Origin of the sequence: Marinobacterium sp. xm-g-48 (assembly GCF_013282925.1) — a bacterium.
Classification (GTDB): Bacteria; Pseudomonadota; Gammaproteobacteria; order Pseudomonadales; family Balneatricaceae; genus Marinobacterium_E.
This window is the reverse complement of sequence record NZ_WBYQ01000004.1, coordinates 1-57,671: the sequence shown is the minus strand read 5'-3', so window position 1 is coordinate 57,671 and position 57,671 is coordinate 1. Positions and strand designations below refer to the sequence as shown.

The window sequence follows — 57,671 nt, the reverse complement described above, 5'->3', positions numbered from 1 at the left end:
GAACGTCATGGTCAGACGTATGGTCGTGTGCCGAGTCGTTATTTTTGCCCGAAGCGACCTTGTGGTAGACCGAGTAGAAACCGACACCGACACTGATCAATACAGCAGTCACTGTCAAAGCGTCTAGGAAGGCTGATAGGAAGGCCGCAGAGATAGAGAAAAGGAGAGAGATTGTTGTCTTAGAGCGAACCTTAACCAGTATCTTAGTGAAGACCCATAGAAGAAGGTCCTTCATGAAGTAGATACCAGCAACCATGAACATCAACAGTAGGATGACTTCTAAGTTGGCGTTGATCTCGTGGTATACGTTATGTGGATCGGTTAAGCCGATCACGACCGCTTCAATCGCAATCAAACCTCCCGGCTGAAGTGGGTAACATTTAAGCGCCATCGCCAGTGTGAAAATGAATTCGAAGATTAGCAACCAGCCTGTTACGACAGGGCCAGCTGTTAAAAGTAGGATAGGATTGGCTACAAGGAAGAAAAGGATTGCTTGCTTGTACCAAATTGGCGAGTTGCCCAAAAAGTTTCGGGTAATTGCCGACATGGTTGATTGATTCATGTAGGGTCCTTACAGTTATTTTAATTTGCCCAAAAGCAAAAAAGCGCAAAGATTATAAGGTTATTCCTTTAGTTTGGAAACTGCGGTTTTAATACTTTAGTTTTATATAACTATTACAAATAAGCATTGCCGTTTTTAGGGAGTCTTCTTGAAATACTTAATTGCCCATCAAAATCGTCTGATCTTGGCTGACCCAAAACTAGGGGTTGTGTTGGATCGTATTGATCTCTCCCTATCCTTTGACAGCGAGTATGAGATCGAACGTTACCCTGTGTTACCGGGCTATGAGTTGGTCAGAATGTCTGAGGTACCTGGCAGTGCCAAAGTGGTGGATCTTCGAGCTGAACTTGAACGGTCTGATCCATTCCAGTATCAGTTGCTCTCCAGAGCTCAGCAGTTATTGAATTGGCGAGTGAATCATCAGTTTTGTGGTCGCTGTGGTGGGGGTATGGCGTTTGGTTTAACCGAGATGGTCTTGAAATGTACGGACTGTGGGCATCACGCTTACCCGAGACTCTCTCCCTGTATCATCACTCTCGTTGAGGACGGGGATCGAATCTTGTTGGCCCATAACGCTAAGTTCACACCTAATCGATTCAGTACTTTAGCTGGATTTATTGATGCCGGTGAGACGGCTGAGCAGGCGGTAGCACGAGAGGTCAAAGAGGAGGTGGGTGTTGAAATTAGCAACATTCGTTACTTCAAAAGCCAGCAGTGGCCATTTCCTGACTCGTTGATGTTGGCGTTTTTTGCTCAGTATGCCGGTGGCGACATTAAACCTGATGGTCGTGAGATATTAGAAGGGCGTTGGTTTACCAAGGAAGAGCTGCACACTGTGGTGCTGCCACCCAAATTCGCTATCTCAAGAGCGTTGATCGACGACTGGGTTGCACGTCAAAGTTGATTTGCAGCTATAGCTGGGTATCAGTGCCTAAAAAGTTTGCCTAGCTTGGTGGCGAGCATGACATCACCCTCGGCGCGCAGAAGACCTTTCATGAAAGCACTCATGCCATCGATCTCACCCTGTATAACACCAATGAATGTCGCTTCATCCATGATCAGTGTGATGTTTGGATCGGAGTGCTCACCCCAGTTGGCGTCTAGCTTTGAATCCTCGATCGTTAGGTAGAATGAATCTGCATCATTCAACGAGAACTGAAACGTCTTATTCAGACCTTTGGCGTTTTCAGAATTGAATCGATCTTGCAGCTTGTTGAAAACCTGCGTGAGGGTGACGTTTGAAGACATAAAAACCTAGCGCTCATTAGAAGTGGCTATGTTAACCTACCCCTCTCTGTTAATCGACTTTCTTACGAGGTAATCAGTGGTCGAATTTTTTTCTGAATACGGTCTTTTCTTGGCTAAAACGGTCACTTGGGTGGTTGCGATTGGGCTCGTGCTTGCGATGATTGCAGCGGCGGCTCAAAAACGTCGTAAGCCTAACGACGGAGAGATTGAAGTCGAGTCGCTGAATGATCACTTCACCGAGCTAAAAGAGACGTTAGAAGACCACATATTGGATGAGCATCGCCTCAAACAGATGCATAAAGCGCAAAAGAAGCAGGATAAAGAGGAGGCTAAGGCCCGTAAAAAGGCGGCCAAGTCCGATGCTCAAGCAGAAGAGGATCGAAAACGAATCTATGTCATCGATTTTGATGGCGACATCCAAGCCTCTGAAGTCGACAAGATGCGCCAAGAGATCACAGCGGTTCTGACGTTGGCAAGAGAGGTCGACGAAGTGGTTGTTCGTCTAGAGAGCCCTGGCGGTCTAGTGCATGGCTATGGCTTGGCTGCATCACAACTCGAGCGCATTCGTCGTAAGCAGATTCCACTGACGGTGTGTGTCGATAAAGTGGCTGCCAGCGGTGGTTATATGATGGCTTGTATCGCCAATAAGATTATCGCAGCTCCCTTTGCACTGATCGGTTCCATTGGTGTGGTTGCACAGATTCCCAATTTCCATCGCCTTCTTAAGAAGAATGACATCGATTACGAAGTCCTAACGGCGGGTGATTACAAGCGAACTCTAACGATGTTTGGCGAGAACACCGAAAAGGGGCGTGAAAAGTTTGTTGAAGAGCTAGAAGATACGCACGCTCTTTTCAAAGAGTTTGTCTCTGACTACCGCTCGGATTTAGACATTGAGAAAGTGGCGACGGGTGAAGTCTGGTTTGGTCGTCGCGCCATTGCCAATGGTCTTATTGATCAGATAGAGACCAGTGATGACTATCTGGTTAATGCCGCCGATGACGCTGATATCTACAAAGTGAGCTATCAGGTGAAGCAGAGCCTACAAGAGCGCCTCGAACACTTTGGTATCTCTGCTGTCACTGGCGTTGCTGGTAAAGCGTGGTCGAGCCTGACACAGAGCCGTTTCTGGGCGCGCTGATGAGTCGTATTGAGATCTCCATTGCTGATCAAACCTTAAGGTTACTTACTGATTCAGGTGAGCAGAGTTGGAGCGTCTCAACGGCTTTAAACGGGCCGGGGAATATTAAAGGGTCAGGCTGTACACCGCTTGGGCAGCACAAAGTAAAGCTTAAAATTGGCGAATCTGCACCGACCAACAGTGTCTTTGTTGGTCGTCGATCAACCGGTGAAATCTATTCAGAAACGCTAGCCAAGCAGTACCCAGAACGAGATTGGATTTTGACACGAATCATCTGGCTACAGGGTATGGAGTCCGGCTTCAATCGTGGTGGTCAGGTCGATACACTAAGTCGTTTCATATACATCCATGGCACACCTGACAGTGAGCCGATGGGGGTGCCTAAATCACACGGCTGCATCCGAATGAGAAACCAGGATCTGATTGAACTATTTGATCAGGTCAACAACAACATGATCGTAAATATTACGGCTTAATTGGAGAGAGTAATGAGCAGTGGCGCCCTAATGCTGGATATTGCTGGGACTGAGTTAACGCCCGCTGAGGTTGAGACGCTCAAGTCTCCCCAAGTGGGAGGGTTGATTCTATTTGCTCGTAACTACCAAAACCCTGCACAACTTCGACAGCTCATGACGTCGATCCGTCAGGTCCGTCCTGACCTGTTAGTGGCGGTCGACCAAGAGGGTGGTCGTGTGCAGCGATTTAAAGAGGGCTTCACCCGACTGCCACCAATGCGAGTATTCAGTGAAGCTTGGCAAGAGAACCCTAGCAAAGCGGTCGCTTGGGCTCATGAGTTTGGCTGGTTGATGGCGACAGAGTTGCGCGACTATGACATCGATATCTCATTCGCCCCTGTGTTAGATCTCGATTACGGCCACTCAGAGGTGATCGGCGACCGTTCGTTTGGCAGCGATAGCGAACAGGTTGAAGCACTGGCGGGAGCCTTCATGTCAGGCATGCATGAAGCGGGCATGGCGACCACGGGTAAGCACTTTCCAGGGCATGGCTGGGTGGAGGTGGATTCACATTTGGGTCTTCCAGAAGATCAGCGCAGTTTTGCTGAGATAGATGCTCAAGACCTACAGCCCTTTGCCAAGTTGATTAAACGCGGCTTGGATGCGGTCATGCCGGCCCATATTAAATACACCAGTGTCTGCTCACAGCCCGCAGGCTTCTCAGAGTTTTGGTTGCAACGCCAACTGCGTGAGCGATTAAGTTTTGATGGCGTGATCTTCAGTGATGATCTCTCTATGGAGGGGGCAGCAGAGACTGGCAGTTATTCTGATAGAGCCGACGCCGCGCTGGCAGCTGGCTGTGACATGGTGCTTGTCTGCAACGCACCCGAGCGTGCGCAAGAGGTGTTGCAGCACCTAACCAACCTTGGGCACACTGGTTCTGATCGAATTGTAAGAATGCGTGCTAGACCTAAGCGCCCGAGTGATTCTGAACGATTGGCTCGCGTAAGAACGATGGCGAAAGAGTTGGTCTAACTGATTGTTTATTGGAGTTTTTAAGTGACTGAATTGTTGAGTTGGGTGCTTAACCCACTGTTAAATGCTATTCCTGCCTTGAATCAATATCAGTGGTTGCTACAAGGCGCTGTGATTCTGTTGATGACACTGATCGTCTCTCTAGTCAGCAATACTTTGTTGAATCGACTGATTCCCTTTATCAACAATCTCTCGTCCGTTTGGAATCAGGTATTCATTGATACCGTGCGTGCCCCTTTAAGTCTTCTAGTCTGGGTGGTGGGTATTACGCTCTCACTCGATATTGCCGCTCGAGCACTGGACGAGATAGACCTAGTTCTGACGCAATCTTTGCGCTCACTAGCGTATATTCTGTTAGCGGCATGGACGTTGATCCGTCTAATTAAGCGGGTTGAGCAGCAGTTAGTGGATGGCGTTTCTGGTCGTCCTGGTGTTGATCGAACCACCGCTGATGCGGTCGCAAAACTACTGCGATTAACCGTCCTTCTGTTTGCGGGTTTGGTGCTGCTTCAACATTTGGGCGTCAGTGTCTCAGGCATACTAGCGTTCGGTGGTGTTGGTGGTTTGGCTGTCGGTTTTGCCGCAAAGGACCTACTGGCTAACTTCTTCGGTGGGTTGATGATCTACATGGATCGCCCCTTCAAAGTGGGGGATTGGATTCGCTCCCCCGACAAAGAGATTGAGGGTACAGTTGAAGAGATCGGCTGGCGCTTAACCCGAATTCGCACCTTTGATAAACGACCGCTCTACGTCCCTAACTCAACCTTCGCCAGTATTGCCGTTGAGAATCCATCGCGTATGACCAACCGTCGTATCTATGAAACCATTGGTGTTCGTTATGACGATGCGGCTGTGGTTGAGCAGATTGTTGCAGATATTAAATCGATGTTGCAGAGCCATGCTGACATCGATCAGAGCCAAACTCTGATCGTAAACCTGAACCACTTTGGTGCCTCATCAATCGATATCATGGTCTACACCTTTACCAAAACGGTTAACTGGGTGGAGTTCCACTCGGTTAAGCAGGATGTACTGGTTAAGATTATCAATCTGGTTGAAGCGCGTGGCGCAGAGATCGCTTTCCCAACCTCTACGATTCATATTGCCCCGAATGAGGCGCCGTCGAACTAGTTTACGGTGTTTGCTGTCTCTGTTGAGGTCACCAGATCGGTGACCTCCATCTCAACCGCTTCGACCGGTCTAAAGAGTACCAGCATTCCCAGAACGGGGTGATCGATGTAGTGCAGATCCTTCGATCGCATGCGACGTGACTCCTCAAAACGGATCGTTTCAGCGGGCTCGTCGGTCAAGCTTAAACCGTTAGGGTAGTAGTTGATCGATGGGTAGATATGCAGATAACGCTGACGCTCAATGCGTAATGTACCTTCGAAGTTTCCAAATGCATCCAATAACAGAGTGGTGCGGTTAGCGCCAGGTTTAAACTGATCCAGCCAGCTATTGTGGTAGAGCAGCTCATACCCTTTTTGCGCCAATCGATTGGCTTGTTCAGTCAATGCAAAGGTGGTTATTGGCAACTCTTCATTCAGGGCTAAGGGTTCGCCATCATTGACGAGAGGAAGCTCAGCGTTGGTGAATTCAATACTTTCTAAGTCGGCAGGCCAGGTTTCGCTCTCTTTGTCGGCTTCAGCCTGTTTGAAAATAACCACTTCAACAGTGTAGAGACTCTCTTCACTGATCAGTTCAGGGGCAACCGCTAGCTTGACCGCCTCATCGTCAGCCACGGCTTGGCCGATACCAGCCAATAGCAAAAGGGTCGTTGCAATCACTCTCACTTTAATATGCTCCTGAAGGTTCAAATCAATCACTTGCCGGTGTCAGTGTATCAAGCAGCGCTTCAACTGTCTGGAATCGAGTTTCACTGTTTTCCATCGGTACACTGAACTTAAACGCGGTAGCCCCATCGAGTTTATAGACCTTTGGCTGTGTCTGCACCAGTTTTACAAGGGTGTAAGGATCGACACAGGTCTCCTCAGCAAACTCCAAGCGTCCTGACCCAGCGCCAGCATCCAACTTGATAATATCGAGTTTTTCAGCCCGCAACTTGATTGAAGTCTGTCGAATTAGGTTCTGAAGAGGCGTTGGTAGCAGACCAAAGCGATCAATCATCTCCACCTGAAGCTCACGCAACTCCTCGTCATTGGCTGCATTGGCAATGCGTTTATAGAGCGTCAATCGGTTATGCACATCCGGCAGATAGTCATCGGGAATCAGTGCCGGTAGGTGCAAGTTTACTTCACAGCCGTGATGAAGAGGCTGATCAAAGTTGGGTGTTTTACCCTCTTTAATCGACTCTACTGCTTGCTCTAGCATCTCCATGTAGAGGGAGAAACCAATTGTCTGCATTTGACCCGACTGCTCTTCACCTAACAGCTCACCGGCACCCCGTATCTCAAGGTCGTGGGTTGCTAGGGTAAAGCCTGCCCCTAGAGTGCTCGCTTCGACAATCGCCTCCAGACGTTTGGTGGCATCTGAAGTCATCGCCTTGTGGTGCGGTGTAAGCAGGTAAGCGTAAGCCTGGTGATGCGAACGACCGACTCGACCACGAAGCTGGTGAAGTTGAGCTAGACCAAATTTATCAGCGCGATCGATGATGATCGTATTGGCGTTAGGAACGTCGATACCGGTTTCGATGATGGTGGTGGAGACCAATACGTTGAATCGCTTGTGATAGAAGTCACTCATCACCTGTTCCAGTTCACGCTCACGCATCTGGCCATGGCCGATACCAATACGGGCCTCTGGAATCAGCTCACCCAACTCTTTAGCGGTCTGTTCAATGGTTTTCACTTCATTGTGCAGATAGTAGACCTGACCACCGCGAAGCAATTCACGCAGAATGGCCTCTTTAATCAGCGCTGGATCAGATTGACGCACAAAGGTTTTAACCGATAGACGCTTAGCCGGTGCCGTCGCGATGATCGATAGATCACGCATGCCCGACATCGCCATGTTCAGCGTACGAGGGATAGGGGTCGCGGTCAGCGTGAGAATATCAACCTCAGAGCGAAGCGACTTGAGTTTCTCTTTCTGCTGAACCCCAAAACGGTGCTCCTCATCGATAATCAACAGCCCTAGGTTGCTGAATTTCAGATCGCCCTGTATCAGTTTGTGTGTACCAATCAAAATATCGACCTGACCGGCCTCTACCTTGGCTGCGATCTGATCCTGTTGTTTGCCTGTTTTGAAGCGAGAGATCAGATCAACCTCCATAGGCCAGTCGGCGAAACGATCACGGAAATTCTCAAAGTGCTGCTGGGCGAGTAGGGTAGTTGGTACCAATACAGCGACCTGTTTGCCAGCTTGTGCCGCAATGAAGGCTGCCCGCATAGCCACTTCAGTTTTACCAAAGCCAACATCACCGCAGACTAGACGATCCATCGGTTGCACGGCTTGCATGTCTCGGCGCACCGCTTCAATGGCCATCGCTTGATCTGGCGTCTCTTCGAATGGGAATGCACGTGAGAATTGATCGTACATAGCATCATCAATGCTGTATTGATACCCCTGGCGAGCGGCACGACGTGCATAGATATCTAACAGCTCGGCAGCTGCATCACGTACCTTCTCGGCCGCTTTACGGCGCGCTTTGGACCACTGCTCTGTGCCAAGACGGTGCAGCGGTGCAGACTCTTCACTGGCACCGGTGTATCGGCTAATCAGATGCAGAGAGGAGACCGGAACATAGAGTTTGGCATCATTCGCGTACTGCAGGGTCAGAAACTCGGTGGCTGATCCATCCAAATCGATCGTCTGCAGACCGAGATAGCGACCTACGCCGTGATCAATGTGGACCACAGGATTCCCGACGCTCAGTTCAGACAGTGATTTAACGGCTTGGTCGGCATCGCTCTGTTCACGCTGGCGACGACGACGTTGGAAGACCTGATTGCCAAATAGCTGTGCCTCTGAGATCACCTCAAATTGATCACTGATGGCAAGACCCTGTTCAAGCGGTGCAACGCTTATTGCGAGTGACTCATTGCTGTTTTGAAACGCTTGCCAGCTGTCGAGTTGCACAGGCTTGATCGACATCGCTTGCAGTTGCGTTAATAGAGATTCACGACGGCCCGCCGACTCAGCAAGAATGAGAACTGGAGTGGACGCTTTCTCTAGGTGATTGGCCAGTGGGCGCAGAGGCTCTGCCGCAGTGGGAGAGGTGCTTAAACTGGGTGGCTCAGTCGCACCAATATTTTCACGCCCCGGTTTAACCTCCTCTGGTTCAGCGCATAGACGTATTCCAGGCCAACGTTTTAGGTCACTTGCCAAGTTATCCGGTGTTAAAAAGAGCTCATCTGGCGTCAAAATTGGGCGAGTGATATCGCCTTGGCGTTCGTTATGTCGACTTACCACACCGCTATGGAATTGTGATGCGGCCTCCAGTATCCCTTTCTGCTGAATCACAAGGGTTGATTCAGGAAGGTAATCGAACAGGGTAGAGCACTGCTCAAAGAAGAGCGGCAGATAATACTCGATCCCCGCCGGCGCTAAACCGCTCGAGATGTCTTGGTAGATGGGGCAGTTGCCATAATCGACATCAAATCGTTGACGCCAGCGCTGTTTAAAGCCATCAATCGCGTTGGAGTGGAAAGGGTATTCACGCGCCGGCAAAATGCGAATGCGCTCGATCTGTTCAATGGAGCGTTGTGTCTCCGGATCGAATGTCCTTAGAGTATCGATCTCATCATCAAATAGGTCGATACGAAGAGGCGCGCTAGTGCCGGTAGGGTAGAGATCAATAATGGCGCCACGTACAGCAAATTCACCGTGCTCATAGACGGTGTCGACCAGGTTATACCCTGCATCGATCAGTTGCTCTCGCATCCTGTCGGCGTCTAATTGCTGACCTTTTTCAAGCCAGAAGACATTACCACTGACAAACTCTTTAGGAGCGACACGCTGCATCGCCGTCGAAGCAGGCACGACAATGACACCTGACTTTAAACCTTGAAGTCGGTAGAGCGTCTCTAAGCGAGTGGAAGTAATATCCTGGTGTGGAGAGAAGCTATCGTAAGCTAGGGTTTCCCAGTCTGGAAAGAGCATCACAGGCAGAGAGTCACCGGCAAAAAAGCGTATCTCACGACGAATACGGCTAGCGCTCTCACTGTCGTTGCAGAGCATCAGTATAGGTCCCTGATGCTTGTCGCGTATCTGATCGATTAGCCAACCGGTGGCGGCCCCTTTTACATCACCAATACGGCGCAAATCACCGGCTTTAGTTGGGGCAATAAACTGATCTAGACCTGACAATCTTGGACTCCAGTGAAAATAGCATGAGAAAGATTCTATTGTAGCGATCAATCAGTGATTAGGGCAGGTAAGTAGAGAAAAAATCACAGTTTTTATCTGTTTCGCAGGTGCGGTATCGGCCATAATAGACGTCTACTCCACATGGACTTGGAATCGCATGAATCACTTCGAGCTGTTTGCTCAAATATTTGCTGTTACGGCCCCCATTTTCTCCCTGGTCATCATCGGATTGCTGCTAAAACGATTTAACCTGTTGAGTGATGGTTTCATCAGTGGCGCCTCGATGTTGGTCTACAAAGCAACCCTGCCTAGTCTGTTAGGTTTAGCTACCTACCGAGCGGACGTGGTTGGACTGCTTGATTCCGTTCTGTTTGGCTACTACATCCTGGCGAACTTCGCAGTCGTCATACTCATGGGATTTATCGCCTATCGTTGGATTCGACCGGATCAGCGTGCTGTTTTTATTCAGGCGGGTTTCAGAGGTAATCACGGCATTATCGCACTGGCGCTGGTATTGAGCCTTTATGGCAATGAGGGGCTGCAAGTGGCCGGATTAATGGCTGGTTTAGCGGGAATCCTAAACAACGGTCTTTCGGTCGTGCTCTTTTCGGTCTTCAGTACACGCTATCGTCCTACACCATTGGTGGTTGCGAAAGAGGTGGTGCTGAACCCGATGATTATTGGGGTGTTAATCGGTGCGTTGCTGTCACTCTTGCATCTGCGATTGCCACTCTGGGTAGAGGAGTCGGCTCAACTCTTCGGGTCTATGTCACTGCCACTAGCACTGCTCTGCATTGGCGCAACGCTGTCGTTAAAAGCCTTTCGTCTGTCAGGTTGGTTGGCCGTCAATGCTACGCTGGTCAAGTTGATTTGGGTACCACTGCTGTTCACGGCCATTGGCGCCTACTTGGGTATCAGTGGAATGGAGTTAGGGACTCTGTTTCTGTTCCTAGCATCTCCTACCGCGGCTGCCAGTTATGTGATGGCCAAAATTGCAGGTGATGACGATGAACTTGCCGCCAACATCATCGTTCTGACGACCTTTGTGTCGATGATCACGATAACTTTCGGGCTCTACCTACTGCAGTTGTTGGCATTAATTTAGTAGACTAGAAACCTCTTTAATCACCACCTAAAGGAATTTTTCACATGAGCGTATGGACGCCCAATAGCTGGCGCGATCTGCCGGTTAAACAGTTACCGACTTACCCAGACCTAACGGCACTGCAATCGATTGAGGCTGAGCTGAAACAACAGCCACCTCTGGTTTTTGCAGGAGAGATCCGATCTTTAAAAGCTGATCTAGCACGTGTCAGTCGTGGTGAAGCGTTTCTGTTACAGGGTGGTGACTGTGCAGAGAGCTTTAACGAGTTCAGTGCTGATAAGATCAAAGATACCTTTAAATTGCTAATGCAGATGGCCGTTGTGTTGGCTTTCGCGGGTAGTTGTCCTGTAGTAAAAGTCGGGCGCATTGCTGGTCAGTTCGCTAAGCCTCGCTCTAGTGATACTGAGACGATTGATGATGTCGAGCTACCCTCATACCGTGGTGACAACGTCAACTCGGCCGAGTTTACTGCAGAAGCACGGATTCCAGATCCTGAGCGTATGTTGAAGGCTTATCATCAATCCTCAGCAACGTTAAACCTACTGCGCGCCTTCTCACGTGGTGGCTTTGCCGATCTGCATCAGGTTCATAAATGGAACCAAGGCTTCGTGTCTCAGTCGCCTGCGCATGAAAAGTATGAAGCGCTAGCCGCACAGATCGATCAAGCGTTGTCGTTCATGGCGGCCTGTGGATTGAATTCAGACAATACACCGCAGCTCTCTGAGACAACGCTCTACACCTCACACGAAGCACTGTTGCTGCCTTATGAAGAGGCGTTGACGCGCCAAGACAGTTTGACCAACGGTTGGTATGACTGTTCAGCGCACATGCTCTGGATTGGTGATCGGACTCGTCAGCCTGATCATGCGCACGTTGAGTTCTTGCGTGGTGTTCAAAACCCGGTCGGTGTGAAAGTGGGCCCAACCACTCAAGTGGATGATTTAAAACGTCTATTAGAGATTCTAAACCCAGAGAACGAAGCGGGTCGTATCAATCTGATTGCCCGCATGGGTGCCGATAAGATCGGCGATCACCTTCCACAGCTAGTGCGTGCTGTGAATGATCTGGGCGTGAATGTTGTCTGGAGCAACGACCCGATGCACGGCAATACGGTAAAAGCTAGCAGCGGTTACAAAACCCGCTCGGTCGATGCGATTCTCTCTGAGATGAAATCCTTCTTCGAGATTCACAAGGCAGAGGGCAGCTACGCAGGTGGTGTTCACTTTGAGATGACCGGTAACCATGTAACCGAGTGTGTCGGTGGCGCCTACCAAATCACAGAATCAGCCCTGGCAGAGCGCTACATCACCCAGTGTGACCCACGCCTCAATGCTGACCAGTCACTTGAGTTAGCGTTTATGATTGCGGATACACTTAAGGCAGCACGTAAGTAATCTGAGTTGGAGCGGTCTTGTCGGTGACAGGCCTTCAGCCTGTCATCCGCAGGTAAGATTTGCTACTAATCTGGAAAACGCTGAGAAAGTGGATGTCAGGCTAAAGCCAGACACCTGTGTTACTAGCTAAGCTTAATTTAATACCCTTCGCGGCCTTTTCAAGACCGCTCCAACAGTGCCAGATTCGAATCTGGCACCCCGTTCCCCGTCCGACTGAGAACGAGCACGGTGCTCTTTTTCGTTAAGACGTTGAAAGGATCGAGCCCCGGATGGGCGAGAGTTTCAGCGCCTGCACGGAGCAGGCTCTGAAATGTGCCTTTTGATGTTAGAAAAAGAGTATCGCGCGCAGTGTGCCGAAGGCCGAAGGAGCGGGGTGTGTTTTCTTGCTTCTTCTTTGCTCACACAAAGAAGAAGGCTAGCCGACGCTAGTCGGATAGAAATGCGGTTGACAGGCTGAAGGCCAGTCACCGAAAAGATCGCGCAAATTTACTCTAAGCGCCCAAACTGCTCAGCTAGGAAACTCTCTGCTCTCTCAAGCATAAAGTATCGGAACGCTTCTGCAGCAGGGGAGAGTACCTTCGATTGTGTATGCACAAGGTTCCAGGCTCGAACAATCGGCGCGCCATCGACATTGAGTATTCCCAATTTTTGGTGCTCCAGTTCTAAACCGACAGTGTGCTGTGACACAAATCCTATCCCCAGATCGGCCATTACGGCCTGTTTGATCATTTCGTTGGAATCCAGTTCAAACTTATAATGCGGTTCAATACTTCTCCCCTCGAAAAAGCGTTCCATCGCTGCTCGTGTGCCTGAGCCCTCTTCACGAACAATAAACGGGATATCTCGCAGCTCCTCGGGTGTTAACCGCTCATCCAGGCTTCTTAAAAATAACGGGTTTGTGGGCGCGGCCACAAAAACGTGAGGGTGAGCCGCAAAGGGTTCATTTCGGGTCCGCATCTCTTTGGGTGGTCGACCCATAATAGCGAGATCAACTTCATTGTTTTGCAAAGATTTGAGCAGCTGTTCACGATTACCAATCGATAGCTTTATGTCGACACTCTTATGTTCTTCAATGAATTCAGAAATAAGGTGCATCATGAAGTATTTTGCGGTTCTAACAATCCCTATCGTAATTGTTCCAGCTTCTGCGTGAATTAATCTTGCTGCAGCATCTTCAGCGTCTTTAACGGTCGCTAGGATTCTTCTAGCGTAGACCAGCATATATTCACCTGCTGTGGTTAGCGTGACTTTTTTGCCAGCACGATCAAACAACGGCATGCCTACGTTACTTTCAAGCTCTTTAATTTGCATGGTAATCGCCGGGGGAGTTAGGTGAAGAGATTCCGCGGCTCTAATGAAACTCAGCTGTTTTGCGACTTCATTAAAGACTCTGAGCTGACGAAAGGTTGTATTACGCACTGGCTCCTCCGATTAATGCTTTGAGTTATTTATTGTGGTTTATTCAAAATAGTTAAGTTTAACCTTAATGTAAACAGTATCTATTTAATTCCTGATTGAATATTAATGTTAAGTAATCACTTATCATTATGATAAGAAAGTTTGTGTTGTTCTTAACATTACTTTCCCATAACGTCTCTCCTATGCGATTGCTAAGTTGATTTCAGCCTGGCACTCAAACAGCACAACAATAATCAAGGTTTAATCCAACAGGAGAAATTGACCATGGCAAAAAGCTATCAAGCAGGTGTAAAGGAGTACCGTGAGACGTATTGGATGCCCGATTACACACCAAAAGATACGGACTTTCTGGCGTGTTTTAAGGTAATTGCACAAGATGGAGTGCCACGTGAAGAGGCGGCAGCAGCGGTTGCGGCAGAGTCTTCTACCGGTACTTGGACGACCGTGTGGACAGATCTGCTCACTGATCTTGAGTACTATAAAGGCCGCGCCTACGCTATCGAGGATGTTCCTGGTAATGACGAGGCGTTCTACGCATTCATTGCCTACCCAATTGACCTGTTCGAAGAGGGCTCTGTTGTCAATGTATTGACCTCTCTTGTTGGTAACGTATTTGGCTTTAAGGCAGTGCGTTCTTTGCGATTGGAAGATGTTCGTATTCCAGTCGCCTATGTAATGACCTGTGGTGGACCACCGCACGGCATTCAGGTAGAGCGCGACATTATGAACAAATACGGTCGTCCAATGTTGGGGTGCACCATCAAGCCTAAGCTGGGTTTGTCAGCCAAAAACTACGGACGAGCAGTTTATGAGTGTCTTCGCGGTGGTCTCGATTTTACCAAGGATGATGAGAACGTTAACTCTCAACCGTTCATGCGCTGGAGACAACGATTTGATTTTGTCATGGAAGCCATTGAAAAAGCCGAAGCTGAAACGGGTGAGCGTAAAGGTCACTACCTGAACGTGACAGCTCCAACTCCGGAAGAGATGTATAAGCGTGCCGAATACGCAAAAGAGATCGGAGCCCCGATCATTATGCACGATTATCTGACCGGTGGTTTTACCGCTAACACAGGTCTAGCAAATTGGTGTCGTGAAAATGGCATGTTGTTGCACATTCACCGTGCCATGCACGCTGTTCTAGACCGCAACCCTAATCACGGAATCCATTTCCGAGTGCTGACTAAGATGCTTCGCCTTTCCGGTGGTGACCATCTTCACTCTGGCACGGTGGTTGGTAAGTTGGAAGGTGACCGTGAGGCGACCTTGGGCTGGATCGATCTAATGCGTGACTCTTTTACAAAAGAGGATCGCAGTCGCGGCATTATGTTTGATCAAGACTGGGGATCTATGCCGGGTGTTATTCCTGTTGCCTCGGGCGGTATCCATGTTTGGCACATGCCTGCATTGGTTAACATATTTGGTGATGATTCAGTTCTACAGTTTGGTGGTGGTACTTTGGGTCACCCGTGGGGCAATGCCGCAGGTGCAGCTGCAAACCGTGTGGCTCTTGAAGCCTGTGTTGAAGCGCGAAATCACGGCGCTGAACTTGAGAAAGATGGTAAACAAATCCTTCTCTCTGCAGCCGAGCACAGTCCTGAGCTAAAAGTTGCTATGGAAACCTGGAAAGAGATCAAGTTTGAATTCGATACGGTCGATAAGCTAGACGTCTCTCATAAATAAAGTAACAGGAGGGTTCCTTAGAAACCCTCCTTAATAAATTGAGCTCTTATTAGAGTTGAGGAATAGATGATGAGTGAAATGCAAGATTACGCATCAAGCCTGAGTGATGTGAATAGCCGTAAATTCGAGACATTCTCTTACCTGCCTGAGATGAATGCTGAACAAATTCGAAAGCAAGTTGAGTACATCGTGTCTAAAGGATGGAACCCGGCGATAGAGCATACAGAGCCAGAGAATGCGTTCGATCACTACTGGTACATGTGGAAGTTGCCACTGTTCGGTGAGACCGACGTTGATCGAGTTCTGAATGAGGCTGAAGCTTGCCACCAAGCCCACCCTAATAACCACGTTAGGTTGGTCGGTTATGACAACTATGCTCAGTCAAAAGGTGCTGAGATGGTGGTTTACCGAGGCAACCCAGTATAACGCTATAGATACCCCCTCTAATGAGGGGGTTTTGCTCTCAATGGATACAAAAGGTAAGAGTATGAGTGCAGTGAATACGGATCAATACATTATCAAGGACGAACCCTTTTATAAGGCGGTAGGCAATGAGGTCGATATGTATCAAGCCGCCTATGCAAGACGTATGCCGGTGATGCTCAAAGGGCCAACGGGATGCGGCAAATCAAGATTTGTGGAGTATATGGCCTGGAAACTGAAGCGTCCTCTGATTACGGTTGCCTGTAACGAAGATATGACGGCCTCAGATCTGGTTGGACGTTTTTTGCTCGATAAGGACGGTACCCATTGGCAGGATGGTCCATTAGCGACAGCTGCCAGAATAGGGGCAATTTGTTACTTGGATGAGGTCGTTGAAGCAAGACAAGATACCACTGTTGTGATTCACCCCTTAACTGACCATCGCAGAACACTGCCTTTGGATAAAAAAGGGGAACTGATCGAGGCGCACCCTGATTTTCAATTGGTTATCTCTTATAACCCCGGTTATCAAAGCCTGATGAAAGATCTTAAACAATCCACTAAACAGCGATTTGGTGCGATGAACTTTGACTATCCGAAAGATTCTGATGAAGCTGAAATTGTAGATAAAGAGACAGGTGTGGGTCTTGATATCGCCAATAAATTGGTTCAAATAGCCCACCGTGCGAGGAATTTGAAAGGGCACGGCCTTGATGAAGGAATATCAACTCGTTTGCTTGTCTATGCTGGGCAGATGATCGCTGAAGGTGTAGATCCGTTGTCTGCGTGCAAAATGACGCTAGTGACACCATTGACCGATGATCCAGATATGCGAGAAACCCTAGATGCTGCAGTCAACACATTTTTTGTGAGCTAACAGGGGCAGCACCGATGAGTATCGACATGGACCAGTATCGTCAATCTCTTGAGAGCATCGCTCCAGAAATGAACGATGTTTTAGAGAGTCACTTTCATGAAGCCGCACGAGTGATGTCATCGCCTGCCTTACAAGACTATCTTGAGGGTGCACAGAGTTTGGCGAATCTAGGTCGTGGTAAAGAGCTCGTGATCGCGTTTATTGAATGCATGCCACAGGTCGTGAAAGAGTGTGGTGAGGATGTCATGAGTGACTGTATTCATGCAGCCATGAAACTCTCTTCGATGACCTCTGGTGAAGTCATTACTCTGTTGTTGCAATCCCTGCCGATTGCTGCAAATCGTCTTGGTGATCCTGAATTGCTGAGAGGGTACCTTACTCTCATCCATCAATTGTCTGCTAAGGCAGCTCGCGGCCTTAGGCCGATGCTGAATCATATGGATGAGCTGCTATCAAAGCTGACGCTTTCAGGACTTCGACGTTGGGCTAACTTTGGGGCGGATGCTTATCGAAGAGATTTTGTTAATCTAGTCAGTTATTTCGAGCTCAAGACCGCTGATAGTCAAAAAATGCTGCAACAAGAGCGCAAGGGTACGCTGTTTATTGATGCGCAACGCAAATTAAATTTTTACTTAAGGGCTTTATGGGGAAGAGATTTTTTTCTTCGTCCCACCTCGGCAGATTACGAAGACTTTAAACCTTACATTGAACATCATGTTATGCATTTGCCAGATGCGGTTGATGATCTCAACCAGGTGGATGGCGTCTCGTTATATCGTGCTCAAGTGGCACACGCTGCTGCTCATATGAGTTATACGACTGACCGAATGGATGCTAGCGGCCTTAGTCAGGCGCAGATGTTCTTTATCGCATTGATCGAAGATGCCAGGGTTGAGTATTGTGCGATGCAAGACTTTCCTGGACTGCGTTCCACTTGGCAAGCGTTACTGTCAATTGAGCCGGAGGGCCGTGAGGAACACCCAACCTTACAGCGGTTGGGTCAGTTTGCATTGATGCTGATGGATGAAACAGTAAGATCAGACGACCCAGAGTTGAATGAATTATCGGCTAAGTTTCATCATGAAATTTCTGCTAAAAAAGACTCTTCTGAAATCAGCTTTCAGTTAGGACTGGCGCTTTTTGCTCTGTTTGATGACCGTAAAGAGGTGCCCAGTCTACGTATTCTGCAGTCCATGCGCACACCTTATCGTGATGATAATCGTTTTGTTTGGGAGTTTGAGCCTTTCAATCTAGCTGAGCATGGTCTGGAGTATATTCCCGCTTCGCAACGACAGGTAAGAAAGTATGTCAGTGCCGTCGAAATGGCGAATGAGGTGGACTGTGAGCTAGCGGGCGATGATGCCCAAGAAGTTTGGGTATGCGCGACAGAGTTCATGCCTTATGAGGATGCAGGTGAAGCGACCGAGTCTTTTAATGACCGCTGGGGTAAAGAGCCTATTTCAGATCCATACCACTATCAGGAGTGGGATTATCAGGTGCAGTTATACCGACCCGATTGGGCAACGGTGTACGAAAAAAGAGCTCAAAAAGGGGATCCAGAAACGATTGATCGGATCTTTCAAGAACATAAGCCGATAGTGCAGAAAATTAAACAGGTTGTTGATCTTCTCTCACCGGATGGCGTTCAAAGAGAGCGAAATATGGAAGATGGTGATGAGATTGATCTGAATGCGGCCATCGATGCGATGATTGCCATCAGAATGGGTGAACAACCCAACCCCAGAATCACAATGCGTAATGTTGTCAAAAATCGCGATCTTGCAGTGACTGTATTGTTGGACCTATCTGAGTCGACGAATGAGACCATGGAGGGATCTGATAAAAGTGTGCTTGAGTTGACGCGTGAAGCAGCGACGCTGGTTTCAAGCGCGATCAATGGCATCGGTGATCCTTTTTCGATACATGGATTCGCTTCTGATGGTCGACACGATGTTCAATACTTTAAATTTAAAGATTTTAATCAGAGCTTTAATGACGAAGCAAAAAGTCGTCTTGCAGGAATGACGGGAGGGCTGTCAACTCGTATGGGAGCAGCCATGCGACATGCTGGAAGTCTTTTGATGAAACAACCTGAACGCCGCAAGCTGCTCCTGTTGGTCACAGATGGGGAACCAGCTGATATCGATGAGCGTGATCCCCAACACCTTAGGCACGATACCAAGAAAGCTGTCGAAGAGCTGTACAGCCAAGGTGTTTTAACCTATTGCTTAACCTTAGACCCCAATGCTGATAGTTATGTTAAACGAATTTTTGGGGCCAATAACTATACGGTGGTCGATAACGTTGATCGTCTGCCAGAAAAGCTACCCAGCTTATTTGCCAGCCTGACCTGTTAGGAGTCGTTATGCAAAAATCAAAAACATACGTCGGCATTCACAATGACCTTTACGGAGGGATGACCGATACCGGAAAAATCATCAGGGATGCTTGGGCTTTTGGTTTGATTCCGGAAACGGAAAGTTGTGAGGGTTGGTTAGTGCAGGGGCTGGAGACACTCTGGCGTCAGGTCAATGATGAGTGGGAGAATTATGGATTTTCTGTCAGTCAGTTGCCAGATGAGATCCGAGTGCGTTACCTACATATTCAAGAACAAGCCATTGTTCATGCAAAATCAAAGGGGTGGGACGCGGATAGAGATTTGATGGCAGATTAACTTTTATTTAGTAAGCCTCGATGTAAAAGCATCGGGGCTTTTTTACGTCGGTTGTTAGTTAAGTGATTTCTTAATCCTAATATAACCTCATTTTAATTGCGCTTACTTAGCACACTGAATACTCTTAGTTAATAGAAAATAAACATAAGAATATAACTGAAGGTATTAAATGGCACTTAAAGCGTTAATTTTTGATGTCGACGGTACATTGGCAGACACCGAAATGGCGCATATGGCTGCTTTCAACTATGCCTTTGAAACAGCGGGCCTCACTTGGTTATGGGATTTAGAGACCTATACAGAGCTGCTTGAAGTCTCGGGCGGCAAAGAGCGAATTCGTCACTACTGGAACCAACGGCCTGATCGAGGTGTTCAAGTCAGCGAAGAGCGCATCGACTCAATCATTCCAGAGCTGCATGCCACTAAAACTGCTCGTTATGAAGAGATGGTTGCTTGCGGAGAGGTTGCGATGCGCCCTGGTGTTTTAGAGCTAATTAAAGCCGCGAAGTCTGCTGGTTTAAAGCTAGCCATCGCCACGACAACCACTCCTGCCAATATCGAAGCACTGCTCTCTCACGCCATGGGCGATGACTGGCAAAAGACGTTCACCGTTGTCGAAAACGCAGAAACTGCTCCGAATAAAAAACCGGACCCCAGTGTCTACCTTCAAGCACTGGAGCGTCTGGGTGTCTCTGCGACAGAGGCTATTGCCATTGAAGACACCAATAATGGTTTGAGAGCGGCCAAAGGCGCCGAATTGGCTACTGTAATAACCCCTAATGAGTTTTCCAAGCACCATGATTTCACAGGGGCTGACTTAATTGTTCCTTCATTAAGCGATGTGAGTTTAGAGCAGTTGGCTCAACTGATCGCTTAAGGATACCGATTTTTAAAAATAATAAGAGGCAACTGATATGCCATTTAGAACCAATAGAACGACCTTAACTCAATACCTCATTGAGGAGCGTCGTCGTTACCCAAGCGCCAGCGGTGATTTTAACGCCTTGATTTTGGATGTTGCGATGGCCTGTAAGCAGATCGCGAAAGCTGTCGCTTATGGCGAGTTAGCGGGCCTGCATGGTGAGCACAATGAAGATGCTGGTGGCAGTATCAATGTCCAGGGTGAGGCTCAGAAGAAACTGGATGTGCTCAGTAATGACATCTTCATCAAAACGACCGAGTGGGGCGGACATCTTCTCGGCATGGCCTCGGAAGAGATGGATGAGGCGCTGGATATCCCAGAGGGGAATCCGAAAGGTCGCTATCTGATTGTATTTGATCCACTCGATGGCTCATCGAACATTGATGTGAACGTCTCGGTGGGCAGTATTTTCTCGATTCTTCGTGCACCGGATGATGCAACAGCGCCTATTCAAGAAGAGGTATTTCTTCAGCCCGGATCACAACAGGTAGCGGCGGGATACGCGCTTTATGGTCCCTCGACCATGCTGATTCTTACGGTGGGTAACGGTGTAGTTGGTTTTACTCTGGATCCCGCTTTAGGTGAGTTTATGTTGACTCACCCAAGTATCACCATACCTGAGGATACTCAGGAGTTTGCGATCAATACCTCTAATAGCCGTTTCTGGGAAGCGCCCGTTAAACGTTATGTCGATGAGTGCCTTGCGGGATCGACGGGTCCGCGCGGTAAAGACTTCAACATGCGTTGGATCGCTTCGATGGTAGCGGAGGCGCATCGTATCCTAATGCGTGGCGGTGTATTCATGTACCCACGTGACACTAAAGATCCTAGCAAAGCCGGTAAGTTAAGACTGCTTTATGAGGCGAACCCTGTCGGAATGATTATCGAGCAAGCCGGTGGCCGTGCCAGTACAGGCAGCTACCCAATGCTGGATGTGAAACCGACCGAGCTTCACCAACGCATAGGGTTGGTGTTTGGTTCTAAAAACGAGGTCGAGCGCATCGAGCGTTACCACAACGAACCGATTGAAGAGAAAGGCGAAGATATGCCGCTCTTTGCTGAACGCAGTCTATTCCGCGATTAAGTTACTGGACCTGGAGAAACATTATGTCAGAACGTCACCCAATTATTGCGATTACCGGCTCATCAGGTGCAGGTACTTCAACCGTTACTCGGACATTCTCTAATATCTTTCGCCGTGAAAATGTTAAAGCCGCGATTGTCGAAGGCGATAGTTTCCACCGTTACGATCGTACTGAGATGAAGAAGCAGTTGGCGCAAGCCGATGCAGCGGGCAATAAACATCTCAGCCACTTTGGTCCAGAGAACAACCTATTTGATGAGCTCGAAGGTCTGTTTAAAAGCTACTCTGAAACGGGTACCGGTAAAAAACGCCTCTACCTGCACAACCAAGATGAGGCTGAGCCTTACGGACAAGAGCCAGGCACCTTTACCCCTTGGGAAGAGATCGATAAAGATACCGATATACTTTTCTATGAAGGCCTGCACGGCGCGGTGAAAACTGAACAGAACGATATAGCCCAGTACCCAGATCTACGTATCGGTGTGGTTCCCGTCATCAACCTTGAGTGGACTCAGAAGCTTTGGCGCGATAAGAATCAGCGTGGTTACAGTGCTGAAGCGGTAACGGATACGATTCTGCGTCGCATGCCTGATTACATTAACTACATCTGCCCTCAATTTGAACATACGCATGTGAACTTCCAACGCGTACCGATGGTAGACACTTCTAACCCTTTCATCGCTAGGGACATCCCTTCTGCCGATGAGAGCATGGTGATCATCCGCTTTGCTAATCCTAAGGGGATCGACTTTCAGTATCTCTTGAACATGATTGGCAATAGCTTCATGTCACGTGCCAATACCATTGTTGTCCCTGGTGGCAAGATGGAGCTTGCAATGCAGTTGATCTTCACACCGTTTGTATGGCGCATGATGGAACGTCGTAATCGTGCCTTGGGTCGTGGTTAAGGCCGTCGCTAACTAGGAGCAACAGATGAACAGAACAGCACCGAATGCCGCTATGGCAAATGAGATGGCCAATGCGATTCGCTTTCTAGCGATCGATGCCGTAGAAGCCGCAAAATCGGGTCACCCTGGTGCACCGATGGGAATGGCAGAAATTGCAGAGGTTCTTTGGAACCGTCACTTGAAACACAGTCCTGCCAATCCACATTGGCCAGACCGTGACCGTTTTGTACTCTCCAATGGTCACGGTTCAATGTTGATCTATGCTCTGCTGCATTTAACGGGCTACGATCTTCCTATCGATGAACTTAAACAGTTCCGTAAACTGCACTCTAAGACACCAGGACACCCTGAGGTGGGCATTACAGCGGGTGTGGAGACTACGACGGGTCCATTAGGTCAGGGTATCTCGAATGCTGTCGGTTTGGCACTTGCCGAGAAGATGTTGGCGGCAGAGTTTAATGAATCAGGGCACGCCATAGTGGACCATTTCACCTACTGTTTCTTGGGTGATGGTTGCATGATGGAGGGGATCAGTCACGAGGTCTGCTCTCTGGCTGGGACTCTGAGAACGTCTAAGCTCATCGCGATCTACGACGATAACGGTATCTCGATTGATGGCCACGTAGAAGGCTGGTTTGCTGATGATACGCCGGCACGTTTTGAAGCTTATGGTTGGAATGTGATCCGTGATGTAAACGGTCACGATGCGTCAGCTGTCGATGCAGCGATTCGTGCAGCCAAAGCTCAAGCGGTATTAGCTGATGGCAAACCGACATTGATCTGTACTAAAACCGAAATCGGTAAAGGGTCGCCCAATAAGGTCGGTACACACGACGTTCATGGTGCCGCACTGGGGGCCGACGAGGTCGCTGCGACACGCGCTGCACTGAATTGGAATCATGCGCCATTTGAGATTCCTAGTGACGTGAAGAGCGCTTGGGACTGCACTGATTCAGGCAGAGCCGCTGAAGCGGAATGGGATCACCGATTCGCTGAGTATGCTAAGGCATTCCCTGAAAAAGCGGCGGAATTCAAACGTCGTATGACCGGTGAGTTGAGCGACGAGTATCAATCTAATATTGCCGATGTCATGGCTCAGATTGCTGCAGCAGAAGGGGACGTAGCGACCCGTAAAGCGAGTCAAAATGCGCTAGATGCTATCGCACCTCTTGTTCCAGAGTTTTTTGGCGGCAGTGCTGATTTGACCGGTTCGAACCTGACAAACTTCAAAACAGCCACCTATGCGGGTCGGGATACCTGGGGTAACCACCTCTCATACGGTGTTCGTGAGTTTGGTATGGCTGCGATTATGAACGGTATGGCACTGCATGGTGGCTACCTACCCTATGGGGGCACCTTCCTGACCTTTAGTGATTACTCTCGTAATGCGATTCGAATGGCTGCACTGATGAAACAGCGTGTGGTTCATGTCTTTACTCATGACTCGATTGGCCTTGGCGAAGATGGCCCAACACACCAAAGTATCGAGCACGTTCCAAGCTTGCGCATCATTCCAGGCCTTGATGTCTGGCGTCCTTGTGATGCCCTTGAAACAGCCACGGCATGGGCGCACTCGGTTGAGCGACAGGATGGTCCCTCTGCTCTAGCGCTGTCACGACAGGGGATGCCTAAATTACTGAAGGCGGCCTCTGATGCAGACAAAGTTCGTAAAGGTGGCTACATCCTCTCTGATATGGCCAGTCCACAAGCGGTGATCATGGCAACCGGTTCTGAAGTGCAATTGGCGTTGCAAGCTCAAGAGACTTTAGCGGCTGAGGGTATCTCAACCCGCGTTGTCTCAATGCCTTGTACCAATCTGTTTGATCGCCAATCTGAAGATTACCAAGAGCAGACGATTCCATCGGACCTTCCTGCGGTTGCAGTGGAAGCAGCGCATACCGATTTCTGGCGCAAATATGTGGGCAGAAAAGGTGGTGTTGTAGGCATCGACAGCTTTGGTGATTCAGCACCGGCTCCTGTTCTCTATGAGTACTTCGGCATTACTGCTAACGCAGTTGCTGATGCTGTTCGCCAGCGAGCTTAGGGGTAACAGAAATGTATAAAGCGATGTTATTTGATCTTGACGGTACCTTAGTCGAGACGGCGCCGGAGATCTATGATGCCACCAATGCCACTTTAGAAGAGTGTGGTTATGCAAGGGTGACTCAAGAACAGGTCAACTCGTGGATAGGGCACGGCACACGTGCGCTGTTGATTAAAGCCCTGGCTTACATCCACAACCAATCCATTGAAGAGATTGAGTCTGGACCTATTTTGGCAGGCGCACTACCTGTCTTTGATAAGCACTATCAACGCTGCTGCGGTACCACCAGTTACCTCTATCCACATGTTTTAGAGGTGGTTAAAAAGCTTGGGTCTGAAGGGGTCAAGTTGGCAGTGGTTACCAATAAAGAGAGCCGATACACCGATCGTGTGTTAGCGGCTCACGGCTTAACGGAACTCTTCGATATTGTAGTCAGCGGCGACAGTTTTCCAGTGAAGAAGCCTGACCCAACGTCAATTTTAGACTGCCTTGAGCAGTGGCAAATCTCAGCAGAGGATGCACTGTTTGTGGGTGACTCCTCGATCGATGCGGCCACGGCGCGTAATGCAGGCATTGATGTTTGGTTACTTCCTTACGGTTACAACATGGGTGAACCGATTGAGTCGGCTAACCCCGATCGCGTCATTCAAGACTTTTCAGAGTTGGTGGATTAACCCATCAATTCAATAACTTAATCGACTCTTCGGAGGTAAATAATGGCACTTGTATCCCTACGTCAGGTACTTGATCACGCCGCAGAGAATAGCTACGGTGTTCCTGCGTTTAACGTTAACAACCTTGAGCAGGTGCAAGCGATCATGCAAGCAGCGCAGGCAACAGACAGTCCTGTGATTCTGCAGACATCTGCTGGCGCTCGCACCTACGCCGGTGAGGCTTATCTTCGCCATCTCATTTTGGCGGCTATCGAGACACACCCGGATCTTCCGGTTGTCCTGCATCAGGATCACGGTGCATCACCTGCAGTCTGTATGCAGTCGATCCGCTCTGGTTTCTCCAGTGTCATGATGGATGGTTCGTTGATGAGCGATGGTAAAACGCCATCCACCTACGAATACAACGTCGATGTCACTCGACAAGTCTGTGAAATGGCGCATGTTGTCGGTGTATCGGTTGAAGGTGAACTGGGCTGTCTTGGTTCGCTAGAGACAGGCGAAGCCGGTGAAGAGGATGGTCAGGGTGCTGAGGGTATTTTGAGCCATGATCAAATGCTGACCGACCCTGATGAAGCTAAAGACTTTGTTGAGAAAACTGGCGTCGATGCCCTAGCAATTGCGATTGGTACCAGCCACGGTGCGTACAAATTTACACGCCCACCGACGGGCGATATTCTCGCAATTGATCGTGTCGCGGCGATTCATAAAGCAATCCCGAACACCCATCTGGTGATGCACGGTAGTTCCAGCGTGCCACAGGAGTGGTTAGCGATCATTCGTGAGTTTGGTGGCGAGTTGAAACCGACCTACGGTGTCCCTGTAGAGGAGATCGTTAAAGGGATTCAAAACGGTGTTCGTAAGGTCAACATTGATACCGACATTCGCTTGGCAATGACCGGTGCTATGCGCCGTATGATGGCCGAGAAGAAGAGCGAGTTTGACCCACGTAAATTCCTAGCCGCAGCCCGCGATGCAGCCTCAGGTATCGTCAAAGATCGTTTCGAAGCCTTCGGCTGTGCCGGACAGGGCAGTAAGATCAAACCGATCTCAATGGATGATATGGCGGGTCGATACTAATCGATCCAGGATTCATTCAAAGCGCTGGAGCGGTCTTGAAAAGGCCGCGATATCTCCTAAGATCAAAAGTATTTCTATCCGACTGGCGTCGGCTAGCCTTCTTCTTTGTGTGAGCGGTATTGACGGTGACTGCCCTTCAGCCTGTCATCCGCCGTGAGAATTTAATGCCTATCTGGAAAACACCGAAAAAGCAGATGACAGGCTGAAGCCAGTCACTGTTGCTTTCAGATAAACTCTAATGAATACCAATCGCGGCCTTTACAAGACCGCTCCAACAATTACTCAACGCCAAACGCAACCATCTCAGCCTCTGCACAGAGCGTTTCATTGGCGGATAAGGTCAACTTAACTCGCACTTTACGCCCCTCGATGGATAGCAGCTCGCCATGCAGCTCTAACTCTACGCCCATTGGAGTGGGGGCGATGTATTTAATATTTAATTGCCCTGTAACGTGGCGTTGAATCTTTGCATCTTTTTCGAGTGTTTCATGCTTCTGAAGGTAGCTGAAAGCGGCCGCGGATGCAGTGCCGTGGCAGTCGAGTAGGGAAGCGACCGCGCCGCCGTAGAGGTGTCCAGGAACACCACCACTGTACTGAGGCTCTGGCGTGAAGTGAGCTAGAGTTGTGTCACCTGTTACATAACTTTTCAGGTGCCATCCATCCGCGTTTGATCGACCACAGCCAAAACAGTGGCTATGGCTCTCTGGATAGAGATCTTGAATGGCTTGTTTCATTGAGACTCCTTCTCACATCTTTGAATAGAGAATAGCAATTATCTTATCTAGGTTGATACATACTGATGGATAAGTTGTGCTCTAATAAGCCATCCCCGATGTAAGAGAGGTGTTATGAAGCTTTTCCAATATGATCATTGTCCATTCTGTGTTCGTGCTGACATGGTCGCTAAATACAAACAGGTTAATTTTGAGTCGATTTACCTGCTGAATGACGATGCCGACAGCTGTATTGAGCGTGTTGGCAATAAAATGGTGCCGATATTAGAGATTGATGGCCAATCTATGGGGGAGAGTCTTGATATCGCTCATAAGTTGGATGAGTTAGGCAGTGCTGATCAGGTAATTGTCGAAGGTGGTGATTCTGATCGTTTCACACAACCACTGATGTCAGTTAATCGCGCGATTTTCTCACTGCTTTTTCCTCGCAATGTACAGATCGGTTTGCCTGAGTTTGAAACTCAATCGGCAATTGATTTTTATCGCGTAAACAAGGAAGCAATGATTGAATGCAGTTTTGAGCAAGCTCTGGACAATACAGCTGAACACCAAGCCCTTGTAGAGCAGGTTTTAAATGATTTGCCTAAGCTGATTAAGCCTTCGGATAGAGGTGGGCAGCTTAGCTGGGATGACGTTATGATTTTTCCAATGTTGCGCAACTTAACCGTAATCAAAGATCTTCAGATGCCCACGCAGGTTGTAGATTACATCAATGAAGTAGCAAAACTGACCAATGTTGAGCTCTACACAGACCGAGCCATCTAAGGGAAGAAAAAAGAAGAGAGGGGAAAGGGCTTCACCCTCTCAAAGGGGTGTTTACAACAGCTGGGTTCATAATAGTGTGCAAAGCTGACATTTAGCTGATGGCTAAAATTTTTCACAAGGACGTTAGATGACACAGTTTGCGCGTTACTATCAGCGTTATTCAAAAGCTCGACTTAAAGCACTGATTATCCTCAGTCTAGCGATTCTGCAATTTCCTTTAGCCGTGTCGGCATCTCTGGTCGCACTACCTGCCATTGCTCAAGACCTTCAAGTCAATGCGGTATTGATCAGTTGGATACCAGCCATCTTCCTTCTGGTGAGCTTGATCTCACAACTGCCAGGCGGTCGTCTATCGGATCTAATCGGTCTTAAAAAGGCTTTCCTCATCAGTTGTGGTCTCTTTGCGTTGGGTGGCGCCATGGCGGCTTTTGCACCCAATATTGAAATACTGCTAGCAGGGCGGGTAGTACAGGGGGCTGCCGGGGCTATCCTAGCCAGCGCGGGTATGGCCATGATCTCCCGTATCTACGCAGCAGGTGGACGAGGGGCCGCTTTGGGTTGGATGACATCAGCCGTCTATCTCGGCATGACTGCAGGCCCGCTAATAGGTGGCTGGTTGGTCGATCTGTTTGGCTGGCGATCTGTGTTTATATTGCCGGTACCGATATTGCTAGGGGTCATTTTATCGATTCGACTGTTTATTCCGGGTGAATGGAAAAGCAGTGAAAAGCATAAGATCGACTGGGTCGGTACAGCCATTTTCTCAGCCGCCATTGCAGCTCTCTATTTTGGCAGTACTCGCCTGATTGAACTCAACGGTTGGTTGCTTGCACTCTTAGGAGTAGGTCTGGGTTATCTCTTCATCAAATGGTCTGGCAAACAGGCATTTCCACTGGTGAGAATCGACTTGATGATGAAGAATAAAACCTTCATCAACTCTGCAACCGCGGCCATGTTTATGTACGCCAGCCAGTACGGCATTGTCCTGATTTTGTCACTTTATCTGCAATACAACCGCCAACTGTCGCCAACGGATACTGGGCAGCTGATGATGCTTCAAGCGTTGATGATGACGATCATCGCGCCTCTGGCAGGACGCGTCTCTGATCGAATAGGGCACCGTCTACTGGCGACGGGAGGAAGTTTGTCCATAGCCCTTGGCTTACTGGCGTTAGCGTTGATGAATCACGAGACACCACTTTGGGTGATCGGGCTCTGTATAATGGTGATTGGAACGGGCCATGGCATGTTCTCTACCCCAAACAACTCCGCCGCACTGGCAACACTCCCTGCAGAGCGAATGGGTATAGGCTCAGCCATCCTCAGTCTATCGAGACAGAGTGGCCAGTTGATCGGAATGGCGGTGATTACCCTGTTACTAGGACTCTACTTTGCTGGCGCCGCAATAGGGGAGTCTGATCCACAGCTTCTCGAAAGTGTCACAACCAATGCCCTGATAGTATCGTTGCTAACCGCACTGCTAGCGGCTTGGTTCTCGTGGAGAAAGGTTTAAATTGAAGCAGGTGACAGGCTAAAGCCAGTCACTGGAGCGCTGATCTTCCTACGAACTATGGTGACTGGCTTTCAGCCTGTCACCCGCTGTTGAAATCGATCGGGGTTTCAGCAGAGCTGAATTCCCTCCTACAATTTGACTTCGCGATAAGCCCGCAACGGAGTCCTACTGGAGCTAGCCCTAAGGTCGAAGCGAAATGTCAAAAACATCGCTTCGCCTATTCAAGTTAGCTCGTTCTCAGTCGGACGGGGAACAGGGTGCCAGATTCTAATCTCGTGCCAGTCGTCCACGTCCGATCGAGAGTGAGTACGATGGTTTTTCACGGTTAAGAGTTCAATCGGCTGAGGCCCGGATGGCCGAAGTCTGCAACGGAGGCAGGAGCCGACTTTGCAGTGTCCTATTGGACTTCAGTGAAAAAGCATTGAACGGAGCGTGCCGCAGGCCGAGTGAGCGTGGTCAGTTTTTGGGTACTTTTTGCTGACCAAAAAGTGCCAATGGCCAGCCTTTAGGCTGGGTATTTGCTTTTGACATTGAAAGCGGGATCGCGGCCTTTTCAAGACCGCTCCAACAGTGCCTGATTCGAATCAGGCACCCTGATCCCCGTCCGACTGAGAACGAGCACAATGGTTTTTCACGTGTGCCTGGCCACGCTTTATGTTACTGTGCGCGCCTTAATATTTTGAGTGTCCTCATGTCTTTCGAATCTCTTGGCCTTTCGGCTCCTCTTACCCGTGCAATAGCTGAAAAAGGCTATTCAGAAGCGACTCCTATTCAACGTGAAGGCATTCCTGCCGTGATGTCCGGTAAGGACGTTATGGCGGCTGCGCAAACGGGAACGGGTAAAACTGCTAGCTTTATTCTGCCTCTGCTCGAGAGATTGCAATCTGGCCCTAAGGTAAAAAGCAACAATGTTCGTTCATTAGTGCTGACACCGACTCGTGAACTGGCGGCTCAGATCCAAGACAATGCTGAGTTCTATGGCAAATACACCGACCTCAAGAGCAATGTGGTTTTTGGTGGGGTTAAGATCAACCCACAGATGCAAAAGCTTCGCTCTGGCACGGACATATTGATCGCGACACCGGGTCGTCTTTTAGATCTCTACTCGCAGAATGCAGTTCGTTTTGATCAGCTAGAAGTGCTGGTATTGGATGAAGCTGATCGCATGCTCGACATGGGCTTTATTCGTGACATTCGTAAGATCCTTAACTTGCTGCCTAAGCAGCGTCAGAACCTAATGTTCTCTGCGACCTTCTCCCCAGAGATCAAAGAGCTGGCTCACGACATCGTCAACAACCCAGTAGAGGTCTCGGTATCACCAGAAAATGCGACCGCTCACACCGTTGAGCAGTGGGTCATTGGGGTTGATAAGAAGAGCAAGACAGCGGCTCTCATCGATTTGATCAAGACTAACAACTGGTTTCAGGTACTGGTCTTCAGCCGAACTAAGCATGGTGCAAACCGTCTAGTCGTTCAGCTGGATAAGGCGGGTATTACTGCAGCGGCTATCCATGGCAATAAGAGTCAGGGTGCTCGCACGCGTGCATTGCAGGCCTTTAAACAGGGCGATATTCAGATCCTTGTAGCTACCGACATTGCGGCACGCGGTATCGATATCAAAGAGCTGCCTCACGTGATTAACTTTGATCTTCCCAACGTGGCAGAAGATTATGTACACCGTATCGGCCGTACCGGTCGTGCCGGCAGTGTGGGTCAGGCGGTATCACTGGTCTCAATTGATGAGTTTGATCAGCTTCGAGCGATCGAGCGCTTGACGCAGAAACTTCTGGAACGTCGCGACTTGAAGGGATTTGCGCCGAACAACCCACTGCCAGAATCTAAGCTACAACCGCCGTTGAAGCCGAAAAAACCTAAAAAGCCAAAGCAGAAAGCGGAGGGTGCATCAGCACAACCAGCACCGCGTCAAAATCAGCCAAGGCGCAATAGACCGGCTGATGGTACACCCAAACGTAAACCTCGCCGTTTTGGTGGCAATCGCAAAAAGCCAGTCAACCGCGATCTGTAATCTGTTTTAATCGACAGGTTATCCGGTCATCCGCTTTGAGAAGTGTTTCGTATCTTATTACATGAAAGAGACACTCTACTACGACGGAAAATGTTCGCTCTGTGTTGCCGAGATGGATAAGTTGGCAGTCATTAAGGGCGAACAGTTAGAACTCCAAGATATCCATGAGGTATCGGATCAACTGACAGAAGAAGAACGCATTAACATGCTCAAGGTTCTTCATCTGCAGCGTGGTGAACAGTGGGTAACTGGAATCGACGCGAACATAGCCGCTTGGCAACATACCCGCTGGGGCTGGATTTGGCGCATCCTTGGTTGGCCAATCATCAAGCCCATAGCTAATCTGGCTTATAAGCGCTGGGCACGTTGGCGATACGATCGACTCTATACTAAATAAAGATGCTTGATTAGACTGTCGACATTCTCACACTTTATAGGCCATCAGCGTGTTTATTGAACTTACCGATCTCTTTCTCCTGACTCTAGTCGCAGGTGTTATCTATGTTTGGTACAAAGGCCTAGCCGTTAGAGAGCGCGCACTGAATGCAGTTGAGAGTTACTGCAACAAGTTGGATCTGCAGTTGTTGGACCAAAACGTCTCACTGCGTGCACTTTGGCTAAAACGAGATGATAGAGGCCGCTTGGCACCTTGGCGTCGATATCAGTTTGAGTTCACCACGACCGGCGATCAACGCTACCGTGGCCAAGTTGTTTTGCTTGGCAATCGTCTAGAGAGCATTACCTCAGAGGCTCATAAGTTTGAGGATTAGCCATGTCTAAGCTCAATTTCGATAACAGCTATGCCCGTTTACCTTCTCACTGGTATCAGTCGGTCTCTGTCACTCCGTTAAAGAACACTCATCTAATCAGCTTCAATGCACCTCTGGCTCAAACATTAGGGCTAAATCCCTGTGAATGGGCGCCCAGTCAGTTGGTGGATACCTTCACCACTGAGCAGGGCCCTGAGGGTGCTGAACCCTTGGCCATGAAATACACAGGTCACCAGTTCGGTGTCTATAACCCAGATCTCGGTGATGGGCGTGGTATCTTGCTCGGCGAGCATCTAGACCCTGCTGGCAATCGATGGGATTTCCACCTTAAAGGGGCAGGTAAAACCGCCTATTCGCGCTTTGCTGATGGTAAAGCGGTACTTCGCTCCAGCATTCGTGAGTACCTTGTTAGTGAAGCGATGTTTGGTCTGGGTATTCCCACCACACGTGCGTTGGCTATTTTTGGCAGTGAGGAGTTTACCCTACGAAATGGGGCAGAGCCCTGTGCTCAAGTGCTTAGGGTGACACCTTGTCATATACGTTTTGGCCACTTTGAGTACTTCTACTATTCAGGTCAGCATGAGGACCTTAGACAGCTGGCCGATTACGTGATCGATCGTTACTACCCTGACGCGAAACAGGCTGAAAATCCCTACCTGTTCATGTATCAACAGGTGGTTGAACGCAGTGCCTACCTGGTTGCACAGTGGCAGAGTTACGGGTTTGTTCATGCCGTGATGAACACCGACAATATGTCGATCATAGGCGAGACCTTTGACTATGGTCCGTTTACCTTTATGGATCGATACGAGCCGGACCACATCGCAAATAAGAACGATGACAGAGGTCGATACGCGTTCAGTAATCAACCGAGCATCATGCAGTGGAATCTTGCGGCCTTAGCTCAGGCGTTAATCCCTCTGATTGATAAATCCGACTTGGAGGCTCAACTCGAGAGATTCTCAACGCTCTATTTTGACGCCTACTACACTAAGTTCTCTCAGCGATTGGCACTACCGAATCCAGGGGTTACTCATAAAGCGCTGATCGATGAGATGCTCGCGTTGTTAGAAAAACAGCAGGGTGATCTCAATCGTTTTATTCTAGCTTTAACGGATCTAGAGAAGGGCGACGCTTTGGGGGCTGAAGTAGATAGCCCCGAATCCTATTCAGAGTGGTTAAGCCGTTTTTATGCGGAACGTCATACAGAAGAGGAGACAATAAAATCACGTCTGGATTACGCAAAAACCTTAAACCCTGTCTATATTTTACGTAACTACATGTGTGAAGAGGCGATTCGCGACGCTCACGAAGGTGACTATCAACGCGTGAATCATCTGCTTGCCATGGTTCGTGAACCCACTAAGTACTATGTGCCACTGGCAGACTATGCAGATGCTCCACCGAAGTGGGCAGAGGGAATCTTCTTAACCTGCTCGTCATAGCAACCTAAAGCGCACAGTACTTTTAAAAACGATAGGAGAGCCTGGTGCGCAATTTACTGCTGGCCTTTGATGGTACTTGGCAAAAAACCGATTCGGATTTGAGTGATGGCGATCAAAACAGCCATGTTGTGCGCTTAGTTGAGGCTCTTCACAATTCAGACACAGATATTCCACAACAGGTTCATTATCTCCCCGGCGTTGGTACTTCAGCCTGGCAACAGATTAGAGGAGGCATCTTTGGTTGGGGGCTCTCTGACAAGATAGCCGAAGCCTATCTATGGTTGATGGAGCACTACCAAACGGGCGATCGGGTCTACCTGGTCGGCTACAGTCGAGGGGCATTTGCGGCGAGAAGCCTGTCGGGTCTTATTGATCGATTGGGTCTGCTTAAATTTGAGCATCTAGAGCAATTCGATTCCTGCTACCAGCTCTACAGACGCGGCACCCGTCGTGAACAAAATCGATTCAAAGCCCAGTTTGCCACCCCGATACAGATTGAGGCGATTGCCGTTTGGGATACCGTCGGGTCGTTGGGCATTCCATTGGGTAGCTTTAAACAGTTAAACCACTATTTGTGGGGCTTTCATGACACACGCTTAGCTTCCAATGTGAAGCGGGGCTTTCAAGCACTAGCCATTGATGAGCATCGTGCAGATTTCATACCGACACTCTGGTCACCCAAGCTTGAAGAGAATCAGATCGTTGAGCAAAGATGGTTTGCCGGATCGCATGGGGATGTTGGCGGAGGGACAGACTCAACGCTCTCAACCCACTCTTGCCAATGGATATGCGAGTCACTGATTCACTCGGGTCTGAAGCTGGATGCTGAGTCTGTGAAGACTCAAACCTCTAACTTTGAACTGCCTCACGACTCCTATGATCTGTTTTTGGGTGGGCTGTATGACTGGTTTAGCGATCGCCATTGGCGTCCAATAGGTACTTGTCAGAATCGCTTTGAGACGATCGATTCGAGTGTGTTTGAGTTAATGAACAACACCAGTTACCGTCCCAAAAATCGAGTAGGGCCCCATCTGACTTCCCCTATCTCTCACCAATTGTGTGAAATTGATCATCTATATCAGTTTCAGGCTTGTTTTCTCGACGGGGAAGAGGGGATACTGAACGCTTCTTAGATTTCAAGGAATGAGTGTGAAAGTTTGGGTTGATGCGGATGCGTGTCCTGTGGTGATTAGAGATATTCTCATCAAGGCAGCACTCAATCGAAAAGTAGAGATGGAGTTCGTTGCAAACCACTTCTATCAGTTACCTAATTCCCCCTATTTAAACTGGCGTCGAGTCCCTCAGGGTGCCGATCAGGCTGATCAAGAGATCGTTGATCGAGTGACCGCTGGTGATCTTGTCATCGCTACAGATCTGCCGTTGGCTAATGATCTGATCGATAAAGGGGCTCGCGTACTTACCCATCGTGGCGAGGCCTTAACGAAAGAGAACATCAAAGCGCGCCTCAATCTGCGTGACTTCTACGAAACCATGCGCGCTAGCGGTATTCAGTCTGGTGGCCAATCGGGTATGAGTCAGGCAGATCGTCGTGAGTTTGCCAACGCGTTGGATCGCGCCTTAACGGCAGCACAGCGTCAAGTGAAGCAAGGAGGCAATGCATGAACTCATTGTTAGAGATGCTGATCTCACTCAATCTGGACCTGGTCGCATTGATCTGGTTTTTGTTCTGTTTTAACGGCTATTTCATCTACGCTAAGCGAGCCAGTTATCGTGTTACCTGTCTGGCTAGCCTAATGCACCTCTATCGTAAGGAGTGGATGCGCGCGGCGCTGGATCGTGAGGTGAGGGTGGCTGATACCACAACGATCACCAATCTTGAGCGCGGTGTCACCTTCTTTGCCAGCACCACCATGCTGATTTTGGCCGGCCTTCTGACCCTGCTCTCTCGCTCTGATATGGCGATCGACCTTCTGTCTGAACTGCCGTTCACAGAGCCGATGACTCGACTGCAATGGGACCTGCGCATCATCGTGCTGATGGTGATGTTTGTATACGCCTTCTTTAAGTTCACCTGGTCTATTCGCCAGTATGGATTTGTCTCGGTCATGATTGGTGGCGGCCCCAACCCCAAAGAGAATGCCGATCCACGGACTCTCGATATGCACGCAGAACGCTCGGCTCGCATGGCCAGTATGGCGGCAAATAACTTTAATGCCGGCCTACGAACCTACTACTTTGCCATCGCAGTGCTAGGGTGGATGGTCAATACCTGGCTCTTTATGTTCTTGTGTGCAGTGGTTGTCTGGATTCTCTATCGTCGTGAATTCAGCTCTTCGACGCTAAGAACCTTAATGATGAGTACTGATATCAACGCCAAGGGTTGAAATTAGATCGGCATCCCCCATATCTGATGGAGTGTTAATCAGTAACTTGGGAATTCAGGTCTAAGCTATGACAACCGAAACGAAACAAGAAACTCTTGGCTTTCAAACCGAAGTGAAACAGCTGCTGCAGCTGATGATTCACTCTCTATACTCTAATAAAGAGATCTTCCTACGTGAATTGATCTCCAACGCTTCAGATGCGGCTGAAAAGCTACGCTTTGAAGCCTTGTCTAACGCCGACCTCTACGAAAACGATGGTGAACTGCGTATTCGCGTCTCTGCTGATGAAGAGAACAATACCATTACCATCGAAGATAACGGCATCGGTATGTCGCGCGATGAGGTCATTGAGCACCTAGGTACCATCGCTAAATCAGGTACCGCTAGCTTCCTGCAAAATCTGACCGGCGATGCTGCAAAAGATTCACAACTGATCGGTCAGTTTGGTGTCGGTTTCTACTCGGCCTTTATTGTGGCTGATCAGGTTGATCTATACACCCGTCGTGCTGGTCTAGACGCGGCAGAGGGTGTTCACTGGTCCTCTAAGGGTGAAGGCGAGTTCGATATCGCAACCATCGACAAGCCCGAGCGTGGCACGCGTATCGTCATGACTCTGAAAGAGGATGCGAAAGAGTTTGCCAGCGATTGGCGCCTTCGCTCTCTAGTCACCAAATACTCAGATCACATCGCGATGCCTGTGCAGATGGAGAAACAGCCCATGCCGGCAGAGGGTGATGAGGAGTCATCAAAGGATGCGCCTGAGATCGAAACGGTTAACAGCGCAACGGCATTGTGGACTAAGAACAAGTCAGAGGTGACCGAGGAGGAGTACAAAAACTTCTACCAGCACGTCTCTCATGATTTCCAGGAGCCAATTAGCTGGGCCCACAACCGCGTTGAGGGTAACTTAGAGTACACCAGTCTTCTCTACCTACCGTCCAAAGCACCGTATGATCTTTGGAACCGTGAAGCACCTAAAGGGCTTAAGCTCTACATTCAGCGTGTCTTTATCATGGATCAAGCGGATCAGTTCTTGCCGCTCTACCTGCGCTTCATTAAAGGTGTCGTTGATTCGAAAAACCTATCACTAAACGTCTCTCGTGAGATTCTTCAGAAAGATCCAAACGTTGATAAGCTGAAGTCCGCTCTGACTAAGCGAAGCCTCGATATGATCGAGAAGTTCGCTAAGAAGGATGCCGAGAAGTACCTAGAGTTCTGGAAAGAGTTTGGTCAGGTCTTGAAAGAGGGCCCTGCGGAAGATCATGCGAATCGTGAGCGCATTCTTAAGCTAATGCGTTTTGCATCGACCGAGAACAGCAACGGCGATCAGAACGTCAGCCTAGACAGCTACATAGAGCGTATGGGCGAAGATCAAGAGAAGATCTACTACCTAGTCGCCGATAACTACAACGCGGCTAAAGCGAGCCCACATCTAGAGATCTTCCGTAAGAAGGGCATTGAAGTGCTGCTTCTGACTGATCGCATTGATGAGTGGATGATGAGCCACTTGATGGACTACTCAGGCAAGTCGTTCCAAGACGTCACCAAAGGCGAGTTGAAACTGGATGGTGAAGAGTCTGAAGAGAGCAAAAAAGCTCAAGAGGAGCAGAACGAGCAGTACGCATCACTGATTGAACGTCTTGGCGGTGTATTTACCGACCGTGTCGACTCTGTCCGTGTCTCACAGCGTCTAACCGACTCTCCAGCCTGTCTGGTGCTTGGGGATTACGATATGGGTCTACAGATGCGTCGTATCATGGAAGCGGCTGGCCAAGCAGTTCCAGAGACTAAACCCGTCTTTGAGTTCAACGCAGAGCACCCACTGATCGGTAAGCTTGATCAAGAGTCCGATGAAGATCGTTTTGCTGATCTGGCAATGATTCTATTGGATCAAGCTCAACTAGCGACCGGCGGTCAGCTAGAGGATCCAGCAGCTTACACAGCTCGTCTGAACAAACTGCTGTTAGAGTTGAGTGCTTAAACACTCCACTTGAAGCAAAAAGGCCTGACACTGTCAGGCCTTTTTTGTTCGCGGCTTTTAAAAGGCCGCGATTACTATTTCAGGTGACTGGCCTTCAGCCTGTCATCCGCTGGTCAATTTTACTGTTTATCTGGAAGACGCGGAAAGAGTTGGGTCAGACCAAAGGTCAGACCCGCAGCTGCGTGCAAGTTTGATACTCCGGTGTCTGACCTCTGGTCTGACACCGCTGTTAACCGTTTGCCTTAGCCTTACGAAAAAGATCCACACTGAACACGATTAGCCCCACCCAAATAAAAGCAAAGCTGATAAAACGATCGATGCCGAAGGCTTCGTTCAAAATGAACACAGCGCTAAGAAACTGCATGATCGGGGCGATGTAGTTTAGGAAGCCTACGGTACCTAACGGAAGCTTTCTGGCGGCAGAGGCAAACAGCATCAGTGGAACAGCGGTCATGACGCCGGCACCGATTAACTCCCAAGTGAATGCTCCGAAATGATCAACACCCTGGGTGGCTAGCAAGCTTAGGTAGATCAGAGCGATCGGCAACATGATTAGGGTCTCAATCAACAATCCGCTGACTGAATCGACCGCTATCTGCTTACGCACGACGCCGTAAAAGCCGAACAGCAGCGAGAGGCTAACAGCGATCCATGGGAACTCGCCAATGGCGACTATCTGCCATAAGACCCCGACAGAGGCAAAAAAGACCGATGTTTTTTGTAGCCTATTGAGTTGCTCTTTAAAAAAGATCAGCCCCAACAACACCGCAACCAAAGGTGACAGAAAATATCCCAGACTGGCCGCGATCACTTGGCCACTGCCTACCGCCCAGATATAGATCCACCAGTTACCACTAATGAGCAGTGATGAAATGCTTAACCAGAACAGCGTCTTCTTGGACGTTAACATCGTCCAGGTGGAACGGATTTTTTTCTGTAGAAGAATCAGCAAGCCAACAAAGAGCACACACCAGACTATACGGTGTGCTAACACCTCGTCGGCGGGTACCTCGGCGAGTAGGGTAAAGTAGAGTCCAAAGCAGCCCCAGATTAGATAAGCTAGGGTGCCTTGGAAGAGTCCTTGTCGATACTCTTTGTGTGAGTCCTGTTGTGACGCTATTGATTGGTTCAAGCGTCTAGCTCGACCATATCAGGGTGCGATTTGAGTGCGTCGATCAATGCATCCATCTCAGCATCGGTACCAATGGTGATGCGAAGGAAGTTCGCGATCTCAGGGCGACTGAAGTGGCGAACTAACACCCCTTTAGTACGTAAATAGCCCATCAACTCACCCCCCTCAATAAACCGGTGCTCGGCAAAGAGGAAGTTGGTTGCTGATGGAAGTATGTTGAAACCTAACTTTTCAAGGCGATCACGAGTGGTCTCGCGCGTTGCGATGATTTTTTCACACATCTCCGTGAAGTAGGCGCTATCTTTCAATGAGGCAACACCAGCAGCGATCGCGAGCATATCCATAGGGTAGCTGTTGAAGGAGTTTTTAACCCTGTTCAAACCGTCGATCAGATGGGGTTGTGCGACGGCATAACCGATGCGCAAACCAGCAAGTGAACGCGACTTAGAGAAGGTCTGTGTCACCACTAGGTTGGGGTATTGATTCACTAGCTCAATGGCCGATTCGCCACCAAAATCGACGTACGCTTCATCCACCAATACAACTGTTTCAGTGTTGCGATCGAGTAGGTTTTTGATCTGCTCTAACGGCAGAGCTAACCCAGTCGGAGCATTCGGGTTGGCAAAAATGATACCGCCATTATCCAGTGGGTAATCTTCTAAAGAAATTGAGAAGTCATCATTAAGTTTTTGATTTTTAATATCAATTCTATAAAGATCGGCATAAACGTCGTAGAAGCTGTAAGTGATGTCTGGTTTGACCAGTGGCTTCTCTTGACGGAAGAAAGCCATAAACGCATGAGCCAACACTTCGTCTGAGCCATTACCGACAAATAGATTTTCGTTAGGCACACCCAGAGTGGTTGAAAGCTCGTTGATGAGCGCAGAAGACTCAGGATCTGGATAGAGGCGTAAGCGATCGGTCTCAAACGCGTTTAACACTTCCTGAACCCCATGTGCAGGGGGGTAAGGATTCTCATTGGTGTTGAGTTTAACTAAGTTGGCAACCTTAGGTTGTTCACCGGGTGTATAAGGAACGAGATCATTGATCTGCGGGCTCCAAAACTTACTCATAACGAAACCTTACAAATGGATAAATTTGAGCTGAGATAGTATCAGAAGCGAAGTAGGGAAAGAAGAAGAGGTCGACCGGTGTCAGCTATTGATACTGCCACCGGTCGGGTGTGCCGAACTTGCCCTCAATAATTAAGGTCAACTTCAGTCAACTCCATATAAACAAAGTTAAACTTTGACCACAACCTTTTTTATTAAGACTTAGGTGGTACGGGGAGCCTAGTAAAGTTCGTCGTAAGCGTCACGTAACTGACTGGCTAGAACGCGATCATCCATAATATCTTCGATCTGACGTCTGCGCTTAGCATTGTATCTGGATCGGTTACGTTGGCTCTCTTGCTCTTCGAATTGATCATTCCAATCGTCGAGGTCTTCGATCTTTTCATCGACACGGACTTTGCTGCCCATCTCTTAATCTCACTCTATAAAATTGATCGCTCAGTTCTGACGCTAGTCACGGTCGAGGGTTACCGTTAATGCGGAATATAGTTCATGCTTAGAATTTTGAGAAAATTAATTTTTTCAATCTGATTTCAATAAAAATCGATATTTTAACTATCTATAAAGTTGACCTGATCAAGAGCCTGAGCGAGGATCGCTTTTTTACGAGAAGTGAATGCATGCATCTTTTTAGACTCTCATTGCCGGTTCTATTTGGCTACCTTCCACTTGGGATGGCCTTCGGCGTGCTGTTTGTCACCGAGTTGGGATTGGATTGGTATTGGGCCGTCGCATTCAGCGTCATTGTGTTTGCCGGCTCTGCCCAGTTTTTATCGGTGGGTTTGATTGCCAATCATGCAGGGCTGTTAGAAGTGTTTGTGGCTGTTTTCCTCCTGAACAGTCGGCACATCTTCTATGGCCTGACACTGCTATCTTCGCTAAAGCTTACTGGGTGGCGTAAGGCCTACATGGTCTTTGCATTGACCGATGAGACCTTCTCACTGATAACCGGGCTGCCAAAAGAGAGCGGCCTGCAGCAGCAAGATTATTGGCGCTTGGCAGGCATCAATCAGAGCTACTGGGTTTTGGGTACATTGATTGGTGCACTATTGGGTGCTCAACTGACACTGCCCGATTTAGGTTTGGAGATAGTGCTGCCAGCACTGTTCGTGGTACTGGCCGTTGAACAGTATCGAACGCATAGAGCGGCGGGTTTGATGTTGATAGCCTGTTTGATTGGGCTGATCGCCATTTGGCTTTGGCAAGATCAGATGCTGTTGCTATCGATCACTACCGCACTGGTTCTAATGTTAATTAACTACTTGAGGCAGCGATGGACCAGTCACTCTATCTGATCAGCTTTATAGCGTTAGCAGCGTTGGCAACAGTGGCAACACGTGCGCTACCGTTTCTCTTTTTATCGCGTCACAGTCAGCACCCACTACTGGAGTATCTGGGTCGCTATCTGCCACCGGTTTTGATGGTGCTGTTGGTGGTGTATGCGGTCTCTGATCTGCCGATGGCCAATCAACAGTGGGTAATCAGTCTGGGAAGTTTAATACTGGTAGCCGTGACTCAGTGGTTGAGCAAAAATGCGCTGCTCAGCATTGCGCTGGGCAGCCTGTTGTACATGCTATTGATTTAAATACCGCAGTACATACCGTGCAGAGTGCTGATAATTCGTTGTGCACGATCGCCTTCAAGTGAGTAGTAGATCGTTTGCGAATCTCGACGAGTTTTAACTAGGCCATCACGACGCAGCACCGCTAGGTGTTGTGACAGGGCAGACTGGCTAAGATCCAGATGCTCGTTTAGTTCGGTGACAGAGAGCTCTTTACCTTCCAAGTAGCAAAGAATCATCAAGCGACTACCGTTCGCGAGTGCCTTCATCAAGCGCGCGGCCTCTTTTGAGTTTTCACGCATTAGCTCTAATGTGTCTGCGGGTAGGCGTTGTGTATCTGTCATAATTGAACTCGGTATTGATCTGTCCCAAAAGGGATGTTGATTTGCTTAATTAGCAGTTTTGAATATAACGACTTGATGGGTGTTTGTAAATTTTTATTATCCACTCGCATCGTTTAATCGCCCTTAATTGCGCTGAGTCACGCTCATTTCGACAGTTAACGCTATACTGCAATTAATCGCATAGTAGAGGGTAGGAGAGTATTTATGTTCCAACGAGTCCTGGTCACCAGTGAAGAGTCACACTACTCCCCGCAGCCACTGTTAAAAGCGTCGGCACTCTGTGCAGAGTCGTCTCATATTGAGTGGTTTCAGTCGGTCTATAACGCTGCGTTTGAAACGGCGACGGCGGAAGATCAACCATCACAAGAGGATGCGTTGGCACTCTATGTGACGCACAGGCTCAACCAAGCTGAGCGGCACATCGAAGAGTTAGACCTTCCACAGGATGTAGCGGCTGATATGCGATGGCACCCTAGCTTTCTTAAAGCGGCACTGGAAGAGTCGGATCGTTACCAGCCTGACTTGATGGTGGTACCCCGTGTCAGAAAACATGATCTGTTGGATTGGCTAATCGGCGGTGATGAACAAGAGTTGGTCCGTCGTCTCCATGAACCGGTTCTGCTAGCCAATGATCAACCCTTGCAGGCTCACCCAAGGATCGCCGTAGCCATTGATCCTTTCCACCTGGATAGTCGCAATCACAGGTTGGAAAAGCACCTGCTTGAGGTAGCTGATCAGTTTGCACAACGGTTGTCAGCTGAGCTTCATGTCGTTCACTGTTTTCAAACGCTTCCGCAGAGTGTCATCTACGATGAGCATTTAGTAGAAGATTTTGAATCGCTTCAGAAACAGGTAGGTGAGGAGCATCGTCAAAGAATTGAATCGTTGATTGAGCCTCTAAACCGTCCATTGGGCTCGCCACTGCTTAAATTGATTGTCGGGGATGCGAATGAAAAATTGCCTGAGTTCTGTCAGCAAGAGAAGATCGATCTGTTGATTCTGGGCGCACCCGAAAAAGGGTGGGTGGAGCGCTTCTTAATGGGCAGCTCCACCGCACGCCTTTTAAATCGGATAGAGTCCGATATTTTGGTTATTCACGATCAATAACAGAGATTAAAGATCGAACTTAGCCCAGACTGGTGCGTGGTCAGAAGGTTTTTCCATACCACGAATATCCACATCGATGCCGGTCTCCACGCACTTTTGCATTAGAGGTTTGGTCGGCATGATCGCATCAATACGCAGACCCCGTTTAGGGGTATCCTCAAACCCGCGACTGCGGTAATCGAACCAACTAAACAGATCGTTGGTCTCTGGATGCTGTTCACGGAATGAGTCAACCAATCCCCAGTCATACAGGCGCTGTAACCACTCACGCTCCTCGGGTTGGAAGCTGGTTTTACCGGTTTTCAGCCAGCGCACACGGTTGGGTTCACCAATGCCGATATCCTTATCGGTCGCAGAGATGTTCAAATCCCCCATCACAAGTAGATTGCTGTTGGGGTCATTATCATTTTGCAGGTAATCACTGAGATCCGCGTAGAATTTGCGTTTAGCAGGGTATTTTGTCTCGTGAGCTATGTTTTCACCCTGTGGGAAATAGCCGTTAATAACACGCAGTGTCTCGCCCTTGGCTGTTTTGAAATCCCCGATGATCATACGACGTTGAGCATCCTCATCATCGGTGACAAACCCTTTTTGAATCGATAAAGCCGGCTCTTTGGAGAGAAGGCAAACCCCGTAGTGGGTCTTTTGACCATGGAAATAGGCGTGGTAACCCAGCTTCTCCATCTCTTCAATCGGGAACTGATCATCATGCACCTTGGTCTCTTGAATACCGATGACATCGGGCGAGTGGCTATCCACCAAAGCCTGCAACTGATGAAAACGCGCACGAATGCCATTGGTATTAAACGAGACAACAAACATAACAACCTCCAAAGTTTAGTGGCTTGGATGCTACCGAAAATGGGGGAGGGTTAAAAGACCAGTCTCATCGCTAATAGCCCCACTCAATCACATCATTTGCGCTTCTTAATTGGATGCAGCCTCTCACACAGGGTAAGCTTAAGTGATTGAATATTAATGATCTCAGATAGGTAGAGCATGAGCGGTTACGATTACGATCTTTTTGTTATTGGTGCAGGGTCTGGTGGTGTGCGTGCGGCGCGTATGGCGGCGGCGAAAGGGGTTAAAGTGGCCGTGGCAGAGGATCTCCATTTGGGCGGTACCTGTGTCAACGTCGGTTGTGTGCCTAAAAAACTCTACGTCTATGCATCGGAGTACATGCAAGAGATCGAAGAGAGTCGCGGCTTTGGTGTCAATGCAGACTCCGTCAGCTTTGATTGGGCGACACTGCGTGACAACAAAAAGCACGAGATCGCTCGCCTCAATGGTATCTACGGTAAATTGTTGGATAACTCGGGTTGTACCCGTATCAATGGACGTGCGACGGTGACAGGCCCTAATTCAGTCAGCGTGAATGGTGAGACAATAACGGCTGAGCGTATTTTAGTGGCAGTCGGTGGTTGGCCATTTGTGCCCGATATTCCCGGTAAAGAGCACGCCATCACATCAAACGAAGTCTTTGATCTAGACAGCTTCCCACAGCGCGTCATGGTGGTCGGTGGTGGTTACATTGCCATTGAGTTCGCCGGTATTTTTGCCGGTCTGCAAGCACAAACGGAACTGGTCTACCGAGGCGATCTATTCTTGCGTGGCTTTGACCAAGAGGTGCGCGAGTTCACGGCAACTGAAGTGGCTCGCAAAGGCATTAAATTAAGCTTTAATACCGATGTCGCCAGCATTGAGAAACGCTCTGACGGTGCACTCGATGTGACCCTGTCTAACGGTGAAGTCCGTGTTGTTGATCAGATTCTGTACGCCACAGGTCGTGTGCCTAAAACGGCCAACCTTGGGCTCGAATCAGCAGGCGTAGCGATGAATAACAAAGGTGCCATTGAGGTTAACGATCGTTTCCAAAGCTCAGTGCCATCAATTTACGCCTTAGGTGATGTGATCGATCGTGTTCAGTTAACGCCTGTCGCGCTCGCTGAGGCGATGTCGTTGGTTGATCACCTCTATGGCAGCGGTGAGGGCGAACTGCCTAACTATGAGTTAATCCCAACGGCGGTCTTCTGCCAGCCCAATATTGGTACTTTGGGACTAACGGAAGAGCAGGCGCGTGAACGCTTTGACAGCGTGGATGTTTACGTTTCTGATTTCAGAGCGATGCGCCACACCATCTCGGGTAGTGAAGAGCGCACACTGATGAAACTGATCGTGGAGTCTGCCACTGATAAAATCGTGGGCATTCATATGGTCGGTGCGGATGCTGGAGAAATCTTGCAAGGTCTTGCTGTTGCAGTGATCGCTGGCGCGACTAAACGTGATTTCGATCGAACGATCGGCATTCACCCAACGGCTGCTGAAGAGTTTGTAACAATGAGGCAGAAAACCCGTTAACCATTAAAGCCACTGGTATCGGTGTGTTTAATGGCCGATACCAGTGTGTTACTTCTTATTGTGCAACCACCAACACTTCTAGATGGTGAAGCCAACTGTGTTTGCTTAACGTCTCTTTAAGCGCCTGCTTCAACTGACTGGGCGTCAGTGATTTCTCATCCAGTAACGGCTGCATAGCCGGTAGTAGACGAATCTCTAAATCAACCTTCTTCGGCGAATAGTAGAGCTGCAGCTGATAACCACTGCTGCTGCCAACGGCATCGTTCAATGCAGCATCAACCGCTTCTCGAATGGTGCCACGAGTCGGCATGATCGGGCAGCTCAACTCATCTAAATGCTCATCATTGTAGGTATCGATGTGGAAGATCACTTGGCTGATCTCCGGAAACGCCTCGGTCAACGCGCAGACCGCTTGGTCCCCTAAATAGTGGCCTTCGCTGGCGCTTAAATGCGGAGCAACCTGAAGGTGCATCTCTAGAATGATCTGGCTTCCCATAGGACGCGATTTGAAGTCGTGAACATTAATGATGCCCTCAACCTCATTCACAACGGCACGAAACTCGGCGGCTTGCTCTTCGGGTAGGGCGGTATCAACCAACTCAGTAAGACTGCGTTTAACCAGTCCCCAACCGATCTTAGTGACTAGGCCCGCTACCAATACTGCCGCCACTGCATCAAGCCAAACCCAGCCGAGCATGGCCCCAATGAGTGCAACAAACACCACAATCGATGACAGTGCATCGGTACGAGAGTGCCAGGCGTTCGCAATCAATAGATCCGACTTAAGGCGCTTGCCCACCGCAAGGCTGTAGCGGAAGATCCACTCCTTAGAGATGATCGAGATGGCAGCAACAACCAGAGCCGGCCAGGTAGGCACCTCGGCAGGGACACCTGAGAATAGATTGCTGATTAACTCGTAGGCCATACCAAGACCGACCAGAATCAAGACAACACCCAACGCCGTGGTACCCACAGTCTCAAAACGACCATGACCCCAAGGGTGATCTTCGTCGGGCTCTTGATGGGAAATGCGTAGAACCGCAATCACCATAAAATCGGTGGCAAGATCTGAGAGCGAATGAACACCGTCAGCAATCAGGGCAGCCGAGTTGGCAAAAAAACCAACCACAATTTTCGTCACCCCTAAAAAGAGATCGACGGCTGAACCAATGAGTGTGACTTTTTCGGCCTCTTTACGGCGGGTATCCAGTTCGTTTTGCATGAAAGCTCCCAGAATTAACTCTGATAAGGATAAGTGACTAAGGCATTCAGGGCCAGAGTCTCTGTACAATGAATGTGATAAAATTTTATCTATTCATTCATGACTATTGGCCTAGCGACATGTCTTCAAAGCCGTCAGATACGACACCCAACTCAAGTAGAGCGTCGTTTAATAAATTACCCCAGCTTGTGCTATTAGGTATCGCCGTCGGCGTCGTCACCGCATTGGTGATGGGGCTGTTTCGTTGGCTCATTACGCTACCGACTGAACTGGTTAGCGGGCTTGGGTTGTCGACATCTGATCCTTGGGTTCTTTTTGCTCTGCCTGTAACGGGTTCTGTGCTCTTATGGCTCTTTTGGAGTGGTCAATCTAAAGACAGTCGCCGAGTGGGCATACCGCATCTTTTTGAGCACCTCTCTTACCAACATGGCGCCTTACCCTTTAAAAACTTATTGAATCAGATCGTGGGTGCGACCTTGGCTATAGGCACCGGACAACCAGTAGGTCGTGAAGGGCCTGGGGTTCATATTGGTGCGGCGTTCAGTAGTTGGTTGGGCACCAAAGTCGGGGTCTCCAACAGTTATCAAAGGCTGCTGATAGGCTGTGGTTCTGCAGCCGCCATTGCTGCGCTCTTTAATACCCCGTTAGCCGGTGTTCTGTTTGCGATGGAGGTTATTCTTCTTGAATACAGCTTGGTCGGTTTTACCGCCATTATTGTCGCCTCCATCAGTGCTGATGCCATCTCCAGAGCCCTATTTGGTTCCCCGGAGCTGTTGGGCCACAGCCTGAAAAGCAGTGACCTGTTTGCTCACCTGCCGGTTCTAGTACTGTTGGCAGTACTCATCGGTGTCGCGGCGTTTCTGTTCCACGAGATCGTCACGCGATTAGCAAAACAGCGTGGGCAATATTGGCCAGCGAAATTGATCTTTTCGGGTCTGTTAGTCGGTGCGTTGGTTGCATATGAACCGATCCTGTTCACCCCAGTACACGCAGTGATGCTGGGTACCCTTGATCAAGCCTATGCGGAACAAGCCCTTTTTCTATTACTCCTCTTCTACCTATTTATACCGCCTCTGGTAATCGGCCTAGGCATACCTGGAGGAATGATAGGGCCCTCGCTTACCTTAGGCGCGTTGATCGGTTCTATCCTTGGTTATCAATTAATCGGCACCGATTTTGAGATTGATCAGGCCAGCCTATCGCTGATCGCAATGGCTGCGATGTTATCAGCGGTCATACATGCACCACTGGCAGCTCTACTGGCCGTATTTGAACTCAGCGGCAATGTCCACACCCTAACGCTAGCCCTCACGGTAATCGTACTCTCAGACCTGATCATGCGATCGCTGTTCAATCGCCCCTCGATCTTTGAACGACTGCTGTTGCTTCAAGGCTTAAGTCGAAATACTCAAATCTACAGACGCGTCATGACCAGCCACAGCGTTAAAGAGTTAATGATTCAGCTGAGTGAAAGTAATGCCGATTTTGCTACAGATGAACAAGTAGTGATTGAATCCAAAGCGACCCTGTTACAAGCGATGGAGTTGATGCAATCGAGTGGCCAAGATGAGTTGCTTGTCTCTAGAAAGGGTCGACCCATAGGCAGGGTTCTAAGAGACGATATTGAGCGCTTTTTTAAAGAGGCGAGTGAGTAACAATCACCACCACAACCTTACATAAAGTCTCGGCCAATACTCTTTTTTGCAAGGACCTCCTCGTAGAGTTCAAGGATTGTTTGGCTATGTTCTCTTGCAACATCAGTCAAACTTTCCTTAGCCATAATGACTTTCTCGTCTCTGATCGCTTCGCGAAGCTGTTCAGGCGTCCACTGTTCCGCGTAAGACCTAAGGGACTCGATGTAGCTATGTGGTTTTACTTTAATCATACATAAGCTCTAATGTGTATATTTATACAGTATATTGGTTTGTGCCATTGTAATAAAGAGCTTTTGAGGCTTATTTGATTTGAATCTGGAGTGGATGCTGATTGAAGCGTGGCTTTTAATTAGGTGGCCAATAGGTACTGTGTACTAAAAAAATCTCTAATCGATATTATAAGATCAAGTCAGCTTATCAAAATTTGGACTCACCTATGAATGACACAATGCAGCAAGTTGGTATTTATGAACAGTTAATTACTCAATTGGTCTCCAGTCGTCTAGATAGAGATCATTACTACGTAGGTGAACGCACTCTAAATGGAGACGAAGCATCTCTGTGGTTGTCGCGGTTTCTGGGCCAGATACTAGAATATGCGATTGAAGCGGTGCCCTCGGGTGACGATCGTCTCCAGCAGCAGATTAATCTATCAAATGAGTTATTGCTTTGGCTAAAAAAGCAGATTCAGGATGATGGTTTCTTAGATGATAATTTATTGGCAAGCCAAGGGAAGATCCTGACTGCTCTTTACGAACTCGATAATCCTGTTGCCGCGGACTTGAGAAGCTATGTTGACGACATATTCCCAGTGACTGGACTTACACAAAGTGAGCTGTTCAGCGGCAGTAATGCAGGGCTGTCGCTAGAATCTGAATTGAAAAGAGAGATTCTTTCAGCCGATAAAATTTATTGGCTCGTTTCGTTCATCAAGTGGGCTGGGATTCGTATTTTCCGTAAGGAGCTGGAGGCGTTCACTGCTAGCGGTCGGGAGCTCAACATCATAACTACTTCGTACATGGGCGCGACAGACGCTAAAGCAATTGAGTATCTAGCTGGGTTGCCAAATACCAAGATCAAATTAAGCTACAACACTGATCGAGAACGCCTACATGCAAAAAGCTATCTATTTCTACGCAATACTGGCTTTCACACTGGATACATAGGGTCTTCAAACCTGTCGCGCTCAGCGCTGACCAATGGCCTTGAATGGAACCTAAAAATCACCTCTCAAGAAATACCCCATATCATCCATAAATCGATGAGTATGTTTGAAACCTACTGGGCCTCTAACGAATTCGAGATATTCACCGGCGATCTTGAAAGTGTGCAAAAGCTTAAAACAGCACTGCGTCGGGAACGTGGTACTGAAGAATCAAGTCCGAATCATTTTTTCGATATAACACCGTTTCCGCATCAGCGAGACATATTGGAACAACTGACGGTTGAACGCGAGATTCACAACCGCTATCGCAATCTGGTAGTTGCCGCAACCGGGACAGGCAAAACTCTAATCTCAGCTTTTGACTTCGACAGATTCTTGAAATCAAAGCCAGACGCCAAGTTTTTGTTTGTTGCCCATAGAGAAGAAATACTGAAGCAGGCGCGGTGGGCCTATCGGGGTGTTCTGCGCAACGGAAATTTCGGGGAGTTATGGGTCGGCGGTCACACCCCGGAACACTATCGCCAGTTGTTCGTGTCGATCCAAACCCTCAACAACCAAATTTCTAATTTACAGCTCACTTCTGACTACTATGACTATATCGTGGTCGATGAGGTACATCACATCTCAGCTGGGAGTTACCGAACACTACTTGAACACTTCGCCCCTTCAATTTTACTAGGTCTTACTGCCACACCCGAGCGTCACGATGGTGGTGATATCCTCGGAGATTTTTGTGGTGTCATAGCCGCTGAAATTCGATTGCCAGAAGCCATTAACCGCCGGCACTTGTGTCCATTTCAATACTTTGGCATCGATGATGATACCGATCTTCGAACGATTCCTTGGAGTCGAGGACGCTACGACATCGCGCAGCTAACGAACCTGTACACCCATAATCATGCGCGATTCGCGAGAATTTTACTGAGTCTGCAGGAAATTATTACTGACCTCAGGAACATGAGAGCGCTGGCATTCTGTGTTAGCAAAGATCACGCTGACTATATGGCGAAACAGTTTTTGCTAAAGGGCATCAAAGCTGATGTCTTAACCAGTGATAACAGCCATGAACGTCAACAGAAGCAGCAGGCAATTCGATCGGGATCGATCAACGTTCTTTGCGTAGTTGATATATTTAACGAGGGTATCGACATTCCCGAAATTGATACGCTTCTATTTTTGCGACCTACCGAAAGTTTGACCATTTTCCTACAACAGCTGGGCCGAGGTTTGCGACTCTCGGATGGAAAGGACTGTTGTACTGTGCTCGACTTCGTAGGTAATTCTCGACCTGAATATGATTTTGCAAACAAGTTCCGCGCCCTAGTAGGTAAAAGTAGCAGTGCGATTTCAGACGAAATTAAACAGGGCTTCCCACATGCTCCACTCGGTTGCCGTATAGAGCTAAGCAAACGAACTCAGGAAATGGTTCTGACCAATATTCGTCAGGCCACACTCACAACACAGCGTCTTTTAGGAATGATTCGGCAATTCCCACAGCATTCTTCTCTACCGTTAACGCTTGGCAATTTCCTGATCCATAACCCTCATATTGACCTTGCTGACCTATACAAACGCGGCTGCTGGACTGATCTTGTGCAGCAAGCACAAGACAAATCTTTTCCGGAAAATGTGGAATCAAGCCAACTGAGTATGCTCCGTAAAGCCATACACAATCGTATTCTGACGTGCGACGATCATGCCTACTTAAAATACTTGCAACAGCTGTGTCAAAACGGTTTTACACCCCCAGACGACCCAGGCCGGCATGGGCTTATGGCCCACTATGATTTCTGGCAAAAAACAGGACCAGAGAGTGGATTCAGCACACTCTCAGAAAGTTTAGGGGCATTGAATATTGATCCCCTAAGAAATGAATTAATCGACGTACTGAATTGGCAGATTTCAAGAATAAAGCATCAGCAACCCATGATAGCTGGACTCAGTATAGTTCCGTTGAGATTGCATGCGCGTTATGCCCGTGAGCAGATCTTAGTCGCCTTTGGAGCAACAACCTTTGAGCGCCAGCCTCCCGCACGAGAGGGCGTCTTTGTGATTCAAACTGAGAACATCGAGCTCTTGTTCGTCACGCTCGACAAGAACGAAAAGCAGTTTTCGCCCACAACGATGTACCATGATTACGCCATAAATGAAGAGTTATTCCATTGGCAGTCACAAAACTCAGCAAGACCCGATCGAGGGCGTGGCCTCGATTACATCCGTCACCGGGAGATCGGCAAGCGGCTGTTCCTTTTTGTGCGTGAGAACTCGAAAGACGCGATAGGGCGCACTATGGGATTTGTTAATTATGGGGAAGTTGAATACGTGTCACATACGGGTTCGCAGCCAATGAATATTACTTGGCGGTTGAAAGAGCCGATGCCGAACTTTATGTGGCATCAAGCCGCAAAGCTGGCTGTCGGTTAGATTTAGTTGATATGCATAAAGAGCGGTCAAAGTAGCTATGAAGAATGTGAACGGGGTTTTGTGCCCTTGCAGTAGCGGTAAGTTTGAACACCACTGCTGTGCGATCAAGGATTACGCAGCAGACTATGAGGACCTCGAAGCGTATTTAAACGCGCGATCTCACAATTCGATAGATGACCTGCAGCGGTCAGCGGATGAATTCATGAAAGGCAAGAACAACGTGCCCTTGCAGGAGTTCTGCGGCTTCTCCGCCAGCCATGGGTTACTTGTTGTACGAGCCGTTTACGTCTGACAGTACGATCGTATTCAACGAGCCCATCTCGCCGCCGATGAACTCTCCAGTCATGATCGCGCTAACCGAACTGATTGAAGGCATCCCCACGGATGGTGTGAAAGCCACGACAAAGGGAAATTTACCAATGGCTATCTGTCGTCCAGTAGCCGCCAAACTGCTTGAGCAAACACCTGAGCGTGGCCGCTATCGCTACGAGAAGTTTCGGAACGAAGAAGATTTGATGCCCTTGCTTTTGGTTCGACTTCTGTTGGGCATTGGTGGCTACTTAAAGAAAACGAAAGGGCGGTTTAACTGGACGAAAAAAGGCAGAGACTTTATCGGTCACTCTGCGGGGCATTGTTATCTTGAACTTTTCAAACTGGCAGCTTCGCGCTTCAACTGGGGCTATTTTGACGGTTACCCTGATGTCCCTATTATCCAGCAAGGGTTCGCCTACACACTCTTTCTCGTGCAGTCGTACGGTGATTATCCTAAACCAGAATCGTTCTACACGCAGCTGTTTCTAGAGGCCTTCCCAATGGGTTTGATGGAGATCGATGACAGTGATCACCGAGAGGCGAACGCTCGTTTCGAAAGCTGCTACACCGTGCGCAGTTTCGATCGTTTTATGGAGTATTTTGGTTTAATCGAGTCGCAGCTTATACCTGCTGAGATGGGTAAAGCTGTGGCACTGAGAAAGACCCATGACCTAGATGGTCTAGTTCGTTTTTGTATCACCTAGCACCCGAACTTGAGTTTATATTTTCAAATATATAGGTATTTTAAATACCTATAATCAAATAATATTAAACCTTCTTCTTGCTTTAGTTTACATTGTTTAATATATTGGCATCATGAATACCGATAATCGAAGTAAATTAAACCGCCTTCTGACATCACAACCCGATGGGGTTGTGATCGCATCTGCCTGGCTGACGACACAAGGCTACAGTCTTGATCTGCAGAAACAGTATCGGAAAAGCCGATGGTTTGATTCGATCGGACGTGGTGCCTTGGTTCGTCACAATGACTGTGTAAGCTATCTCGGCGCAATCTACGCACTACAAACGCAGCTAAACTTATCCGTTCATCCCGGCGGACGAACAGCGCTTACCCTACAGGGCAAGGCGCACTATCTGGAACTTGCCCTGGATGAGGTGCGTCTATTTGGCAGAGTGGGAGAAACACTCCCCTCATGGTTTCAGAAATACGACTGGGGTGTTCGACCTCAATACACCCGTTCTGACTTTCTTCCGCCCAGCATAGGGTTAATCGAACATACGTATGAAGGTTTCTCTGTAAAAATATCTTCCGCTGTGAGAGCCATCCTTGAATGTCTGTATTTGGCTCCCGCTGAACAGTCACTGCTCGAAGTTTATGAACTAATGGAAGGGCTCAATAATCTGCGTCCAAGCCGTGTTCAAGAATTATTGGAGAGTTGTACCTCAGTAAAAGTGAAGCGCTTGTTTTTATACTTAGCTGACAAAGCAGGTCACGAGTGGTTCAACCATCTGAACGTCGAAAAGATCGACCTTGGGAAGGGCAAGCGCGCCTTAGTGAACGAGGGCGTCTATGTCCCCAAATACCAAATAACAGTTCCACCAGAGCTGGAGCGTGCCCAATGAATAACGGTTACAAACGCCAGGTAAAGCTGCTGTTAGACGTGCTCCCGGAGGTTGCCAGAGAGTCCAGCTTTGCGCTTCATGGTGGCACGGCTATCAACCTTTTTATTCGGGATATGCCGCGGTTGTCCGTAGATATCGATCTCACTTATATTGGATTTGACGATCGAAATACCGCCCTGCAAGGCATTAACGCGGGGTTAGAGCGAATCAAAACTCGAATCGAAGGTTTGCGTAGTTCGATCAAGGTTCAGCATCATAGTGATGTTTGTAAGCTCTTAGTCGATGATCAGGGTGTAAAGATCAAACTTGAGGTCAACACAATTGGACGAGGACTGCTCCACGAAGCTAACCGGATGCCGCTGTGTGACAGGGCGCAAGAAGAGTTCGATGTGTTTTGCGCTATACCCGTTGTACCTCTATCTCAACTCTATGGTGGAAAGATATGTGCAGCATTAGACCGCCAACACCCGAGGGATCTGTTTGATGTCCGCCTTCTCAGTGATGAAGAGGGAATCGGTGATAATGTGAAATTAGGCATCATCTACGGACTGCTCTGCTCTAATCGCCCGACTCATGAAATGTTGAATCCTCGCTTGAGCGATCAACGTGCGGCTTATGAAAATCAATTCAGAGGCATGAGTGACGTCACTTTCTCTTATACAGATTTCGAAGAGACACGAGCTCTGCTCATTGCCAGAGTCAAATCACTACTGAATGATGTTGATCGAGAGTTCTTACTGGGTGTTAACCGACTCGAGCCGGACTGGTCTCATTACAATTTTCAGGAATTCCCCGCCATCAAGTGGAAGTTACTAAATCTACAAAATTTTAAAAACCAGAAACCTGACGTATACCGTGCACACTTATCAGCATTGGATGACTACTTGAAGAGATAGAGATGTCAGAGAGGTTTACATGAACACTATCGGTCTACTGGGCGGCATGAGCTGGGAAAGTACGCTTAGCTACTACAAAGCCATCAATGAAGGCGTTAAGAAAAGACTCGGTGGTCTTCACTCCGCTCAAATTGCACTTTATAGCGTCGACTTCGATCAGATTGAGAAACTCCAGCACGAGGGTAACTGGGACGGTACAGCTGAAATTCTGACAGAGGCTGCTCAGAGAGTTGAAGCAGCAGGCGCTGATTTCTTACTTATCTGCACCAACACAATGCACAAAGTGGCGCCACAAATTGAAAGCGGCATCAATATTCCGCTCATCCATATCGCAGATGCAACAGCGGAAACACTGGTATCCAGAGGTATCCAAAAGGTCGGTTTGCTCGGAACTGCATTCACAATGGAGCAGGACTTTTATAAAGGGCGTCTCACAGATAAATACGGGCTCGATGTCATTGTGCCCGATGCTAATGACCGCTCCTTTATTCACCGAGTTATCTACGAGGAACTTTGTCTAGGCACAGTCACTGCTGAGGCGAAGGATGGATATTTACTTGTCATTGATCGACTTGCAGCAGAAGGTGCGGAGGCAGTTATCCTGGGCTGCACAGAAATTGGCTTGCTAGTAAAACAAGAAGATACAGAGGTCGATCTTTTCGACACGACAGAGATTCATGCACAAGCTGCAGTGAATGCTTGTTTGCTATAATGAAGTTTACAGGTAAAGAGTTAATGACCCCATTGGATCCTTGCCTGATGTCTCCGAAGCATTCCATTCCAGATAAGCCAAGCATTTACTCAAAAAAACCGCACCAATATTTAGTGCGGCTTTTGGAGTAGGATTACCAAACGGCTATTAAAGGTTTGGTACGGTTTCCATCGATTTATCGATAACGGATTGTTCTAGATCCGCATCAACCATTTGACCCGCCAAGAAGTTCTCATAAGCGGCTAAATCTAAGTGACCATGGCCACACAGTGCAGTCAGAATGACCTTCTCTTCACCTGATTCTTTACACGCCAGTGCCTCACGAATAGCAGCGGCAATCGCATGAGTAGGCTCTGGCGCAGGAACAATGCCTTCAGTGCGAGCGAATTTCAGCGCTCCTTCAAAACATTCCGTTTGAGGAATATTAATCGCTTCGACCATACCCAACTCATAGAGGTGAGAGACCAAAGGCGCCATACCGTGATAACGAAGACCACCCGCGTGAATGGTATCTGGAATGAAATCATGTCCAAGCGTGTGCATCTTCATTAACGGTGTCATGCCGGCTGTATCGCCAAAGTCATAACGGAACTCGCCACGTGTCAGGGTAGGGCATGCAGAGGGCTCAACACAGCGTATGGTCGGATTCATCTTACCGGCCATTTTCTCTCTCAAAAACGGGAATGCTAAGCCACCAAAGTTAGAGCCGCCACCGGTACAGCCTACTAATACGTCTGGTGTCTCACCCACTTTAGCCAGCTGTAACAGTGCCTCTTCGCCAATAATAGTTTGGTGCATCAACACGTGATTAAGAACGGAGCCAAGTGCATAGCGTGCTTCTGGGTTAGCCGCAGCTTCACCCACCGCTTCAGAGATCGCTATACCTAGAGAGCCAGGGTGGTTTGGATCCTCAGCCAATAAGCTTCGGCCGTATTCCGTTCGATCTGATGGGCTTGGATGAAGTATTCCACCATATATCTCCATCATTGTTTTACGGTAAGGCTTTGAACGGTAAGAGGCAGCCACTTGCCAGATCTCACACTCCATACCAAATTGCGAGCAGGCAAACGCTAAAGAGGTACCCCATTGCCCTGCACCCGTCTCAGTAGTGAGTTTTTTGATGCCCTCTTTGTAGTTGTAATAAGCCTGAGGTACGGCTGTATTAGGTTTATGAGAGCCTGCTGGGCTAACACCTTCATATTTATAATAAATCTTAGCCGGTGTATCTAGCAGTTTCTCTAGACGACGAGCACGGAAGAGAGGCGAAGGGCGCCATAGTTTGTAAACGTCTAGAACCTCACCAGGAATGTCAATGAAGCGCTCTTGGCTCATCTCTTGCTCTATTAACGCCATCGGAAATAATGGTGCAAAGTCCTCAGCCGTTGCTGGTTGCATCGTGCCTGGATGAAGCGGTGGAGCCATTGGTTCTGGGAGGTCGGGAAGAATGTTATACCATTGCGTGGGCATTTCATCTTCGGTTAGTAAAATCTTGTTATCGTTCTCGAACATATTGCCTCTCTTTTATTTTTAGGATTCAGCTATATGAGGTTAAACGATTTTAAAATGTAAGTTCAACCATCAATCTAATGAGGATTTAATTGGGATACTGGTAGTTATTGAGTCGTTGAAATGACAAAATAAAGTGTCTCAATATTTGTACTTGTGCTGATTGTAGCGTTTACCCACTGGGACTGTTTACTCAGAAACCTTGGAGTTTTTATGAACGAAATCATCTGCCCACATTGCGATACGGCTTTCAAAATCGATGAAGCGGGCTACGCTGATATCCTGAAACAAGTCCATGACAGTGAGTTCGATGCCGCTCTTCATGAACGCCTCGCTCTGGCAGAGAAAGAAAAACAAAATGAACTCGCCTTAGCCAGTGAGCGTGCTACCGCTCAGGTACAACAAGCCACGGCTGAGAAAGACGCTCAAATACAAAAGCTTCTGTCACAGCTAGAGCAGAATGAAACTGCTAAACAATTGGCCGTCTCAGAAGCCCTCAAAGCCGTTGAGAAAGAGCGTGACACACTAGCCAACGCTCTAGAACAAGTTAAGAAAGAGGCCGAGACCGCCCAACAACTCGCCTCTGCAGAGCTCATTCGCCAACACCAAGAGACCGCTGCAGCACAAGAGCGGACCATTGCCGAGCTCAAAGCTCAACTTGAAGCTAAAAGTACTGAACAGCAACTTGCAATCACTCAAGCTGTCTCAACTGTTCAACAAGAGAGAGATCAGCTGAAGTACTCCCTCGATCAAGCTGAAATGCAGAAACAGATCTCTGAGCAGAACCTCAAAGAGAAGTACGAGACGCAGATCAAAGATCGTGATGAAGCCATCGAGCGATTGAAAGATCTAAAAGCGAAGCTGTCCACCAAAATGGTGGGGGAGACCCTGGAGCAGCACTGTGAAGTCACGTTTAACCGTAGACTTCCCGTCAAGCGCACAGTTCGTTACTAGAAATTTCTGTTGTTACTAATTCTTTAAATTCTGCTGGCGTTACGTTTCCAAGCGATTCGTGTGGTCGCTCTTCGTTGTAAGTGATTCGCCA

General features: G+C 48.5%; 54 protein-coding genes (1 of these 54 running past the window's edge). 39 read left to right on the top strand and 15 right to left on the bottom strand.

Annotated elements, in window-relative coordinates; all coding sequences use genetic code 11:
* Positions 1-562, bottom strand: partial view of a sodium/proton antiporter NhaB gene (gene nhaB / locus XMG48_RS07965; RefSeq protein ID WP_173481532.1) — the beginning only. It extends 941 nt beyond the left edge of the window; the window shows 562 of its 1,503 coding nt (coding positions 1-562); the start codon lies at positions 560-562; its stop codon lies off the left edge, out of view.
* A gap of 148 nt (positions 563-710) precedes the next feature.
* Here nhaB and nudC point away from each other — a divergent pair, with 148 nt between their 5' ends.
* The gene (gene nudC, locus XMG48_RS07960; protein WP_173481531.1) at positions 711-1,466 is read left to right on the top strand and encodes an NAD(+) diphosphatase; all 756 of its coding nucleotides are present in this window, start codon (positions 711-713) and stop codon (positions 1,464-1,466) included.
* 20 nt (positions 1,467-1,486) lie between these two features.
* On the opposite strand, the gene XMG48_RS07955 is transcribed toward nudC, so the two are convergent.
* Positions 1,487-1,810: an SCP2 sterol-binding domain-containing protein gene (locus XMG48_RS07955; protein WP_173481530.1), complete on the bottom strand. Its 324-nt coding sequence runs from the start codon at positions 1,808-1,810 to the stop codon at positions 1,487-1,489.
* Positions 1,811-1,886: 76 nt separating this feature from the next.
* On the opposite strand from XMG48_RS07955, the gene sohB reads away from it, so the two are divergent.
* From sohB to XMG48_RS07935, 4 genes are read left to right on the top strand one after another with little or no spacing between them, the layout of a single operon-like run.
* Positions 1,887-2,951, top strand: coding sequence for a protease SohB (gene sohB, locus XMG48_RS07950; RefSeq protein ID WP_173481529.1), 1,065 nt, complete (start codon positions 1,887-1,889; stop codon positions 2,949-2,951).
* Positions 2,951-3,427, top strand: a complete 477-nt coding sequence (locus XMG48_RS07945) for a L,D-transpeptidase (RefSeq protein WP_173481528.1) — start codon at positions 2,951-2,953, stop codon at positions 3,425-3,427. The genes sohB and XMG48_RS07945 overlap by 1 nt, the downstream gene beginning before the upstream one ends.
* A gap of 12 nt (positions 3,428-3,439) precedes the next feature.
* Positions 3,440-4,441, top strand: a complete 1,002-nt coding sequence (nagZ, locus tag XMG48_RS07940; RefSeq protein ID WP_173481527.1) for a beta-N-acetylhexosaminidase — start codon at positions 3,440-3,442, stop codon at positions 4,439-4,441.
* Positions 4,442-4,465: 24 nt separating this feature from the next.
* Positions 4,466-5,572 (top strand): mechanosensitive ion channel family protein, encoded by a 1,107-nt coding sequence (locus XMG48_RS07935; protein ID WP_371731441.1) that lies wholly within the window; start codon positions 4,466-4,468, stop codon positions 5,570-5,572.
* On the opposite strand, the gene XMG48_RS07930 is transcribed toward XMG48_RS07935, so the two are convergent.
* Both XMG48_RS07930 and mfd read right to left on the bottom strand, forming a co-directional pair.
* The gene (locus XMG48_RS07930; protein WP_173481526.1) at positions 5,569-6,234 is read right to left on the bottom strand and encodes a CsiV family protein; all 666 of its coding nucleotides are present in this window, start codon (positions 6,232-6,234) and stop codon (positions 5,569-5,571) included. The genes XMG48_RS07935 and XMG48_RS07930 overlap by 4 nt on opposite strands.
* Positions 6,235-6,259: 25 nt before the next feature.
* On the bottom strand, positions 6,260-9,709 hold the full coding sequence (gene mfd, locus XMG48_RS07925; protein ID WP_173481525.1) for a transcription-repair coupling factor: 3,450 nt from the start codon (positions 9,707-9,709) through the stop codon (positions 6,260-6,262).
* Between the two features lie 157 nt (positions 9,710-9,866).
* Here mfd and XMG48_RS07920 point away from each other — a divergent pair, with 157 nt between their 5' ends.
* Positions 9,867-10,814 carry an AEC family transporter gene (locus XMG48_RS07920; RefSeq protein ID WP_173481524.1) on the top strand — a complete coding sequence of 316 codons (948 nt, stop codon included), beginning with the start codon at positions 9,867-9,869 and terminating at the stop codon, positions 10,812-10,814.
* 44 nt (positions 10,815-10,858) lie between these two features.
* The gene (locus XMG48_RS07915) at positions 10,859-12,208 is read left to right on the top strand and encodes a class II 3-deoxy-7-phosphoheptulonate synthase (protein ID WP_173481523.1); all 1,350 of its coding nucleotides are present in this window, start codon (positions 10,859-10,861) and stop codon (positions 12,206-12,208) included.
* 486 nt (positions 12,209-12,694) lie between these two features.
* On the opposite strand, the gene XMG48_RS07910 is transcribed toward XMG48_RS07915, so the two are convergent.
* On the bottom strand, positions 12,695-13,627 hold the full coding sequence (locus tag XMG48_RS07910) for a LysR family transcriptional regulator (protein WP_173481522.1): 933 nt from the start codon (positions 13,625-13,627) through the stop codon (positions 12,695-12,697).
* A 264-nt stretch (positions 13,628-13,891) separates the two neighbouring features.
* On the opposite strand from XMG48_RS07910, the gene XMG48_RS07905 reads away from it, so the two are divergent.
* From XMG48_RS07905 to fba, 11 genes are all read left to right on the top strand, one after another.
* Positions 13,892-15,310 (top strand): form I ribulose bisphosphate carboxylase large subunit, encoded by a 1,419-nt coding sequence (locus XMG48_RS07905; RefSeq protein ID WP_173481521.1) that lies wholly within the window; start codon positions 13,892-13,894, stop codon positions 15,308-15,310.
* Between the two features lie 69 nt (positions 15,311-15,379).
* Positions 15,380-15,736, top strand: coding sequence for a ribulose bisphosphate carboxylase small subunit (locus XMG48_RS07900; protein WP_173481520.1), 357 nt, complete (start codon positions 15,380-15,382; stop codon positions 15,734-15,736).
* A 61-nt stretch (positions 15,737-15,797) separates the two neighbouring features.
* Complete coding sequence (locus tag XMG48_RS07895; RefSeq protein ID WP_173481519.1) at positions 15,798-16,610, top strand: CbbQ/NirQ/NorQ/GpvN family protein; 813 nt, start codon at positions 15,798-15,800, stop codon at positions 16,608-16,610.
* Positions 16,611-16,624: 14 nt separating this feature from the next.
* Complete coding sequence (locus XMG48_RS07890) at positions 16,625-18,967, top strand: nitric oxide reductase activation protein NorD (protein WP_173481518.1); 2,343 nt, start codon at positions 16,625-16,627, stop codon at positions 18,965-18,967.
* An 8-nt stretch (positions 18,968-18,975) separates the two neighbouring features.
* Positions 18,976-19,284: a hypothetical protein gene (locus tag XMG48_RS07885; protein ID WP_173481517.1), complete on the top strand. Its 309-nt coding sequence runs from the start codon at positions 18,976-18,978 to the stop codon at positions 19,282-19,284.
* A gap of 169 nt (positions 19,285-19,453) precedes the next feature.
* On the top strand, positions 19,454-20,161 hold the full coding sequence (locus XMG48_RS07880) for an HAD-IA family hydrolase (protein ID WP_173481516.1): 708 nt from the start codon (positions 19,454-19,456) through the stop codon (positions 20,159-20,161).
* Between the two features lie 37 nt (positions 20,162-20,198).
* On the top strand, positions 20,199-21,290 hold the full coding sequence (locus XMG48_RS07875; RefSeq protein WP_173481515.1) for a class 1 fructose-bisphosphatase: 1,092 nt from the start codon (positions 20,199-20,201) through the stop codon (positions 21,288-21,290).
* A gap of 23 nt (positions 21,291-21,313) precedes the next feature.
* A complete protein-coding gene (locus XMG48_RS07870; protein ID WP_173481514.1) occupies positions 21,314-22,198 on the top strand; it encodes a phosphoribulokinase in 885 nt (294 codons plus the stop codon).
* A gap of 25 nt (positions 22,199-22,223) precedes the next feature.
* A complete protein-coding gene (gene tkt / locus XMG48_RS07865; protein ID WP_173481513.1) occupies positions 22,224-24,242 on the top strand; it encodes a transketolase in 2,019 nt (672 codons plus the stop codon).
* An 11-nt stretch (positions 24,243-24,253) separates the two neighbouring features.
* On the top strand, positions 24,254-24,916 hold the full coding sequence (gene gph / locus XMG48_RS07860; protein ID WP_173481512.1) for a phosphoglycolate phosphatase: 663 nt from the start codon (positions 24,254-24,256) through the stop codon (positions 24,914-24,916).
* Positions 24,917-24,958: 42 nt separating this feature from the next.
* Entirely contained in the window at positions 24,959-25,993 is a 1,035-nt protein-coding gene (gene fba, locus XMG48_RS07855) for a class II fructose-bisphosphate aldolase (RefSeq protein ID WP_173481511.1), read from the top strand.
* Positions 25,994-26,271: 278 nt separating this feature from the next.
* Here the strand turns inward: fba and XMG48_RS07850 are convergent, their stop codons facing one another.
* On the bottom strand, positions 26,272-26,727 hold the full coding sequence (locus XMG48_RS07850) for a PaaI family thioesterase (RefSeq protein ID WP_173481510.1): 456 nt from the start codon (positions 26,725-26,727) through the stop codon (positions 26,272-26,274).
* Positions 26,728-26,841: 114 nt separating this feature from the next.
* On the opposite strand from XMG48_RS07850, the gene grxB reads away from it, so the two are divergent.
* The 10 genes from grxB to htpG all read left to right on the top strand — a co-directional run bounded on the left by grxB (position 26,842) and on the right by htpG (position 37,572).
* Complete coding sequence (gene grxB / locus XMG48_RS07845; RefSeq protein ID WP_173481509.1) at positions 26,842-27,492, top strand: glutaredoxin 2; 651 nt, start codon at positions 26,842-26,844, stop codon at positions 27,490-27,492.
* 127 nt (positions 27,493-27,619) lie between these two features.
* Positions 27,620-29,005, top strand: a complete 1,386-nt coding sequence (locus XMG48_RS07840) for an MFS transporter (RefSeq protein ID WP_173481508.1) — start codon at positions 27,620-27,622, stop codon at positions 29,003-29,005.
* A gap of 691 nt (positions 29,006-29,696) precedes the next feature.
* Positions 29,697-31,031, top strand: a complete 1,335-nt coding sequence (locus XMG48_RS07835) for a DEAD/DEAH box helicase (RefSeq protein ID WP_173481507.1) — start codon at positions 29,697-29,699, stop codon at positions 31,029-31,031.
* Positions 31,032-31,092: 61 nt separating this feature from the next.
* Entirely contained in the window at positions 31,093-31,428 is a 336-nt protein-coding gene (locus XMG48_RS07830; RefSeq protein ID WP_173481506.1) for a thiol-disulfide oxidoreductase DCC family protein, read from the top strand.
* A gap of 49 nt (positions 31,429-31,477) precedes the next feature.
* Positions 31,478-31,801 (top strand): DUF3301 domain-containing protein, encoded by a 324-nt coding sequence (locus tag XMG48_RS07825; protein ID WP_173481505.1) that lies wholly within the window; start codon positions 31,478-31,480, stop codon positions 31,799-31,801.
* Between the two features lie 2 nt (positions 31,802-31,803).
* The gene (locus XMG48_RS07820) at positions 31,804-33,246 is read left to right on the top strand and encodes a YdiU family protein (RefSeq protein ID WP_173481504.1); all 1,443 of its coding nucleotides are present in this window, start codon (positions 31,804-31,806) and stop codon (positions 33,244-33,246) included.
* A gap of 44 nt (positions 33,247-33,290) precedes the next feature.
* The gene (locus XMG48_RS07815) at positions 33,291-34,379 is read left to right on the top strand and encodes a DUF2235 domain-containing protein (RefSeq protein ID WP_173481503.1); all 1,089 of its coding nucleotides are present in this window, start codon (positions 33,291-33,293) and stop codon (positions 34,377-34,379) included.
* A gap of 10 nt (positions 34,380-34,389) precedes the next feature.
* Positions 34,390-34,869, top strand: a complete 480-nt coding sequence (locus tag XMG48_RS07810; RefSeq protein WP_217363657.1) for a YaiI/YqxD family protein — start codon at positions 34,390-34,392, stop codon at positions 34,867-34,869.
* A complete protein-coding gene (locus XMG48_RS07805; RefSeq protein ID WP_173481502.1) occupies positions 34,866-35,591 on the top strand; it encodes a DUF599 domain-containing protein in 726 nt (241 codons plus the stop codon). Before XMG48_RS07810 ends, XMG48_RS07805 begins: the two co-directional genes overlap by 4 nt.
* A 67-nt stretch (positions 35,592-35,658) precedes the next feature.
* Positions 35,659-37,572: a molecular chaperone HtpG gene (htpG, locus tag XMG48_RS07800; RefSeq protein ID WP_173481501.1), complete on the top strand. Its 1,914-nt coding sequence runs from the start codon at positions 35,659-35,661 to the stop codon at positions 37,570-37,572.
* 229 nt (positions 37,573-37,801) lie between these two features.
* Here htpG and rarD read toward each other — a convergent pair whose 3' ends face one another.
* The 3 genes from rarD to XMG48_RS07785 form a co-directional block, all read right to left on the bottom strand.
* The gene (rarD, locus tag XMG48_RS07795; protein WP_173481500.1) at positions 37,802-38,704 is read right to left on the bottom strand and encodes an EamA family transporter RarD; all 903 of its coding nucleotides are present in this window, start codon (positions 38,702-38,704) and stop codon (positions 37,802-37,804) included.
* Positions 38,701-39,777 (bottom strand): histidinol-phosphate transaminase, encoded by a 1,077-nt coding sequence (gene hisC, locus XMG48_RS07790; protein ID WP_173481499.1) that lies wholly within the window; start codon positions 39,775-39,777, stop codon positions 38,701-38,703. The genes rarD and hisC overlap by 4 nt, the downstream gene beginning before the upstream one ends.
* Before the next feature lie 219 nt (positions 39,778-39,996).
* On the bottom strand, positions 39,997-40,185 hold the full coding sequence (locus tag XMG48_RS07785; protein WP_173481498.1) for a PA3496 family putative envelope integrity protein: 189 nt from the start codon (positions 40,183-40,185) through the stop codon (positions 39,997-39,999).
* A gap of 212 nt (positions 40,186-40,397) precedes the next feature.
* Here XMG48_RS07785 and XMG48_RS07780 point away from each other — a divergent pair, with 212 nt between their 5' ends.
* Both XMG48_RS07780 and XMG48_RS07775 read left to right on the top strand, forming a co-directional pair.
* Positions 40,398-41,072 carry an AzlC family ABC transporter permease gene (locus XMG48_RS07780; protein ID WP_173481497.1) on the top strand — a complete coding sequence of 225 codons (675 nt, stop codon included), beginning with the start codon at positions 40,398-40,400 and terminating at the stop codon, positions 41,070-41,072.
* Entirely contained in the window at positions 41,051-41,362 is a 312-nt protein-coding gene (locus tag XMG48_RS07775) for a branched-chain amino acid transporter permease (RefSeq protein WP_173481496.1), read from the top strand. Before XMG48_RS07780 ends, XMG48_RS07775 begins: the two co-directional genes overlap by 22 nt.
* On the opposite strand, the gene XMG48_RS07770 is transcribed toward XMG48_RS07775, so the two are convergent.
* Positions 41,359-41,682, bottom strand: a complete 324-nt coding sequence (locus XMG48_RS07770) for a metalloregulator ArsR/SmtB family transcription factor (protein WP_254442871.1) — start codon at positions 41,680-41,682, stop codon at positions 41,359-41,361. The two genes, XMG48_RS07775 and XMG48_RS07770, sit on opposite strands and share 4 nt — an antisense overlap.
* Before the next feature lie 204 nt (positions 41,683-41,886).
* On the opposite strand from XMG48_RS07770, the gene XMG48_RS07765 reads away from it, so the two are divergent.
* Positions 41,887-42,789 carry a universal stress protein gene (locus XMG48_RS07765; protein WP_173481495.1) on the top strand — a complete coding sequence of 301 codons (903 nt, stop codon included), beginning with the start codon at positions 41,887-41,889 and terminating at the stop codon, positions 42,787-42,789.
* Between the two features lie 6 nt (positions 42,790-42,795).
* On the opposite strand, the gene xthA is transcribed toward XMG48_RS07765, so the two are convergent.
* Entirely contained in the window at positions 42,796-43,611 is an 816-nt protein-coding gene (xthA, locus tag XMG48_RS07760) for an exodeoxyribonuclease III (RefSeq protein WP_173481494.1), read from the bottom strand.
* Positions 43,612-43,788: 177 nt separating this feature from the next.
* Between xthA and gorA the strand changes: the two genes are divergently transcribed.
* Entirely contained in the window at positions 43,789-45,147 is a 1,359-nt protein-coding gene (gene gorA / locus XMG48_RS07755) for a glutathione-disulfide reductase (protein ID WP_173481493.1), read from the top strand.
* A gap of 55 nt (positions 45,148-45,202) precedes the next feature.
* Here gorA and XMG48_RS07750 read toward each other — a convergent pair whose 3' ends face one another.
* On the bottom strand, positions 45,203-46,369 hold the full coding sequence (locus XMG48_RS07750) for a cation diffusion facilitator family transporter (protein WP_173481492.1): 1,167 nt from the start codon (positions 46,367-46,369) through the stop codon (positions 45,203-45,205).
* A gap of 119 nt (positions 46,370-46,488) precedes the next feature.
* Between XMG48_RS07750 and XMG48_RS07745 the strand changes: the two genes are divergently transcribed.
* Complete coding sequence (locus XMG48_RS07745; RefSeq protein ID WP_173481491.1) at positions 46,489-48,024, top strand: chloride channel protein; 1,536 nt, start codon at positions 46,489-46,491, stop codon at positions 48,022-48,024.
* Between the two features lie 17 nt (positions 48,025-48,041).
* Here the strand turns inward: XMG48_RS07745 and XMG48_RS07740 are convergent, their stop codons facing one another.
* Entirely contained in the window at positions 48,042-48,254 is a 213-nt protein-coding gene (locus tag XMG48_RS07740; RefSeq protein WP_173481490.1) for a hypothetical protein, read from the bottom strand.
* A 206-nt stretch (positions 48,255-48,460) separates the two neighbouring features.
* On the opposite strand from XMG48_RS07740, the gene XMG48_RS07735 reads away from it, so the two are divergent.
* From XMG48_RS07735 to XMG48_RS07715, 5 genes are all read left to right on the top strand, one after another.
* Positions 48,461-51,613 (top strand): DUF3427 domain-containing protein, encoded by a 3,153-nt coding sequence (locus tag XMG48_RS07735; protein ID WP_217363835.1) that lies wholly within the window; start codon positions 48,461-48,463, stop codon positions 51,611-51,613.
* Positions 51,614-51,870: 257 nt separating this feature from the next.
* Entirely contained in the window at positions 51,871-52,629 is a 759-nt protein-coding gene (locus XMG48_RS07730) for a hypothetical protein (protein ID WP_173481489.1), read from the top strand.
* A 112-nt stretch (positions 52,630-52,741) separates the two neighbouring features.
* A complete protein-coding gene (locus tag XMG48_RS07725; protein ID WP_173481488.1) occupies positions 52,742-53,512 on the top strand; it encodes a type IV toxin-antitoxin system AbiEi family antitoxin in 771 nt (256 codons plus the stop codon).
* On the top strand, positions 53,509-54,408 hold the full coding sequence (locus tag XMG48_RS07720; RefSeq protein WP_173481487.1) for a nucleotidyl transferase AbiEii/AbiGii toxin family protein: 900 nt from the start codon (positions 53,509-53,511) through the stop codon (positions 54,406-54,408). Before XMG48_RS07725 ends, XMG48_RS07720 begins: the two co-directional genes overlap by 4 nt.
* A gap of 19 nt (positions 54,409-54,427) precedes the next feature.
* Positions 54,428-55,120, top strand: a complete 693-nt coding sequence (locus XMG48_RS07715; protein ID WP_173481486.1) for an aspartate/glutamate racemase family protein — start codon at positions 54,428-54,430, stop codon at positions 55,118-55,120.
* Between the two features lie 147 nt (positions 55,121-55,267).
* On the opposite strand, the gene XMG48_RS07710 is transcribed toward XMG48_RS07715, so the two are convergent.
* A complete protein-coding gene (locus XMG48_RS07710; RefSeq protein WP_173481485.1) occupies positions 55,268-56,629 on the bottom strand; it encodes a TrpB-like pyridoxal phosphate-dependent enzyme in 1,362 nt (453 codons plus the stop codon).
* Between the two features lie 210 nt (positions 56,630-56,839).
* Between XMG48_RS07710 and XMG48_RS07705 the strand changes: the two genes are divergently transcribed.
* Entirely contained in the window at positions 56,840-57,580 is a 741-nt protein-coding gene (locus XMG48_RS07705) for a DUF2130 domain-containing protein (protein ID WP_173481484.1), read from the top strand.
* Here XMG48_RS07705 and XMG48_RS12200 read toward each other — a convergent pair.
* The coding region (locus XMG48_RS12200) for an integrase core domain-containing protein (protein ID WP_173481483.1) at positions 57,558-57,671 on the bottom strand (114 nt) is incomplete at its 5' end. The genes XMG48_RS07705 and XMG48_RS12200 overlap by 23 nt on opposite strands.

What these genes read in the sequence shown, in the direction of transcription:
- XMG48_RS07920 (WP_173481524.1), top strand. Translation starts at nt 9,867, where the DNA reads ATGAATCACTTCGAGCTGTTTGCTCAAATATTTGCTGTTACGGCCCCC.
- tkt (WP_173481513.1), top strand. Translation starts at nt 22,224, where the DNA reads ATGAACAGAACAGCACCGAATGCCGCTATGGCAAATGAGATGGCCAAT.
- gph (WP_173481512.1), top strand. Translation starts at nt 24,254, where the DNA reads ATGTATAAAGCGATGTTATTTGATCTTGACGGTACCTTAGTCGAGACG.
- xthA (WP_173481494.1), bottom strand. Translation starts at nt 43,611, where the DNA reads ATGTTTGTTGTCTCGTTTAATACCAATGGCATTCGTGCGCGTTTTCAT.
- XMG48_RS07830 (WP_173481506.1), top strand. Translation starts at nt 31,093, where the DNA reads ATGAAAGAGACACTCTACTACGACGGAAAATGTTCGCTCTGTGTTGCC.
- XMG48_RS07835 (WP_173481507.1), top strand. Translation starts at nt 29,697, where the DNA reads ATGTCTTTCGAATCTCTTGGCCTTTCGGCTCCTCTTACCCGTGCAATA.
- XMG48_RS07885 (WP_173481517.1), top strand. Translation starts at nt 18,976, where the DNA reads ATGCAAAAATCAAAAACATACGTCGGCATTCACAATGACCTTTACGGA.
- htpG (WP_173481501.1), top strand. Translation starts at nt 35,659, where the DNA reads ATGACAACCGAAACGAAACAAGAAACTCTTGGCTTTCAAACCGAAGTG.
- XMG48_RS07905 (WP_173481521.1), top strand. Translation starts at nt 13,892, where the DNA reads ATGGCAAAAAGCTATCAAGCAGGTGTAAAGGAGTACCGTGAGACGTAT.
- XMG48_RS07955 (WP_173481530.1), bottom strand. Translation starts at nt 1,810, where the DNA reads ATGTCTTCAAACGTCACCCTCACGCAGGTTTTCAACAAGCTGCAAGAT.
- XMG48_RS07730 (WP_173481489.1), top strand. Translation starts at nt 51,871, where the DNA reads ATGGGTTACTTGTTGTACGAGCCGTTTACGTCTGACAGTACGATCGTA.
- XMG48_RS07745 (WP_173481491.1), top strand. Translation starts at nt 46,489, where the DNA reads ATGTCTTCAAAGCCGTCAGATACGACACCCAACTCAAGTAGAGCGTCG.
- XMG48_RS07720 (WP_173481487.1), top strand. Translation starts at nt 53,509, where the DNA reads ATGAATAACGGTTACAAACGCCAGGTAAAGCTGCTGTTAGACGTGCTC.
- XMG48_RS07890 (WP_173481518.1), top strand. Translation starts at nt 16,625, where the DNA reads ATGAGTATCGACATGGACCAGTATCGTCAATCTCTTGAGAGCATCGCT.
- XMG48_RS07870 (WP_173481514.1), top strand. Translation starts at nt 21,314, where the DNA reads ATGTCAGAACGTCACCCAATTATTGCGATTACCGGCTCATCAGGTGCA.
- XMG48_RS07785 (WP_173481498.1), bottom strand. Translation starts at nt 40,185, where the DNA reads ATGGGCAGCAAAGTCCGTGTCGATGAAAAGATCGAAGACCTCGACGAT.
- hisC (WP_173481499.1), bottom strand. Translation starts at nt 39,777, where the DNA reads ATGAGTAAGTTTTGGAGCCCGCAGATCAATGATCTCGTTCCTTATACA.
- nagZ (WP_173481527.1), top strand. Translation starts at nt 3,440, where the DNA reads ATGAGCAGTGGCGCCCTAATGCTGGATATTGCTGGGACTGAGTTAACG.
- XMG48_RS07850 (WP_173481510.1), bottom strand. Translation starts at nt 26,727, where the DNA reads ATGAAACAAGCCATTCAAGATCTCTATCCAGAGAGCCATAGCCACTGT.
- XMG48_RS07740 (WP_173481490.1), bottom strand. Translation starts at nt 48,254, where the DNA reads ATGATTAAAGTAAAACCACATAGCTACATCGAGTCCCTTAGGTCTTAC.
- XMG48_RS07775 (WP_173481496.1), top strand. Translation starts at nt 41,051, where the DNA reads ATGGACCAGTCACTCTATCTGATCAGCTTTATAGCGTTAGCAGCGTTG.
- XMG48_RS07840 (WP_173481508.1), top strand. Translation starts at nt 27,620, where the DNA reads ATGACACAGTTTGCGCGTTACTATCAGCGTTATTCAAAAGCTCGACTT.
- fba (WP_173481511.1), top strand. Translation starts at nt 24,959, where the DNA reads ATGGCACTTGTATCCCTACGTCAGGTACTTGATCACGCCGCAGAGAAT.
- grxB (WP_173481509.1), top strand. Translation starts at nt 26,842, where the DNA reads ATGAAGCTTTTCCAATATGATCATTGTCCATTCTGTGTTCGTGCTGAC.
- XMG48_RS07770 (WP_254442871.1), bottom strand. Translation starts at nt 41,682, where the DNA reads ATGACAGATACACAACGCCTACCCGCAGACACATTAGAGCTAATGCGT.
- XMG48_RS07705 (WP_173481484.1), top strand. Translation starts at nt 56,840, where the DNA reads ATGAACGAAATCATCTGCCCACATTGCGATACGGCTTTCAAAATCGAT.
- XMG48_RS07750 (WP_173481492.1), bottom strand. Translation starts at nt 46,369, where the DNA reads ATGCAAAACGAACTGGATACCCGCCGTAAAGAGGCCGAAAAAGTCACA.
- XMG48_RS07765 (WP_173481495.1), top strand. Translation starts at nt 41,887, where the DNA reads ATGTTCCAACGAGTCCTGGTCACCAGTGAAGAGTCACACTACTCCCCG.
- XMG48_RS07710 (WP_173481485.1), bottom strand. Translation starts at nt 56,629, where the DNA reads ATGTTCGAGAACGATAACAAGATTTTACTAACCGAAGATGAAATGCCC.
- XMG48_RS07780 (WP_173481497.1), top strand. Translation starts at nt 40,398, where the DNA reads ATGCATCTTTTTAGACTCTCATTGCCGGTTCTATTTGGCTACCTTCCA.
- XMG48_RS07725 (WP_173481488.1), top strand. Translation starts at nt 52,742, where the DNA reads ATGAATACCGATAATCGAAGTAAATTAAACCGCCTTCTGACATCACAA.
- XMG48_RS07915 (WP_173481523.1), top strand. Translation starts at nt 10,859, where the DNA reads ATGAGCGTATGGACGCCCAATAGCTGGCGCGATCTGCCGGTTAAACAG.
- XMG48_RS07715 (WP_173481486.1), top strand. Translation starts at nt 54,428, where the DNA reads ATGAACACTATCGGTCTACTGGGCGGCATGAGCTGGGAAAGTACGCTT.
- XMG48_RS07875 (WP_173481515.1), top strand. Translation starts at nt 20,199, where the DNA reads ATGCCATTTAGAACCAATAGAACGACCTTAACTCAATACCTCATTGAG.
- XMG48_RS07900 (WP_173481520.1), top strand. Translation starts at nt 15,380, where the DNA reads ATGAGTGAAATGCAAGATTACGCATCAAGCCTGAGTGATGTGAATAGC.
- XMG48_RS07895 (WP_173481519.1), top strand. Translation starts at nt 15,798, where the DNA reads ATGAGTGCAGTGAATACGGATCAATACATTATCAAGGACGAACCCTTT.
- XMG48_RS07945 (WP_173481528.1), top strand. Translation starts at nt 2,951, where the DNA reads ATGAGTCGTATTGAGATCTCCATTGCTGATCAAACCTTAAGGTTACTT.
- gorA (WP_173481493.1), top strand. Translation starts at nt 43,789, where the DNA reads ATGAGCGGTTACGATTACGATCTTTTTGTTATTGGTGCAGGGTCTGGT.
- XMG48_RS07810 (WP_217363657.1), top strand. Translation starts at nt 34,390, where the DNA reads ATGAGTGTGAAAGTTTGGGTTGATGCGGATGCGTGTCCTGTGGTGATT.
- XMG48_RS07735 (WP_217363835.1), top strand. Translation starts at nt 48,461, where the DNA reads ATGAATGACACAATGCAGCAAGTTGGTATTTATGAACAGTTAATTACT.
- XMG48_RS07820 (WP_173481504.1), top strand. Translation starts at nt 31,804, where the DNA reads ATGTCTAAGCTCAATTTCGATAACAGCTATGCCCGTTTACCTTCTCAC.
- XMG48_RS07880 (WP_173481516.1), top strand. Translation starts at nt 19,454, where the DNA reads ATGGCACTTAAAGCGTTAATTTTTGATGTCGACGGTACATTGGCAGAC.
- XMG48_RS07805 (WP_173481502.1), top strand. Translation starts at nt 34,866, where the DNA reads ATGAACTCATTGTTAGAGATGCTGATCTCACTCAATCTGGACCTGGTC.